Source organism: Afipia carboxidovorans OM5 (assembly GCF_000218565.1).
GTDB lineage: Bacteria > Pseudomonadota > Alphaproteobacteria > Rhizobiales > Xanthobacteraceae > Afipia > Afipia carboxidovorans.
Genome location: NC_015684.1, coordinates 2,722,917 through 2,778,197, shown reverse-complemented (window position 1 = coordinate 2,778,197; position 55,281 = coordinate 2,722,917). Strand labels below are relative to the sequence as shown.

At 63.1% G+C, this 55,281-nt stretch carries 61 protein-coding genes (2 of these 61 running past the window's edge); 40 read left to right on the top strand and 21 right to left on the bottom strand.

Annotated elements, in window-relative coordinates; translation table 11 throughout:
* Positions 1-315, bottom strand: the 5' portion of a protein-coding gene (locus OCA5_RS13225) for an apolipoprotein A-IV repeat region-like domain-containing protein (protein ID WP_012562516.1). It extends 4,212 nt beyond the left edge of the window; only the first 315 of its 4,527 coding nucleotides appear in the window; it begins with the start codon at positions 313-315; its stop codon lies off the left edge, out of view.
* A gap of 383 nt (positions 316-698) precedes the next feature.
* Here OCA5_RS13225 and OCA5_RS13220 point away from each other — a divergent pair, with 383 nt between their 5' ends.
* From OCA5_RS13220 to OCA5_RS13210, 3 genes are all read left to right on the top strand, one after another.
* The gene (locus OCA5_RS13220) at positions 699-1,049 is read left to right on the top strand and encodes an Hpt domain-containing protein (RefSeq protein WP_012562517.1); all 351 of its coding nucleotides are present in this window, start codon (positions 699-701) and stop codon (positions 1,047-1,049) included.
* 87 nt (positions 1,050-1,136) lie between these two features.
* Positions 1,137-1,457: a 2Fe-2S iron-sulfur cluster-binding protein gene (locus OCA5_RS13215; RefSeq protein ID WP_012562518.1), complete on the top strand. Its 321-nt coding sequence runs from the start codon at positions 1,137-1,139 to the stop codon at positions 1,455-1,457.
* Positions 1,458-1,640: 183 nt separating this feature from the next.
* Complete coding sequence (locus OCA5_RS13210) at positions 1,641-2,669, top strand: NAD(P)/FAD-dependent oxidoreductase (RefSeq protein WP_012562519.1); 1,029 nt, start codon at positions 1,641-1,643, stop codon at positions 2,667-2,669.
* A 190-nt stretch (positions 2,670-2,859) separates the two neighbouring features.
* Here OCA5_RS13210 and OCA5_RS13205 read toward each other — a convergent pair whose 3' ends face one another.
* Together OCA5_RS13205 and OCA5_RS13200 are read right to left on the bottom strand one after the other, a co-directional pair.
* Complete coding sequence (locus OCA5_RS13205; RefSeq protein ID WP_012562520.1) at positions 2,860-4,833, bottom strand: SGNH/GDSL hydrolase family protein; 1,974 nt, start codon at positions 4,831-4,833, stop codon at positions 2,860-2,862.
* Positions 4,834-4,883: 50 nt separating this feature from the next.
* Entirely contained in the window at positions 4,884-5,942 is a 1,059-nt protein-coding gene (locus OCA5_RS13200) for a lysylphosphatidylglycerol synthase transmembrane domain-containing protein (protein ID WP_012562521.1), read from the bottom strand.
* Positions 5,943-6,347: 405 nt separating this feature from the next.
* Here OCA5_RS13200 and OCA5_RS13195 point away from each other — a divergent pair, with 405 nt between their 5' ends.
* Entirely contained in the window at positions 6,348-6,854 is a 507-nt protein-coding gene (locus tag OCA5_RS13195; RefSeq protein WP_013913263.1) for a YciE/YciF ferroxidase family protein, read from the top strand.
* 39 nt (positions 6,855-6,893) lie between these two features.
* Here the strand turns inward: OCA5_RS13195 and OCA5_RS13190 are convergent, their stop codons facing one another.
* The 4 genes from OCA5_RS13190 to OCA5_RS13175 all read right to left on the bottom strand — a co-directional run bounded on the left by OCA5_RS13190 (position 6,894) and on the right by OCA5_RS13175 (position 8,690).
* Entirely contained in the window at positions 6,894-7,337 is a 444-nt protein-coding gene (locus tag OCA5_RS13190) for a hypothetical protein (protein ID WP_041559641.1), read from the bottom strand.
* Between the two features lie 141 nt (positions 7,338-7,478).
* Entirely contained in the window at positions 7,479-7,778 is a 300-nt protein-coding gene (locus tag OCA5_RS13185; RefSeq protein WP_012562525.1) for a HigA family addiction module antitoxin, read from the bottom strand.
* Positions 7,779-7,788: 10 nt separating this feature from the next.
* A complete protein-coding gene (locus OCA5_RS13180) occupies positions 7,789-8,070 on the bottom strand; it encodes a type II toxin-antitoxin system RelE/ParE family toxin (RefSeq protein ID WP_012562526.1) in 282 nt (93 codons plus the stop codon).
* A gap of 89 nt (positions 8,071-8,159) precedes the next feature.
* Positions 8,160-8,690 carry a SixA phosphatase family protein gene (locus tag OCA5_RS13175; protein WP_012562527.1) on the bottom strand — a complete coding sequence of 177 codons (531 nt, stop codon included), beginning with the start codon at positions 8,688-8,690 and terminating at the stop codon, positions 8,160-8,162.
* Positions 8,691-8,805: 115 nt separating this feature from the next.
* On the opposite strand from OCA5_RS13175, the gene OCA5_RS13170 reads away from it, so the two are divergent.
* The 5 genes from OCA5_RS13170 to OCA5_RS13150 all read left to right on the top strand — a co-directional run bounded on the left by OCA5_RS13170 (position 8,806) and on the right by OCA5_RS13150 (position 16,241).
* A complete protein-coding gene (locus OCA5_RS13170) occupies positions 8,806-10,209 on the top strand; it encodes an NAD(P)/FAD-dependent oxidoreductase (protein WP_012562528.1) in 1,404 nt (467 codons plus the stop codon).
* Positions 10,210-10,301: 92 nt separating this feature from the next.
* Positions 10,302-10,796 (top strand): peptide-methionine (R)-S-oxide reductase MsrB, encoded by a 495-nt coding sequence (msrB, locus tag OCA5_RS13165; RefSeq protein WP_012562529.1) that lies wholly within the window; start codon positions 10,302-10,304, stop codon positions 10,794-10,796.
* A 179-nt stretch (positions 10,797-10,975) separates the two neighbouring features.
* Positions 10,976-12,784, top strand: coding sequence for a flagellar hook protein FlgE (locus OCA5_RS13160; protein ID WP_012562530.1), 1,809 nt, complete (start codon positions 10,976-10,978; stop codon positions 12,782-12,784).
* Between the two features lie 39 nt (positions 12,785-12,823).
* Positions 12,824-14,698 carry a flagellar hook-associated protein FlgK gene (flgK, locus tag OCA5_RS13155; RefSeq protein ID WP_012562531.1) on the top strand — a complete coding sequence of 625 codons (1,875 nt, stop codon included), beginning with the start codon at positions 12,824-12,826 and terminating at the stop codon, positions 14,696-14,698.
* Positions 14,699-14,705: 7 nt separating this feature from the next.
* Positions 14,706-16,241 (top strand): hypothetical protein, encoded by a 1,536-nt coding sequence (locus OCA5_RS13150; protein WP_012562532.1) that lies wholly within the window; start codon positions 14,706-14,708, stop codon positions 16,239-16,241.
* A gap of 142 nt (positions 16,242-16,383) precedes the next feature.
* Here OCA5_RS13150 and flbT read toward each other — a convergent pair whose 3' ends face one another.
* On the bottom strand, positions 16,384-16,809 hold the full coding sequence (flbT, locus tag OCA5_RS13145) for a flagellar biosynthesis repressor FlbT (protein ID WP_013913261.1): 426 nt from the start codon (positions 16,807-16,809) through the stop codon (positions 16,384-16,386).
* Positions 16,810-17,172: 363 nt separating this feature from the next.
* Between flbT and OCA5_RS13140 the strand changes: the two genes are divergently transcribed.
* From OCA5_RS13140 to OCA5_RS13125, 4 genes are all read left to right on the top strand, one after another.
* Positions 17,173-18,768, top strand: coding sequence for a flagellin N-terminal helical domain-containing protein (locus tag OCA5_RS13140; RefSeq protein ID WP_012562534.1), 1,596 nt, complete (start codon positions 17,173-17,175; stop codon positions 18,766-18,768).
* 129 nt (positions 18,769-18,897) lie between these two features.
* Positions 18,898-20,697 carry a tetratricopeptide repeat protein gene (locus OCA5_RS13135; RefSeq protein ID WP_012562535.1) on the top strand — a complete coding sequence of 600 codons (1,800 nt, stop codon included), beginning with the start codon at positions 18,898-18,900 and terminating at the stop codon, positions 20,695-20,697.
* Positions 20,698-20,811: 114 nt separating this feature from the next.
* Positions 20,812-21,177, top strand: coding sequence for a flagellar biosynthesis regulator FlaF (gene flaF / locus OCA5_RS13130; protein ID WP_012562536.1), 366 nt, complete (start codon positions 20,812-20,814; stop codon positions 21,175-21,177).
* Positions 21,178-21,198: 21 nt separating this feature from the next.
* On the top strand, positions 21,199-21,573 hold the full coding sequence (locus OCA5_RS13125; protein ID WP_012562537.1) for a hypothetical protein: 375 nt from the start codon (positions 21,199-21,201) through the stop codon (positions 21,571-21,573).
* 128 nt (positions 21,574-21,701) lie between these two features.
* Here the strand turns inward: OCA5_RS13125 and OCA5_RS13120 are convergent, their stop codons facing one another.
* The 4 genes from OCA5_RS13120 to OCA5_RS13105 form a co-directional block, all read right to left on the bottom strand.
* A complete protein-coding gene (locus OCA5_RS13120) occupies positions 21,702-22,058 on the bottom strand; it encodes a hypothetical protein (RefSeq protein WP_013913260.1) in 357 nt (118 codons plus the stop codon).
* A 214-nt stretch (positions 22,059-22,272) separates the two neighbouring features.
* On the bottom strand, positions 22,273-22,764 hold the full coding sequence (locus OCA5_RS13115) for a hypothetical protein (protein WP_013913259.1): 492 nt from the start codon (positions 22,762-22,764) through the stop codon (positions 22,273-22,275).
* 19 nt (positions 22,765-22,783) lie between these two features.
* Positions 22,784-23,110, bottom strand: a complete 327-nt coding sequence (gene flgJ / locus OCA5_RS13110) for a flagellar assembly peptidoglycan hydrolase FlgJ (RefSeq protein ID WP_012562540.1) — start codon at positions 23,108-23,110, stop codon at positions 22,784-22,786.
* The gene (locus OCA5_RS13105) at positions 23,110-24,219 is read right to left on the bottom strand and encodes a flagellar basal body P-ring protein FlgI (protein WP_012562541.1); all 1,110 of its coding nucleotides are present in this window, start codon (positions 24,217-24,219) and stop codon (positions 23,110-23,112) included. The genes flgJ and OCA5_RS13105 overlap by 1 nt, the downstream gene beginning before the upstream one ends.
* 313 nt (positions 24,220-24,532) lie before the next feature.
* Between OCA5_RS13105 and OCA5_RS13100 the strand changes: the two genes are divergently transcribed.
* Both OCA5_RS13100 and dksA read left to right on the top strand, forming a co-directional pair.
* Positions 24,533-24,943, top strand: coding sequence for a flagellar assembly protein FliX (locus OCA5_RS13100; protein WP_012562542.1), 411 nt, complete (start codon positions 24,533-24,535; stop codon positions 24,941-24,943).
* A 276-nt stretch (positions 24,944-25,219) separates the two neighbouring features.
* The gene (dksA, locus tag OCA5_RS13095; RefSeq protein ID WP_002715155.1) at positions 25,220-25,585 is read left to right on the top strand and encodes an RNA polymerase-binding protein DksA; all 366 of its coding nucleotides are present in this window, start codon (positions 25,220-25,222) and stop codon (positions 25,583-25,585) included.
* Positions 25,586-25,722: 137 nt separating this feature from the next.
* Here dksA and OCA5_RS13090 read toward each other — a convergent pair whose 3' ends face one another.
* The 5 genes from OCA5_RS13090 to flgF form a co-directional block, all read right to left on the bottom strand.
* The gene (locus OCA5_RS13090; RefSeq protein WP_012562544.1) at positions 25,723-25,947 is read right to left on the bottom strand and encodes a hypothetical protein; all 225 of its coding nucleotides are present in this window, start codon (positions 25,945-25,947) and stop codon (positions 25,723-25,725) included.
* A 275-nt stretch (positions 25,948-26,222) separates the two neighbouring features.
* Positions 26,223-26,972 carry a flagellar basal body L-ring protein FlgH gene (gene flgH / locus OCA5_RS13085; RefSeq protein ID WP_012562545.1) on the bottom strand — a complete coding sequence of 250 codons (750 nt, stop codon included), beginning with the start codon at positions 26,970-26,972 and terminating at the stop codon, positions 26,223-26,225.
* Positions 26,973-28,016 (bottom strand): flagellar basal body P-ring formation chaperone FlgA, encoded by a 1,044-nt coding sequence (gene flgA / locus OCA5_RS13080; RefSeq protein ID WP_013913257.1) that lies wholly within the window; start codon positions 28,014-28,016, stop codon positions 26,973-26,975.
* 15 nt (positions 28,017-28,031) lie between these two features.
* The gene (gene flgG, locus OCA5_RS13075) at positions 28,032-28,820 is read right to left on the bottom strand and encodes a flagellar basal-body rod protein FlgG (RefSeq protein ID WP_012562547.1); all 789 of its coding nucleotides are present in this window, start codon (positions 28,818-28,820) and stop codon (positions 28,032-28,034) included.
* 12 nt (positions 28,821-28,832) lie between these two features.
* A complete protein-coding gene (gene flgF / locus OCA5_RS13070; RefSeq protein ID WP_012562548.1) occupies positions 28,833-29,600 on the bottom strand; it encodes a flagellar basal-body rod protein FlgF in 768 nt (255 codons plus the stop codon).
* A 357-nt stretch (positions 29,601-29,957) separates the two neighbouring features.
* On the opposite strand from flgF, the gene fliL reads away from it, so the two are divergent.
* From fliL to OCA5_RS13045, 5 genes are all read left to right on the top strand, one after another.
* Positions 29,958-30,461: a flagellar basal body-associated protein FliL gene (gene fliL, locus OCA5_RS13065; protein WP_012562549.1), complete on the top strand. Its 504-nt coding sequence runs from the start codon at positions 29,958-29,960 to the stop codon at positions 30,459-30,461.
* Positions 30,458-31,654, top strand: a complete 1,197-nt coding sequence (fliM, locus tag OCA5_RS13060; RefSeq protein ID WP_012562550.1) for a flagellar motor switch protein FliM — start codon at positions 30,458-30,460, stop codon at positions 31,652-31,654. Before fliL ends, fliM begins: the two co-directional genes overlap by 4 nt.
* A complete protein-coding gene (locus tag OCA5_RS13055) occupies positions 31,651-32,076 on the top strand; it encodes a DUF6468 domain-containing protein (RefSeq protein WP_012562551.1) in 426 nt (141 codons plus the stop codon). Before fliM ends, OCA5_RS13055 begins: the two co-directional genes overlap by 4 nt.
* On the top strand, positions 32,073-32,831 hold the full coding sequence (locus OCA5_RS13050) for a MotE family protein (RefSeq protein WP_012562552.1): 759 nt from the start codon (positions 32,073-32,075) through the stop codon (positions 32,829-32,831). Before OCA5_RS13055 ends, OCA5_RS13050 begins: the two co-directional genes overlap by 4 nt.
* Before the next feature lie 145 nt (positions 32,832-32,976).
* Complete coding sequence (locus OCA5_RS13045; protein ID WP_012562553.1) at positions 32,977-36,618, top strand: tetratricopeptide repeat protein; 3,642 nt, start codon at positions 32,977-32,979, stop codon at positions 36,616-36,618.
* A 228-nt stretch (positions 36,619-36,846) separates the two neighbouring features.
* On the opposite strand, the gene fliP is transcribed toward OCA5_RS13045, so the two are convergent.
* Together fliP and OCA5_RS13035 are read right to left on the bottom strand one after the other, a co-directional pair.
* Positions 36,847-37,608, bottom strand: a complete 762-nt coding sequence (gene fliP, locus OCA5_RS13040; protein WP_012562554.1) for a flagellar type III secretion system pore protein FliP — start codon at positions 37,606-37,608, stop codon at positions 36,847-36,849.
* A complete protein-coding gene (locus OCA5_RS13035) occupies positions 37,605-38,534 on the bottom strand; it encodes a flagellar biosynthetic protein FliO (protein WP_012562555.1) in 930 nt (309 codons plus the stop codon). The genes fliP and OCA5_RS13035 overlap by 4 nt, the downstream gene beginning before the upstream one ends.
* A gap of 351 nt (positions 38,535-38,885) precedes the next feature.
* Between OCA5_RS13035 and flgB the strand changes: the two genes are divergently transcribed.
* The 12 genes from flgB to OCA5_RS12975 all read left to right on the top strand — a co-directional run bounded on the left by flgB (position 38,886) and on the right by OCA5_RS12975 (position 48,496).
* Positions 38,886-39,284, top strand: a complete 399-nt coding sequence (gene flgB, locus OCA5_RS13030; RefSeq protein WP_012562556.1) for a flagellar basal body rod protein FlgB — start codon at positions 38,886-38,888, stop codon at positions 39,282-39,284.
* A 42-nt stretch (positions 39,285-39,326) separates the two neighbouring features.
* Positions 39,327-39,740, top strand: coding sequence for a flagellar basal body rod protein FlgC (gene flgC, locus OCA5_RS13025; RefSeq protein WP_041559561.1), 414 nt, complete (start codon positions 39,327-39,329; stop codon positions 39,738-39,740).
* Positions 39,741-39,757: 17 nt separating this feature from the next.
* Positions 39,758-40,084: a flagellar hook-basal body complex protein FliE gene (gene fliE / locus OCA5_RS13020; RefSeq protein ID WP_012562558.1), complete on the top strand. Its 327-nt coding sequence runs from the start codon at positions 39,758-39,760 to the stop codon at positions 40,082-40,084.
* A gap of 39 nt (positions 40,085-40,123) precedes the next feature.
* A complete protein-coding gene (gene fliQ, locus OCA5_RS13015; protein ID WP_012562559.1) occupies positions 40,124-40,387 on the top strand; it encodes a flagellar biosynthesis protein FliQ in 264 nt (87 codons plus the stop codon).
* Positions 40,388-40,406: 19 nt separating this feature from the next.
* Entirely contained in the window at positions 40,407-41,183 is a 777-nt protein-coding gene (gene fliR / locus OCA5_RS13010) for a flagellar biosynthetic protein FliR (RefSeq protein WP_012562560.1), read from the top strand.
* A gap of 3 nt (positions 41,184-41,186) precedes the next feature.
* Positions 41,187-42,254, top strand: a complete 1,068-nt coding sequence (gene flhB, locus OCA5_RS13005) for a flagellar biosynthesis protein FlhB (RefSeq protein ID WP_012562561.1) — start codon at positions 41,187-41,189, stop codon at positions 42,252-42,254.
* 167 nt (positions 42,255-42,421) lie between these two features.
* Complete coding sequence (gene cckA / locus OCA5_RS13000) at positions 42,422-44,962, top strand: cell cycle histidine kinase CckA (RefSeq protein ID WP_012562562.1); 2,541 nt, start codon at positions 42,422-42,424, stop codon at positions 44,960-44,962.
* Positions 44,963-45,089: 127 nt separating this feature from the next.
* On the top strand, positions 45,090-46,052 hold the full coding sequence (locus tag OCA5_RS12995) for a Tim44 domain-containing protein (RefSeq protein ID WP_012562563.1): 963 nt from the start codon (positions 45,090-45,092) through the stop codon (positions 46,050-46,052).
* A 137-nt stretch (positions 46,053-46,189) separates the two neighbouring features.
* Positions 46,190-46,900, top strand: coding sequence for a glutathione S-transferase (locus OCA5_RS12990; protein WP_012562564.1), 711 nt, complete (start codon positions 46,190-46,192; stop codon positions 46,898-46,900).
* Between the two features lie 49 nt (positions 46,901-46,949).
* Positions 46,950-47,354, top strand: a complete 405-nt coding sequence (locus OCA5_RS12985) for a (R)-mandelonitrile lyase (RefSeq protein WP_012562565.1) — start codon at positions 46,950-46,952, stop codon at positions 47,352-47,354.
* Positions 47,355-47,581: 227 nt separating this feature from the next.
* Complete coding sequence (locus OCA5_RS12980) at positions 47,582-47,944, top strand: hypothetical protein (protein ID WP_012562567.1); 363 nt, start codon at positions 47,582-47,584, stop codon at positions 47,942-47,944.
* A gap of 78 nt (positions 47,945-48,022) precedes the next feature.
* Positions 48,023-48,496 carry a VOC family protein gene (locus OCA5_RS12975; RefSeq protein WP_012562568.1) on the top strand — a complete coding sequence of 158 codons (474 nt, stop codon included), beginning with the start codon at positions 48,023-48,025 and terminating at the stop codon, positions 48,494-48,496.
* A gap of 44 nt (positions 48,497-48,540) precedes the next feature.
* Here the strand turns inward: OCA5_RS12975 and OCA5_RS12970 are convergent, their stop codons facing one another.
* Entirely contained in the window at positions 48,541-49,011 is a 471-nt protein-coding gene (locus tag OCA5_RS12970; RefSeq protein ID WP_012562569.1) for a hypothetical protein, read from the bottom strand.
* A gap of 160 nt (positions 49,012-49,171) precedes the next feature.
* Here OCA5_RS12970 and OCA5_RS12965 point away from each other — a divergent pair, with 160 nt between their 5' ends.
* On the top strand, positions 49,172-50,818 hold the full coding sequence (locus tag OCA5_RS12965) for a fumarate hydratase (protein WP_012562570.1): 1,647 nt from the start codon (positions 49,172-49,174) through the stop codon (positions 50,816-50,818).
* On the opposite strand, the gene OCA5_RS12960 is transcribed toward OCA5_RS12965, so the two are convergent.
* Entirely contained in the window at positions 50,796-51,470 is a 675-nt protein-coding gene (locus OCA5_RS12960; protein ID WP_012562571.1) for a glutathione S-transferase family protein, read from the bottom strand. The genes OCA5_RS12965 and OCA5_RS12960 overlap by 23 nt on opposite strands.
* Positions 51,471-51,558: 88 nt before the next feature.
* Between OCA5_RS12960 and OCA5_RS12955 the strand changes: the two genes are divergently transcribed.
* The 7 genes from OCA5_RS12955 to OCA5_RS12930 form a co-directional block, all read left to right on the top strand.
* The gene (locus OCA5_RS12955) at positions 51,559-51,939 is read left to right on the top strand and encodes an ArsR/SmtB family transcription factor (RefSeq protein WP_012562572.1); all 381 of its coding nucleotides are present in this window, start codon (positions 51,559-51,561) and stop codon (positions 51,937-51,939) included.
* Entirely contained in the window at positions 51,926-52,285 is a 360-nt protein-coding gene (locus OCA5_RS12950; protein ID WP_244405959.1) for an SRPBCC family protein, read from the top strand. The genes OCA5_RS12955 and OCA5_RS12950 overlap by 14 nt, the downstream gene beginning before the upstream one ends.
* Complete coding sequence (locus tag OCA5_RS19515) at positions 52,167-52,439, top strand: SRPBCC family protein (protein ID WP_013913255.1); 273 nt, start codon at positions 52,167-52,169, stop codon at positions 52,437-52,439. The genes OCA5_RS12950 and OCA5_RS19515 overlap by 119 nt, the downstream gene beginning before the upstream one ends.
* 48 nt (positions 52,440-52,487) lie before the next feature.
* The gene (locus OCA5_RS12945) at positions 52,488-52,901 is read left to right on the top strand and encodes a VOC family protein (RefSeq protein WP_012562575.1); all 414 of its coding nucleotides are present in this window, start codon (positions 52,488-52,490) and stop codon (positions 52,899-52,901) included.
* 9 nt (positions 52,902-52,910) lie between these two features.
* Positions 52,911-53,411 carry an SRPBCC domain-containing protein gene (locus OCA5_RS12940; protein ID WP_012562576.1) on the top strand — a complete coding sequence of 167 codons (501 nt, stop codon included), beginning with the start codon at positions 52,911-52,913 and terminating at the stop codon, positions 53,409-53,411.
* A 186-nt stretch (positions 53,412-53,597) separates the two neighbouring features.
* Positions 53,598-54,803 (top strand): multidrug effflux MFS transporter, encoded by a 1,206-nt coding sequence (locus tag OCA5_RS12935; protein WP_013913254.1) that lies wholly within the window; start codon positions 53,598-53,600, stop codon positions 54,801-54,803.
* Positions 54,804-54,934: 131 nt separating this feature from the next.
* Positions 54,935-55,281, top strand: the start of a protein-coding gene (locus OCA5_RS12930; RefSeq protein ID WP_012562578.1) for an SET domain-containing protein. The gene runs 424 nt beyond the window's last position; the window shows 347 of its 771 coding nt (coding positions 1-347); it begins with the start codon at positions 54,935-54,937; its stop codon lies off the right edge, out of view.

Genomic DNA, 55,281 nt, shown 5'->3' with positions numbered 1-55,281 from the left:
CAGGAAGGCGAAAATCAGAAACGCGGCGGCGACCACCCAGAGGGCGGAGAAGATTCCGGCGAACAGATACGAGCTGTGGCGCGGGCGGCTGCGCTGAAGCGTCTGCAGCACGCTGCCGATGGCTTCGCGATCGTCGTTCGCGGCAGGGCGGCCGAAACGGGCGTCGTCGAAATCACTGTCGGGCGTGTGGAGAGGCTCGTTCGGCGCGGTGATCTTGTCGTCCGCGACATGCGAAGGGTCGGAGATGTTCAGCGCTTCCTGAATCGCAGAGAGGGCGACTTCAGTTGGGTCTTTGACCTTCGAGTTTTTCGCCATTTACTGGTACGCCCTTGTTTTAGCACGCATTACTAACAGGTGCCGAGGCGCGAGAGTGCCACGGCAGTCCGTCATTGCCACAATCCGCCGGCCATGGCGCTGGCGGATGTTGGCTTGTCCCCCATTTCCGCCAACATCCTATTGGCTGATTGGGTCGAATGAAATGGCTCGCGTTAAGAACATTTTAATCATCGTTAACGCGCGCGGCAGCGCGGACGCGCCAAATCCCCGGATTTCGGGCCTTGGTGAAAATGTGGCAAAATCGTGTTTCCGCGTCGAGGTCCGGTTCGGAAAGGTTCCGTTAACCGGATTCATGTTCGCTGGGCGCTACGGCCGTCCCGCGGGCAGGTGCAATGCAGTTTTCACTCGAACAGGTCCCTTGGATGCCTTCACCGCCGCTGGCCCCGATATCGGCCTCGCTCGATCTCGCCTATCTGCGCAGCATGACGCTCGGCGATGTCCGGCTCGAGCGCGAAGTGCTGGAGCTGTTCAAGGCGCAGACCCGCGACCTCATCGCGAGGCTCGCCGCGCAACCGGCGAATGCCCGCGAGCTGGCTCACACATTGAAAGGCTCCGCGCGCGCGATCGGCGCGTTCGAAGTCGGCGAGGCGGCTTTGGCGCTTGAGGATGCGATGCGTGAGCGCAAGCACGTCAAGGCGTCGTTCAAGGCGCTTGAAACCTGCGTCGCGGAGGCGTTTGCCGCAATCGACGCCGTGCTCGCGAATAGCAATTAATCCCTCGTAATCGGCGGTTGATGCTGGCATGACGCTGTTGGAGCGGCTATAGACTGCTGCAAGTTTTTCCGCCGAATTCACGAGATCATGGTCAAAATCAACTTCATCGATCACGCCGGCACCACCCGCACCGTTGACGTCGAAGCCGGCGCGACGGCGATGGAGGCTGCCATCCGCAACGCCGTTCCCGGCATCGAAGCCGAATGCGGCGGCGCCTGTGCTTGCGCCACCTGCCACGTCTATGTCGACGAAGCCTGGCAGGAGAAAGTGGGCGCGCCCTCGCCGATGGAAGAGGACATGCTCGATTTCGGCTATGACGTGCGCCCGAACTCGCGTCTGTCGTGCCAGATCAAGATGACCGACGATCTCGACGGCGTCGTGCTGCACACACCCGAGCGGCAGGCCTGAGCGGGCCTTCCGCGACCTCCGAGCTGGTTAGAATTCTTCTATTTTCCAATCTGTTAGCGGTATAGCTGGGGTGGGTATTTTAGCCCTTTCCCCGGCCGCGATCCTTGGCTAGACAGACGCCGACTGTGGCCGCCGTCTGCGGCCCTCCGGCGCCCATCCATCTGTTAGCGACGAAAAACCATTATGAGCGAAGCGATCAAGACCGATGTGTTGATCATCGGCGCAGGCCCCTGCGGGCTGTTTGCAGTTTTTGAACTCGGCCTTCTCGATATGAGAGTCCACCTCGTCGATATTCTCGACAAGATCGGCGGCCAGTGCGCCGAGCTCTATCCGGAAAAACCGATCTACGACATTCCCGGCATCCCGATGGTGACGGGGCAGGGCCTCACCGAGGCGCTGATGGAGCAGGTCAAGCCGTTCAACCCGACTTTCCATCTCAACGAGATGGTACAGACCGTCGAGAAGATCGGCGATCCGCTGTTCCGCTGCACCACGGACGCCGGCACGGTGTTCGAGGCCAAGGTTCTGGTGATCGCGGCCGGCGGCGGCTCGTTCCAGCCGAAGCGTCCGCCGGTGCCCGGCATCGAGGCCTATGAAGGCACCTCGGTGTTCTACGCGGTGCGCAAGATGGAGCAGTTCCGCGGCAAGGAATTGCTGATCGTCGGCGGTGGCGACTCCGCGCTCGACTGGACGCTCAATCTTCAGCCGATCGCAAAGCGCGTCACGCTCCTGCATCGCCGCGACGATTTCCGTGCCGCGCCTCACAGCGTCGAGCAGATGCGCAAGCTCGTGGCCGAAGGCAAGATGGATCTCAAGATCGGTCAGGTCACCGGCCTCGACGGCGAGAACGGCGTTCTGAAGGGCGCACAGGTCAAGGGTAACGACGGCGCGATGTCGACGGTCTCCTGCGATACCATCCTGCCGTTCTTCGGCCTCACCATGAAGATCGGCCCGGTTGCCGATTGGGGCGTGAAGCTCGAGAACAATCTCATTCCGGTCGGTACCGAGACGTTCGAGACCAATGTGCCGGGCATTTTTGCTATCGGCGACATCAACACCTATCCCGGCAAGCTGAAGCTCATCCTCTCCGGCTTCCATGAGGGTGCGTTGATGGCGCAGAAGGCCAGCCGCTACGTGTTCCCGGACAAGCGTGTCGTGTTCCAGTACACCACCTCGTCCTCGAGCCTGCAGAAGAAGCTCGGCGTCAACTGAGCCGCGACGCGTCCGCCTTTCTTCACCTCTCCCCGTGGGGGAGAGGTCGGCGCATAGCGCCGGGTGAGGGGGCTCCACAAATCTGATTGAGGCATTTAAAGCCCCTCTCCCCATAAGAGCGTTTACGCTCGTCTTCGACGAGCTATGGGAGAGGGAGTAGAGGCATCGCGCTTGCGACAACCTCGCTCAATCACCGCTTCGGGGCGATCGGATCGATCGGCTCACGCGTGACGCCGGCTTCCACCGGCGGCAGGCCGAGGATCGCCGCGGCCGCGGGCCAGGCGGCATCCGCCATCATGGCGTGGCCTTCCGCGGTCGGATGGATCGCGCCGCCATAGACTGCCGACAGAACGCCCCATGTCGCATCGTGAATGTCGGTCGGCTGGCTCGCAGTGCGTGCCGCGAGCGGGTAGGTCATCGCGGCGAAGTAGCTGTCGTTGGCGTCGCGAATCCAGCGTGCGCGCGGCAGATACGCGCGGAAGCGGCTCGCCGCCTCGCCGCAGGTGAGCGGGTTCGCCGCCGCCTGCACGATGTCGGTGACGAAGCTGTCACCATCGGCGCGGAAGCATTTCTGATCGAATTGCGGATCGCTCTGGCTGCGGGCGCAGAAGCCGTGATCCTCGAACGCACGCTGATGCTGATCGACGAACGTCATCACATCGCTGCGGCCATCACAGATCGTGCCGCCGGTGCACTGCACGATATTCTTGAGCTGCGGCAGGAATTCGCTCTCCACGAAGCGTGAGGTTTTCGCAAGCCGCTCCGGCCGTGCATTGAAGGCCGGATGAATATCGAATCCCGCAAGGCCGCCGGGGCAGGGTGCGCCACCCGCGAGCGTCGGGTTGGCGTAGGACACGAACACCACGCGCGAGAGGTCGCCGCCGACGAGCGGCTTTAGTGCACGCCGCAGCCGCTGGAAGTTCTGCGGCAGGGTTCGCGCCAGCGTGCCGCGTGAATCCTCGACATTGCCGATCAGGCCGCTGCGCTGAAACAGCGTGCGCTCGGTTGCGCTGTCGACGATCACGTCGGCGACGAGGCCGGAGAAGTTGATGTCGTTCGCGCCGACTGACAGGAACACGAGATCGAGACCGCGCTCAGGCTGACGGCGTTGTGCGGCGGCGAGCGCCTCATGCAGTTCGGCAACCTGTCCGCCGACCGTGCCCGCGCAATTCATCGCCGTCTTGGTGACGAGACATTCACGCGCACGCATCGAGCCGAGAAGCCCTTCGGGGATCGTCGCGCCCGAACAGGCGAGCGGCAGATAGGTCACAGCGATGTGCGGATACTGCACGGCGAGCGCCAGCGCGGCGCGGGTCTGGTAGCTGTAGAGCGAACGGTGGCAGGCGGCATTGAACCATTGCGCGCCGAGCTTCTGCCAGTTGAACAGCTCATTGGTCGAACCCGGCGCACTCTCGCAGGCGCGCGCGCCTTTGTAGTTCTTGCGGCTCGGCCGGAAGTATTGCCCGGTCGAGCCTTCGAGATAGGAGCGGAAGCAGAAGCCGTCGTCGGAGAGCGCGACCGGCCGGTCGGGATTGCCTTCGCCCGATGCGATGGAATCGCCAAGCCCGGCGATGAGAATGTCACGCACGGTAATCGGCGTCGCGTCATGCAGCGGCGCCTCGCTGCCGCTCGAGACATCGACGCTTGCCGTGGTGGTGCGGCCATAGCGGACGCGCAGATTGATCGGCTCGGCGCAATCGAGCGTGCTCTGGATCGGCGGCGCGTCGTTGTCGCTGAAAGTCCATGCGCAGACCGCGCCGACCGGCACCGCGCCGGCGAGGTGGACCGTGACCGCGTGATCGGCGGGCGTGAGGTAATCCTCCTTCACGCCGTCGCGGGTACAGGGTGAGTTCACCCGCCCGGTGGGATCGATACAGAGGCGGCCGACGGTGTTGCGGGCCCAGCCGCGTCCGTCGCTTTGCAATTCGAGCGCGCCTTCTGCGGCGAGCACGCTGCGGCCGGAGGCCATCGCCTCGACCTGAAGCGCGAAGTCGCGCTCCTCGCGGAATAGCCGGAAGCGGTTGCGGACTTCCCACACGATCTGGATGCCGCCGCTGTCGGGCGGCGCGAATCCGGCCTCCGGCGCGGTTTGCACTTGCGCGCGGGCGGCGCCCGCGGAGAGCGCGAAGATGAGAGCGAGGAATGTAGCAGTCAGGCGGGTCATGGTGTCGTTTCACAGCACAGGAGCGAGACGGGCTGGAATGACAATTCCGGTCAGTCGTTTCGGTTCGGCGGCGAGGAGCGCTGCGCAACGGCATGCGCGGTCTGCACATGGCAGGCCTTGCGGCGTTGCTGCCAGGGCTGAATGACGCTGAGCCACAATTCGCGCGTGCCCATGATGGTAATGGAGACGGCGAACGGGATGAAGAAATAGAGGATGCGGAAGATCAGAAGCGAGGCGAGCAGCTCCTCGCGGCCGAACATGCCGAGCCCGACCAGCATCGCCGCATCGAACACGCCGAGGCTGCCAGGCGCGTGGCTCGCGAAGCCGAGCAGCGTCGCGAGGATGAACACGACCGCCATCGACAGGAAGTCGATCTCCGGCTGGTTCGGGATCAGGAGATACATCGCAAGCGCGCAGAACCCGAGATCGACGACGCCGATCATGATCTGCACCAGCGTCAGCGGTGCGGAGGGCAGTACCACCTTCCAGCCGTTGCGGCCGAGTTCGCGGCGGTTGCGGCCGACCGCGAGCCAGCCGAGATAGGCGAGGATGGCGGCAATCAGCCCGAGCCCGATCAGTTGATTGACGATCTGCGGCAGCAGCACGATGGATTCGGCGGCGGCGGGGTGCGTGATCAGGCCGATGCCGAGCACGAAGGTATTGCCGAGCCAGAAGGTGAGGCCGGAGATGAAACAGATCTTGGCGACGTCGATCGCGGAGAGCTTCCAGTCCGAATAGATGCGGAAACGGATGGCGCCGCCGGTGAACACCGTGGCGCCGATGTTGTGACCGATGGTGTAGCTCGTGAACGCCGCCAGCGCCGCGACGCGATAGGGGACGTGGAGCTTGCCGAGCGTACGCAGCGCGAACAGGTCGTAGAACGTCAGCGTGCCGAACGCGCAGCACACGCACAGCGCGGCCAGCGCGATATGTCCGAACGACTTGTCCTCGAGGGCGGAAATGATCGCCGAGGTGTCGATACCCTTCAGCGTCTTGACGAGATGCAGAACGGCAATGGTGACGATGGTGAGGCTCGCCAGAATGCCGAGCCGTTTCCACCCGATCCATTTATCGAACACGCTTCGCGACGCGCTAAGCAGACCTTGCATTCATCCTCCGGCGACCGTCATGAGCCGATTGAGGGATACGAACGCAAACGGCCGAGCCGGATACTCATATGGCAAATCATCGCGTCGAAAAACAGGTCAATTTGCGGATGCATGACAAGCCTCATCGGACATCATGACGCAAGGGGCGAAAGGTAAATCCGGGGCGGGGCAGTCAGGGCGGGGCAGTCAGGGCGGGTCCGTCTGGCAGGGGCTTTGGATGTCAGTCTCGTGACAGTCCGTATCGGGGAGAAAAGCGGCTCAATTGCGCCGAAACCGCGCCGGCCCCCGTCTCATACAAAACTTTTGTTCCTCAGAAACCTGCGGCGGCGGCCCCCGTTGAGCGAGCAGTCATTCCCCGCGGGCGGCATGCCCGATGCCCCCGCACAACACCCGAAGGAGCCGACGATGGGACTGTTCAGCAAGGATATCAAGACGCTCAATGACCTGTTCGTGCACCAGCTTCAGGACATTTATTACGCCGAGAAACAACTCGTGAAGGCTCTTCCGAAGATGGCCGAGAAGGCGACCAATCCGCAGCTCAAGCAGGGCTTCCTGTCGCATCTTGAGGAGACCAAGGGCCATGTGACGCGGCTCGAGCAGGTGTTCACCATGCACGGTGCCGAGGTGAAGGCCGTCAACTGCCCGGCGATCGACGGCATCATCGAGGAAGCGGACGAGGTGTCGGGCGAAGTCGCCGACAAGGAAGTGCTCGATGCCGCGCTGATCGCGGCCGGCCAGGCGGCCGAGCATTACGAGATCACCCGCTACGGCACGCTGATCGCATGGGCGAAGCAGCTTGGCCGCAGCGATTGCGCCTCGGTGCTGCAGAAGACGCTCGACGAGGAGCGCGCGACGGACAAGAAGCTCACCGCGCTCGCCGAGTCCAAGATCAACCTCAAGGCTGCGAGCTGAGGTCGAACGGCGCCACGCACACCGCGTGGCGTTGTCGCATTACGATGCTTTGGTGCGGGCGAGGGCGAAGTGCGCGCCCGCATACGCCATTGCCGCACCAAGCATCAATGCGACCATGCCGTTGGAGACGCCGTGCAGGGTCGGCACCGGGCTCGGGCCTGATGCCGCCTGTCCGGCTGCGATCAGAAGAAGAAGCCCACCGGCGATCAAGGCATGCTGCAGCCGGCGCGGTAGATGGCCGGAGACGGCGCTGTGCAGCAGCGTTGCGGTGATGTGTCCGCTGCCGAAGGCGACCGCCGCGATCAGCCACCAGGCGATGGCGGCGCGGATTGGGATCATGCCGCCCGTCGCGTCGCCCCACAGATCGCCGAGGTCAAGCCCGAAACGCTGGCCGAGGATATGAACGCCGAGCGCGAGCAGCATGCCGAACATCGCGGCACCGGTCAGGATCAGGCGGGGGGAAAAATAGGGCGAGCCAGGCATCATCTGCATTCGTGTTGCAAATGAAATAGTAGGACGGCTGCGGGTGGTGAAGCAAGCGGGGGGAGAGGCTGCGCATCTGCTGACTTCTATGCGCGTGAGCGCGTATTGTCTCAAAGCTCATCCTCTCGAAGTCTGGAAAGTCTAGGCGGCCTCTTGAACGGAGGTGACCTTTTCCAGATCCTTCGCGATTGCCACTTTTGCCACCCGCAGATCGTAGTCATTCTGCAGGTTGAGCCAGAACTGGGCGGAAGTACCGAGCGCCTTGCCGAGTCGTAGAGCAGTGTCTGCGGTAATGCCGAAACGCTCGCTGGCGATACGCTCGATGCGCGTACGGGGAATGCCACAGGCCTTGGCAAGTTTGCCGGGCGAGAGATTCAGCGGCTCCAGATATTCTTCCCGAAGAACTTCCCCGGGGTGCAGTGGCGGCAGTGTCTTGGCCATGGGGTGCCTCCTAATGATAATCGACAAGCTCGACTTGTTCAGCTCCATCCTTCGTCCATATGAAGCAGATGCGAAACTGGTCGTTCACCCGAATTGAATGCTGGCCCGCTCGCTCCCTGGTGAGAGCTTCAAGTCGGTTGTTGGGCGGCGAACGCAGATCATCCAGGGATGTAGCCGCATTCACCATCGCCAGTTTGCGGCGGGCAACTTTGAGTAACTGAGCCGGAAAACCTTTGCGTGCCTTCCCGTTGAAGGCTGCTTCAGTCAGATCGTCCTTGAAGCTCTTGATCACCCCCGTACATGTATCATTCCATGATACATAAATCAAGAGCTATGTATCATGGAATGATACGTGAAATGAACAGGGTATGAGGCCCCGCGCTAAGGGACGTCGCTACTCGCCTTGAGTTGCTTCGGTGTCACGAAGGCGCGGAGGCGGCCCTTCTGCAGCGAGACTTTGCTCCATGTCGAAACCGGGTATTCGAGAACGACCGCGCCGCATGTCGGCAGGTTCTCGGCCAATGCCGCGCGCTCGGCTGCGTTGGCCTCGCCCGCGAGATTCCACGCAAGTTCATGCAGGCCCGGATTGTGGCCGAGCACCAGAAGCGAGACGACAGAATCCGGCACGGCGCGGATCGTCTTGAAGATTTTCATCGCGCTCGCGAGATAGAGCGTGTCGAGGAATTCGGCACGGCAGCCGGGCAGATACGGGCCGACGATCTCCCAGGTCTCATGCGTGCGCATGGCATCGGAGATCAGCGCCAACTCCGGCTGGGGATGTTGTGCGGCGAGCCATGCGCCGATCAGCGCGCTATCCTCCCGTCCGCGCGGATCGATGCGGCGGTCGTGGTCCTCGCCGCTGTCGGATTGGCGTTCGGTCTTGGCATGGCGCAACAGGATCAGGTGGCGCATTGCTCCTCCCTGCGGGTGATGGACAAAGGCGGCGCGGCGTTGAGTATGGGTCTTACATGTGACCTCATATCCGCGCCATCGTGACAAGCATGGCGTCCACGGCTAAAGAAATCCAATGACAATTCCCCCCGCCGAGGCGCCTGTCCACGCTCTTTGGGACGATTTGCCTGCGACAGAGCCACGCGCAGCGCTGACGCTCGATCGTGACGTCGAGGTCTGCGTCGTCGGCGCCGGACTTGCGGGGCTGACGGTTGCGCGCGAGGCCGCGCGTGCTGGCATGAGCGTCGCGGTGCTGGAGGGGCGGCGGATCGGATGGGCTGCATCCGGCTGCAATCTCGGTTCGGTGCTGCCGGGCTACGGCGTGCCGGTCAACGATCTCATCGCGCGGGTCGGCGTCGCTCATGCGCGTGAGTTGTGGATGCTTGCGGAGGCGGGCGGCGACTACATCCGCGAGACCATCGCGCAGGATGCGCCGGAAATCGCGATGGTACCGGGTGCGCTTGAAGTCTCGACCACCGATGCGGGTGAGCGTCTGATCCGCTGGCTGCAGATCATCGGCGGCGAATTCGGCACCGAAGTCGAGGGTTGGCAGATCGAACGTGTGCGCGAAGCGCTCAAGACTCGCCGCTACTTCCATGCGCTGCACTTCCCGAGAGCGTTCCAGATCGACAGCGCGCGTTATCTACGCGCGCTCGCCGCGCTCGCGGAAGAGGCAGGCGCGCAGATCTTCGAGGGTACGCCGGTGGTGAGCATCGACGCCGCGGGAATCCGCAAGCGCATCGTCACGCCGTCGGCCAATCTTCGTGCGGCGCACATCGTGCTCGCGGGCAACGTCCATATCGGCACGTCGGCCGAGCGACTTGCGACGACACTGATGCCGGTCTGGCGCTACGGCGCGCTGACCGAGCCACTCGGCGATCTCCTTCATGAGGCGATCACCTATCGAGGTTCGGTACACGATGATGACGGCATCGATCATTTCCGCGTCGTCGGTGACCGGCTGTTGTGGGCGAGCCCGGAGACGACATGGGAAAACAAGCCGGAACGTTTCGCCCGCGCAATCCGCCGCCGTATCGCGACGGTGTTTCCGCAGCTCGCCGGTGTCGCGATTGCGCGGACCTTCGCAAGCCCGTTCGGCCAGACCGTGCATGGCATGCCGCAGATCGGCGAATTGCGGCAAGGTCTGTGGGTCGCGAGCGGGTTCGGCCGGCAAGGCCTGAACACGAGCGCGATGGCGGGCCGCCTGATCGCGGACGGGGTCGTGAATGGCGACGACCGCTGGCGGCTGTTCTCGCCGTTCGAACTGGTCTGGGCGGGCGGCCGGGCCGGGCGCATCGCCGGGCAGTTTGCCGATGGGCTCACGCGAAGCCGTTCGGCCGCGGCGGGTGCGCTTGCCCGCTGGCGGGAACGCGCGGCGGCGCGTGAACTGTTGCGCGAGGAGCGGCGCAGCGCGCGGATTGCGGCGGCACAGGCCCGCACCGCCCGCGCGGCGCAGCACTTCGACGCGGACCGGCGTTAGAATATAGCTCTGGAAATTTTGCCGGGGCGGCGTAACGCAAGGCCCGCGCCTGCCGTAACTTGGACAACCGGCAAATATGCGGAGATTGTGCCATGATCGATCGGCGTGTTCTTCTATCCAGCGCAGCGGGGCTTGCGGCGATGTCGTGGTTTTCTCGTCCGGGCAAGGCCAGCGCGACCAAGCGGTTTGAGGTCGAAAAGACGCCCGAAGAGTGGAAGCGGCAGTTGACCCCAGCGCAGTATCGCATCCTGCGCGAGCAGGGCACTGAGCCTGCCTATTCAAGCCCGCTCAACAACGAGCATCGCAAAGGCACGTTTGCCTGTGCGGGCTGCGATCAGGCGCTGTTCGCCTCTGAGACAAAGTTCGAGAGCGGCACCGGCTGGCCGAGCTTCTACGATCATCTTCCCGGTGCTGTCGGCACCACGACCGACCGCAGCTACTTCATGGTCCGCACCGCGGTGCATTGCAGCCGTTGTGGCGGTCATCTCGGCCACGTCTTCAACGATGGTCCGAAGCCGACCGGCCTGCGCTACTGCACCGACGGGCTTGCGCTGAACTTCAAGCCGGCCGCCCCGACAGCCTCGTAACGCTTGCGGCAATTCTTGCCGGATAGGCAAGAGCGCCCCGGTGATTGCACCGGGGCGTTTTCTTTAAGCCTTTGCAGAAATTGATTTTTCCGTTTGGCACGAGGCTTGCCAATCCATCTTCGAATGCGGCTTTTTTCGGCCCCCGGCAGCCGCCCGGTTTCGAAGCTGGAGACATAGTAATGGGTATTTTCGGCGCTCTCACCACCTCAGTCGCGGGTCTGCGCTCGCAGTCCTACGCGCTGGAAAATATCTCCGGCAACATCGCGAACTCGCAGACGACCGCCTTCAAGCGCATCGACACGAGCTTCCTCGACCTTATTCCCGACACCGGCTCCAACTCGCAGCTCGCCGGCAGCGTGCGGTCGAGCTCGCGCGAAACCAACACGGTGCAAGGCGACGTGCAGGCGGCCGCGGTGTCGACCTACATGGCGATCAACGGCGACGGCTTCTTCGCCGTGCAGAAGCCGGGCAGCTTTACCGACAACAACCCGGTCTTCGACGGCGTCGACCGTTACACCCGCCGTGGCGACTTCACCCTCGACAAGAACGGCTATCTGGTGAACGGCGCGGGTTACTACCTCGAAGGCATTCCGATCGACCCGACGACCGGCAATGTCACCGGCAGCGTGCCGCAGGTGCTGCGCTTCAGCAACGACTTCCTGCCGGCGCAGCCGACCACGGCCGTGACCTATCGCGCCAACCTCGCGAGCTATCCGCTCACCACGAAGCACGACACCTCGATTCCGGGCTCGGAGCTGATCAACGTCGGTGACTTCACCGCAAACCCGTTGATCATCGGCACGCCGCCGCAGCCGTATACCAACGGCGCGAAGAACGGCACCACGCAGAACAGCAAGCTGACGACGCCGACGCCGATCACCACCTCGACCACGCTGTCCGGCCTTGCCAACACGGATTCGCTCGGCGTCGATTTCGTTGCGGGCAACACCATCACGGTGAACGGCACCACCATCACCTTCACCGTGGCGGGCGGCACCAACGACGCGACCAACATTCCGGTGGATGCGACGATCGGCGACTTGCTCGCCAAGATCGATGCCATCTCCGGCAACACCACCAATCCCTCCACGGTGGCTGGCGGCGTCGTCACGTTGAACTCGGGCCTCGCCGGAAACCTCACGGTGAGCAGCAACAACTCGTCGGCCTTCGGCGCACTCGGCTTCACCGGCACGGTGACGGCTGTGCGTGGCGGCGGCGGCACCGCGGGCACCGGCACGGTGATCGGCTCAGACTCCAAGAACTTCATCGACGAGTCGGTATCGGGCGGCGCGACCACCGCCTACGATATTTCGGGCGCACCGGTCAGCCTGCAATTCCGCTGGGCGAAGACCGACAGCGCAAGCCTCGGCGCCGGGCATAACGACGTCTGGAACCTGTTCTACCAGACCGATCCGAACGCCACCGGCACCCAGGTTGCCTGGCAGAACGTCGGCGTCAACTTCACCTTTGGCCCCAACGGCCAGATGAACCCGGCAGTGCCTTCGGTCACGCTGGCGAACGCCACGATCGGCGGCATCGCACTCGGCGACGTCACCGTGAACTTCGGCGCGAGTGGCCTCACGCAGTTCGCCGACGCCAACGGCAACGTGCAGGTCAACCAGATCCAGAACGACGGCTTCCCGGCCGGTCAGTTGCAGACGGTGTCGATCTCCAACAATGGCCGCGTTGTCGGCAACTACTCCAACGGTCGCAACATCGATCTCGCAGCGATCACGCTCGCGACCTTCAACGGCCCGAACTTCCTCAAGCGCGTTGATGGCGGCGCATTCGAGGTGACGGACGAATCCGGTCAGGCGCTGTTCGGCAAGGGCGGCACCATCGTCGGCTCCTCGCTCGAGGGCTCGAACACCGACATCGCTGACGAGTTCACCAAGCTGATCGTGACGCAGCAGGCTTATTCGGCGAACACCAAGGTCATCACCACGTCGAACCAGATGGTTCAGGATCTTCTGAACGTCCTGCGCTAGGCGAGTGGCGCCGTTCGTAGCTGAGATGGGCAGTTTGTTATGGGTCTGACACAAGCTCTTGCTACCGCGATGTCCGGTCTGCGGGCCAACCAGGCCGCGCTGGCGCTCGTCGCCTCGAACGTCTCCAACATCGAGACGCCCGGTTACGTTCGCAAAAGCCTCAACCAGGCGCAGACGACGACGGGCACCGGCAGCTCCGGTGTCATCGTCACCGGCGTCAACCGCGAGCTCAACGTCTACGTTCAGAAGCAGGTTCTGACTGAGACGTCAGGCGCATCGTACGCGACCACGATGTCGAATGCCTTGCAGCGGCTGCAAGGCATCTACGGCGATCCGGGTTCGAACACGACGCTTGAAGCGGCCTTCAACGCGCTGACGGCTGCGCTGCAGGCGTTGTCGGTGACCTCCGATTCACCGGCCGCGCGCTCGACCGCGGTCAACGCCGCGCAGTCGCTGGCGCAGATGCTGAACTCGACCTCGGCAGGCATCCAGTCGCTGCGCGCCGATGCGGAATCCGCGATCAAGAGTTCGGTCGATGCCGCAAACAATGCGATGCGGCAGATCGCGACCATCAACAACCAGTTGCTCGGCACCACCGGTGACGATGCGGCAGCGGCTTCGCTTCTCGATCAGCGCGACCAGTACATCACCCAGCTCTCGCAACTGATGGACATTCGCGTCCTCACCAACGAGCGCAATCAGGTGACGGTGTTCACCAATTCCGGCGTGCAGCTTGTCGGCAGCGAAGCCTCCACGATCTCCTTCGATGCGCAGGGCACAGTAACGCCGAACACTGCGTGGAATTCCGACCCGTCGATCAGCACGCTCGGCACGCTGACGCTGACCTTTCCGCATGGCGGCGATATCGACCTCATCGCGACGCGTTCGATCCGCTCCGGCGCGATCGCGGCGAACCTGGAATTGCGCGACGAGACGCTGGTGCAGGCGCAGGCGCAGATCGACCAGCTTGCCGCCGCGATGGCGAGTGCGCTGTCGGACAAGGTGACGCCCGGCACCAAGGATGACGGTCCGCCGGCGAATTTCACGCTCGATCTCACCGGGTTGCAGAACGGCAACAAGGTGCAGTTCAGCTACACCGACACCACGACCAACACCACCCGCACCATCACGCTGGTGCGGGTGGATGATCCGTCGGTCGGCGCGTTGAGCAACACCGCGACCAACGACCCGAACGACGAAGTGTTCGGCATCGATTTTTCCGGCGGCATGGCCTCGGTCGTGAGCCAGCTCACCGGTCTCCTCGGCAGCCGTGGATTGTCGTTCGCAAATCCGGCAGGGCCGGGCGATCTGTTGAATATCAGCGGCGATGCGGGCGGCGCCACGGTGGTCGGCTCGGCGTCCTCGACGATCACCATCCGCGATCTGGCAGGTGGCGATCCACAGCTTCCGTTGTTCGTCGATAACGGCGTGCCTTATACCGGTGCGATCACCGCAACCGGCTCGCAACAGACGGGATTGGCGGCACGGATCAGCGTCAACAATTTGCTGCTCGCAGATCCGTCGCGGATGGTCATCTACAACACCACGCCGACGACGCAGGCGGGCGACACCACGCGCGTCGATTTCATTCTCTCGCAGTTGACGCAAGGCTCGTACTACGTCTCGCCGCAGACCGGCATCGGCTCGAGCGCAACGCCGTTCAAGGGCACGATGCTCGGCTTCCTGCAGCAGTTCACCACCATGCAAGGGCAGGCGGCGGCATCCGCGAAGCAGCTCGCGGACGGCCAGAACGTCGTGCTCTCGACGCTGCAGAACAAACTCAACGCCACCTCCGGCGTCAACATCGACGAGGAGATGGCGCATTTGCTGGCGTTGCAAAATGCCTATTCGGCAAACGCCCGGGTGATGTCCACTGTGAAGGACATGTTCGATTCGCTCCTGCGGTCGATGTGAGGTCGCCATGACGATTGAAGGCGTAAGCGGACGGACATCCTATCTCGGCACCTCGCTGATCAACATCAGGACCCAGCTTGACACGCTGACGCAGCAGCTTGCGAGCGGGCGGAAGTCGGATACCTATTCCGGCCTCGGCATGAATAGCGCGTTCGCGACCAACCTGCGCTCACAACTGTCCTTGCTGTCTGGCTACCAGAACACACAGTCGAACGTGACGACGCGCATCAACGTCGCGAACCTGTCGTTGCAGGGCCTCATCAAGATGCGCACCGAGGTGCAGTCGGCAGCGACCGGCTCCTCGCAGGTGCTCAATGCCAACGGCCAGACCGCGGGCCAGCAGATCGGCTATGCCTCGTTCACGCAGGCGATCTCGATGCTCAACACGCAGTCGGCCGACCGCTATCTGTTCTCCGGGCGTTCGATCGATACGCCCGCGACGGCGAAGGCCGACGACATTCTCAACGGCGCGGATGGCAAGGATGGTCTGAAGGCCGTGATCGACGATCGACTGATTGCGGATCAAGGCACCGGCAATATGGGTCGGCTTGAGACCGACGCCACCGGCAGCGTGGTGACGGTCGGCGAGGACTTTGTCGACTCGCCGTTCGGTCTCAAGATCAGCCGCATCGCGACATCCATCGCAGGCGCGGTGGTGACGCAGCCGTCGGTGCCTGCGCCCGGAACGCCGTCCTCCGAGACGATTGATCTTGCGGCGGCAACGCCGAAGGAGGGCGACACCGTCACCTTCACCTTCACGCTGCCGGACCAGACCACGGAAACGATCCAGCTCACCGCGACGAGCGAAACGCCGCCGCCGGCCGGCAGCTTCAATTTCGACGCGTCCGATCCGACGGTAACGGCCGCGAACATGAAAGCCGCGCTCGATTCCTCGATCCAGACTCTGGTGAAGGGGCCGATGGTTGCGGCGTCCGCGATGGCTGCAGGTGAGAATTTCTTCGACGATCCGCCGCTGCGTGTCGCCGGCGGCTCGCCGGTGTCACCGACCGCGACCGCGCTTGTTGATGGCTCGGCCAACACCGTGCAGTGGTACACTGGCGAGAAGCTTGCGAACCCCGATACGGATGCGCGCGGCACGGCGGTGGCGCAGGTCGATGGCGCGGTGCAGGTCCGCTACGGCGCGACGGCGAATGAGAGTGCCTTCCGCAATCTGCTGCAGAACATGGCGGTCTATGCCGCGGTGACGACGACGGTCGATCCGAACGATCCGGCCGGGCAGAACCTCGCCAACGCGCAGATCAGCGCGCTGAACGAGCGCGTCAACGCGAACCTCGCGGTGAAGGCCGGCGCGACTTCGGTCGAGGATATCGAGGCGCAGTTTGCCGGCTCCCAGGCGGCGACGAAGGCGGCCAGCACGCGGCAGGCGCAGACGACATCGATGGCGCAGACCATGCTCGATCAGATCGAGGGCATCGACGACAACGAGGTCGCCGCCAAGATTCTCGCGCTGCAGACGAGCCTGCAGGCCTCCTATCAGACGACGGCTTCGCTCTATCAGTTGAACCTGCTGAAATTCCTCTGACGCGGTTTGATCGTCATGCGTCTGTCCTCCGATATGATCGGGGATGATCCGCGCATCCATCTTTGAAAGAGCAATACGATCCCGCAAACGAAAAGGGCTTCCTTCTGGAAGCCCTTTTTCATTGTCCTGCGGTGTGCGGGTGTCAGGCAGCGCCTTGAAATTTGGCGGCTCCGGCGCTTTCGCGCGCCGTGGCGAGAATCTTTGCCTCGTGCGCGATCAGCTTCCGCGATTCCTTGAGCGCTCTGTAATAGTCGCCGCTTAAAATGTGGTTATTGATTTCCTGGATGAGCAGCGACGAACTCGGCATCGCGCTCAGGAGATCGCGCATCAGATCGAAATAGACCGGATGATGGTCCTGCGGATCGCGCGCCACATACATGAGCTGCACCGCGAGATAGAGAAGCTTGGCCGGCGTATCGGCGGTCGCAGGCGTGAGGATGTCCTTCTCCCGCAGGATCGGCACCCGTTCGCCTTCGATCAGGAGCTTGGCGCGCTGATCAGTGTTGGTGATGACGCAGGAGCCGATGATGATCTTCTCGTGCGGCTTCAGTTCGACCTTGAGAGCCATGTTCTCCTCCGGCTGATACCTGCTGTCCGAAGTCGCGATCCGCCGCAGGCGATGCAGGGACTTCAATTCGGCTGCGCGAGGATGAATGCCGCAACGGCCGCGTGCGTGCCGATCCTTCACCGATCATGGTTAACGAGACGTAAATATCGTGCCTTGCGCAAACGCAAAGCGATTGCTCCAGCACGCATGAAAACGGCAATTATGCCGATGTTTAACGGGTTTTTACCAAGTTCTTTTCGTGTAATTGGCGGCGTCACATTCACGTTTTTTTAGACTGTTGGTTTCAGTCTGTCGCCTACCGTCGGCTCGTATGGCCGGCGTCACGCTCACACACGACGTGCTCTTACCAGAAAGGTGATTATTATGTCGAATATCGTTCTCTCGGCGTCGGTGCGCCAGAACCTGCTGTCGCTCCAGTCGACCGCGGACCTGCTTGCGACCACGCAGAACCGCCTTGCCACCGGCAAGAAGGTCAACACCGCTCTCGATAACCCCACCAACTATTTCACCGCGGCGTCCCTCGACAACCGCGCGAGCGACATCAGCAACCTCCTCGATGGTATCGGCAACGGCGTGCAGGTTCTTCAGGCCGCCAACACCGGCATCACCTCGCTGCAGAAGCTCGTCGACTCCGCGAAGTCGGTTGCCAACCAGGCGCTGCAGGCGGCCGTCGGCTATTCCAGCAAGTCGGCCATTTCGGCGACGATCACCGGCGCGACCGCTGAAGACCTGCGCGGTACGCCCACCTATAGCGACGTTGCGGCGACTGCCGGCAGCGCGATCTATAGTGCGTCCGGCGCAGCGGCGACCACCGCGACTGTTCTCTCGGCGCTGACGGACGCGACCGGCGGCACGACGGGCACGGGCCTTGCCAACAACGACACCCTCGTCGTCAACGGCAAGACCATCACGTTCCAGACCGGCACCGGTGCGCTGACCGGTTCGGGCGACACCTGGACGATGGGCATTGGCACCACCGTTGCTGACTTGATGACCGCCATCGATACGCTGCAGGGCGGCAGTGCGACCACGAGCTTCGCCACCGGTCAGCTCACCCTGCACACCGGTACCGATGCCGACCTGAGCGTCTCCGGTAGCGCGCTTGCCAAGCTCGGCCTGAGTGCCGCTGCTGCCAACACGGCAACGCGTACGTCCACCACGCCTCTCGGCGGCACGACGCTGCACTTCGACGCGATTGGCGACGGCCAGGCGGTTGACATCACCTTCGGCGATGGCACCGGCGGCACCGTGAAGTCGCTCAACGACCTCAACGCCAAGCTCTCCGCCAACAACCTGCTCGCCACCATCGACGGCCAGGGCAAGCTGACGATCACCACCACCAACGATGCGGCTTCGGAAGCGATCGGTGCGGTGACCGGCACGGCGACAGGCTCCGGCCTGCCGTTTGAAGGCAAGGTTGGCGGCGCTCCGGTTCAGGACGCTGCGGCTCTCGCGAACCGTGCGAACCTCGTGGCGCAGTACAACAACATCCTAGATCAGATCACTGCGACTGCTCAGGATGCCTCGTTCAACGGCGTCAACCTGCTCAATGGCGATCAGCTCAAGCTGACCTTCAACGAGACGGGCAAGTCGACCCTGAAGATCCAGGGCGTGACGTTCAACGCCGCCGGCCTCGGCCTCTCGGCGCTGACCTCGGGCACGGACTTCCTCGACAACGCCTCGGCGAACAGCGTGATCGCGAACCTCGACAAGGCAAGCTCGACGCTGCGTTCGCAGGCTTCCGCTCTCGGTTCGAACCTCTCGATCGTGCAGATCCGTCAGGACTTCTCGAAGAACCTGATCAACGTGCTGCAGACCGGTTCGTCGAACCTGACGCTGGCCGACACCAACGAGGAAGCGGCGAACAGCCAGGCGCTCTCGACCCGCCAGTCGATCGCGGTCTCCGCGCTCGCCCTCGCCAACCAGTCGCAGCAGAGCGTTCTGCAGCTCCTGCGCTAAGTCGGGCCAACAGCCAAACGAAATCGAAGGCGGGGGAAACCCCGCCTTCTTTTTTTAACCCGCCATTAACCATGATGGCGGCACTTTGATCGGGCCCCAGTTTAAGGATCGCGAGCGGGACCCGCGCCGATGAACCGCCAGCAGCGCCGAGCCGCCGCCAAAGCAAACCCGCCCGCGCGGGTCGCGCCCCCGGCTGCCTTGCAGCTTGGCATCGCAAGTCACCAGATCGGCCGTCTTGCCGAGGCCGAGGCCTATTATCGCGAGGCGCTTGCCGCGCCGCGCCAGCAGCCGGATGCTTTACATCTGCTCGGCGTCGTTTTCATGCAGACCGGCCGGCTGGCGCCGGGGATCGAACTGATCCGCCGCGCCATCGGGCTGAACGGCACCAACGGAGAGTATTTCTCGAACCTCGGCGCTGGTTTGAATCGTCTGGGCGATCTCGCTGGCGCCGCCGATGCCTTTCGCCGTGCGCTTGAGCTCAAACCGGACTTCGCGACGGCTTTCCACGACTACGGCAACGTCTTGTTGAAACAGGGCAAGCTCGACGAGGCGCTTGTCTCTTTCACGCGCGCGATCGGGATCGATCCGTTTTATACGAACGCGCATCATCAGCGTGCGAAGGTCCTGCAGAGATTCGGGCGTCACGCGGAGGCGCTGGCGGCCTTCAATGAGGCGCTCGCGATCAAACCGGACAATGCGGAGGCGCTGTGCCGCCGTGCGCTCGTGCTGCTCGCGATGAAGCGGTTTGACGAGGCGCTGGCCAGCGCGGAGGAGGCGAAGCGGATCGATCCATCTTATGCTGAGGCCTTCAATGTCTGCGGCAGCACGCTGCATCGTATCGACCGCTTCGAGGAAGCGCTGGTAAATTTCGACCAGGCGCTGTCGCTCGCACCGCAGCGTTCCGAAGTGCTGCTCAACCGCGCGGCGACGCTTGACGAGATGCATCGTTTCCCGGAGGGCGCGCGTGATATCGCAGCCGCCTTGCGGAACAATCCATCCTACGCGGATGCCCACTGGAACGATGGTTTGCGTCGCTTGTTGCTCGGTGACTTTGCGCAAGGTTGGCCCAAAACCGAGTGGCGCTGGAAGAGCCCGAGCATGATGATGCGGAATCCCCACGCCGCATCGCCGCAATGGATGGGTGAGCCGATCGAAGGCAAAACGATCCTGCTCTACAGCGATCAGGGAATGGGCGATGCGATCTTTTTCGCGCGCTATGTGCCGCTTGTCGCCGCGCGTGGGGCGCGGGTGATCCTGCAGGTCGAGCCGCTGCTGGTCGATCTTCTCAAGGATGTCGACGGCGTCGCCATGTGCGTCGAGAAGGGCACTGCGCCGCCACCGTTCGATCTGCATTGTTCGCTCATGAGTCTGCCGCTCGCGTTCGGCACCGCGGCCGACAGCATTCCCGCAGAAGTGCCTTATCTTCGCCCTGCGCTTGATCACGAGCGCTGGCGGGAGCGGTTCGCCGGTCTGCGCGCGCCGCGCGTGGGACTGGTATGGTCGGGCAATCCGAACCACATCAACGATCATCGCCGCTCGATGGCGTTCGCGCAGCTTGCGCCGCTGTTCGATCTGCCGATGACGTTCGTGAGTTTGCAGAAGGGCGGCCGCCCGGCGGATCGTCAGGCGCTTGCGCAACATCCGCGGGTGCTCGACCTCGATTGCGAGATCGAAAACTTTACGGACACCGCATCGGTGCTGTCGTGTCTCGACGTGGTGGTGAGCGTCGACACCAGCGTCGTGCATCTCGCCGGTGCGATGGGGCGTCCTGTATGGGTGATGCTGCCCTATACGCCGGACTGGCGCTGGCTGCTCGAGCGAACGGATTCTCCATGGTATCCGACCATGCGTCTCTTCCGGCAGGATGCGTCGCGGGATTGGTCGCGTGTGATAAGTGAGGTTAAGGCCGCGCTGCAGGGGCTTCTTTAGTGCACAAACGCAATGTTTCCAGCAGTTTCCGACGACTATCAGAACACCAGTAATCTTATTTTAAACCATGATGTTTACAGATTTTAACAGAGATAACCAAGGCTGGGACCTTTGATGACGAACGCCGCCAATGCTTACGCCCGTGTTGCTCAGACTACTTCATCGCCGCGCGAGATCGAGGCCCAGGCATTGCTGAAGGCGGCACGCCAGCTTCAGGATGTGATGAGCAACTGGGGCAAGGCCGATGTCGATGTCTCCGGCGCGCTTCTGTTCAACCGCAAGCTCTGGTCGATCCTGCTCAGCGCCGTGACGAGTGACGAGAGCCCGCAGAGCATCGAGATCCGTCAGAACATTGCCAATATAGGCACGTTCGTCATGACGCAGACGGCCGAGATGCAGATCGCGCCGAAGCCGGAATTGCTGAAGCCGTTGATCGAGATCAATTGCAACCTCGCCGCAGGCCTCTCCGGCCGCGCCTGATCCTTCCCTCGGGAGACGCGTGTGGCAGATATCTACGGTATCCTCTCATCGAACTACGTCACCGTCGGCGGCAACATTGCGGGCCTTGCGGTGTCGCGCACGCCCTACGTTGCGGTCGATGCGACGCTGTATGAGGGAAACTGGTCCGGCGCCTATGCGAACGGCACCAAGTTCACCGTCCAGATCTCGAGCGTCAACGGCTTTCGCGCCAAGGTGCGCTATCAGAGCGGCAGCACGCTCAAATATCAGGACGTGCTGATCCGGGATAATTCGTTCAAGTTCGGCGATTCCAAATTCACGCTGACGCAGACCGGCAAGGCGCAGGTGAAGACGGTGATGACCAATGCCGTCACCGGCGGGCAGACGCTCGAGACTGCCTACGCCAGCAAGGCGTGAGGCGGGCACCAGGCGCGCCTCATTTTCTTCATTCATCGCACAAAGAATTTGCGTCGCGCAGGCGGCGCGCAAATACGCATGCGCGCCGCGCAGAGGCGCAGCGATCGAAATAATCTCCGTCGTGCCGGTCAGGCCTGTCGGTCAGCCTGCTGTGCGACCTTTTCCTGCCTCGCCTCGTCGAGCGAGCGCAGATAGGCCCGTGCGCGAAGTCGCGTCTCGTCGGGATATTGATTGACGACGATGTTGGTGCGGTTGTCGACGACCTGATAGACGACTTCGGCGGCGGCGCGATCGATGGTGATCTGGTGACCCAGATTGGCGCGCGGGTCCGTGCTCGGTGTCTGCACGCTCGCGGCCGCAACCACGGCCTTGTCGGAATCAAGTTGTGTCGGCACAGCCGATTTCGCGGCTTCCGGCACTTGCTGAACGATAGTGGGCGTCGCGATGGACGCCCCCACCGGTCTGATGCTGAAGTCCGTACTCATGGTAGCCTCCTGGCCTCCTTCTGAGTCAAAGTGCTCCCTTTGCGGAACACTTTGGAACAGCAAGTCTGAAGGTGAGGCTAGGACGCGTATCGCAATTTAAATCGAATTGTATCGTGTGGGTGAGCTCAAAGACGCGGATGCCCGGCATGAAGTCGGGCATGACGTGGCCGGTTCTGTTTGAACCAACTACTCCTGTGTAAGAGGCAGGTAGTCGCTAAAGCGAGCGGCTCACCGCGAGTGGCGTCGCATAGCGATGGTTCGGCGCGGCACGCTGGCCGGCGGCGGTATAGCCCTGCGGCATGCGGCGCTGCTGAATCTCGCCGTTGACGCCGCGGATGATTCCTTCCGAAACGGCATGCGCGGTCGCAAGCACGGTGAGGTTCACCTGCAGCATGGCGCGGAACGTATCGTGGTGACGATGCAGCGTTGCAAGCAGGTCCGGCGTCGATGCCTTGAGATAGGCGGCGCTGTGTTTGATCTCGGTCACGGCGCGCATGTACTCGCGCGAGGCTTCGCTCTTTCGCGTCTCGAGCGCGATCGCCTCGCGCACCTTGCCGGCGCGTACGAGCTCGGTTTCTTCTTCGACGAGATCGAGCAGGCTCGTCATGATGCCCATCAAGCCTTCTGCAAGGCGTCGTGCCTCGGCAGGTGTCGAGGCCGGGACGGCCGGTGCAGGGGTGGGCGTGGGGTGAGGTTGGGCGTTCATCGGATGCTCCCGGCCTTGCTTAGGCTGCACGGTTCGCCTGCTGCATGATCAGCGTGCGATAGACTTCATCGCCGATGCCGATGCCGCCGGCCTGCGCGAACGAGCGCGCATACTGGTCCGTCATCATCGAACGCCAGACGCCGGTGCTGGGCGTATCGCCAAACGGGCCTTCGCTCTTCAGCCCCGCCGTCATCTGCGCGAACATCGCGTTGAGAAACACTGCCTCGAAATCCTGTGCCTTGGCTTTGGTCTTGGCCTGATTTTCCGGCGAAACCTTTTCGAGCGCCTGGGCGAAAACCGGATCGGGGCGGCTATTGATCAGCGACATGGAGGATGAGGTATTCATCACATCACCTCGATGTCGGCCTGGATCGCGCCTGCGGCCTTGATCGCCTGCAGGATGCCGATCATGTCGCGCGGGCCGATGCCGAGGCCGTTGAGGCCGTCGACGAGCTGCTGCAGCGAGACGCCGTCTTTGACCAGCGCGAGCTTCTTGCCATCTTCCTGCACGCCGACACGTGTGTTCGGCGTGACGACAGTCTGCCCGTTGCCGAACGGCGCCGGCTGGCTCACCTGCGGACTTTCGGAAATCGTCACGGTGAGGTTGCCTTGCGCGACCGCAACCGTGTTGACGCGCACATCGCGGCCCATGACGATGATGCCGGAGCGCTCGTCGATCACGATCTTGGCGCCGGCATCCGGCTCGACCTGCAACTGTTCGATCTCCGTGAGCAGCGCGACGGCGTTACCCTTGAACTCTGGCGGAATGCTGAGCTGCACGGTGGAGGGGTCGACCGGCTCGGCCACCTTGGTGCCGAGATAGTCGTTGACGGCGGCGGCGATGCGCTTTGCCGTGGTGAAATCGCTGTTGCGCAGCGCGAGCCGCACATTCGGCAGCCGGTTGAGTGCGAATTCGATCTCGCGCTCGACCAGCGCGCCGTTGGCGATGCGCCCGTTGGTCGGCACGCCGCGGGTGATTTTGGCGGCGTCGCCCTCGGCCTGGAAACCGCCGATCGCGAGCGAGCCTTGCGCGACCGCATAGACGTTGCCGTCGGCGCCGAGCAGCGGCGTAACAAGAAGGGTGCCGCCCTGCAGGCTCTTGGCGTCGCCCATCGCCGAGACGGTGACGTCCATCCGCGTGCCCTGGGTAGCGAAGGCGGGCAGATTGCCGGTCACCATCACGGCGGCGACGTTGCCGGTGCGGATGGTGGCGCCGCGGATGTTGACGCCCATGCGCTCCAGCATCGCCTGCAGCGACTGCTTGGTGAAGGGAATGTTGTTCAAGGTGTCGCCGGTGCCGTTGAGGCCGACGACGAGGCCGTAGCCGATCAACTGGTTCTGGCGCACGCCTTCGATGTTGGCGAGGTCCTTGATGCGCGATGTCGCATGGGCCGGCGCGCCCGCGATCCAGATCGCGACCGCCGCTCCGCACAGCGCCTGAAATAGCCGAACCATCCTCGCTCCCCGCTGAGGTTCCCGTATCCTTGGTCCGTCCGCTCCCACAGAAGGGCCGGATCAGGCCTTGCGAGAGCCGTGCCAGTTTGAGCGAGAAAAGATGTGTTGAAATTGCTTGCCTTTTCCGGGCGAGGGCAAGGCGCAGGCGCTGTATCGCCGCTCCGAAACTGCCGGACCGGCAAATTCTGCCGGGTCGTTTAGGAATTTTTAACCATGACGGGGTCAGGGTCGGCCAAGGTTTGAACAGGGCTCGTGTGTCCCTGTCGGGCTTGGCGTTGCAAGGCAACAGGCCGAACGGCCGGGCGAGGCGACCATGCGAATTAACGGACCCCACGGCACGACGTTTACCTCATCGACTTCGAGCGCCCGGCGCAGCAGCGGCGGCGGCTTCACGCTCGATGAGATGGCGACGACGACCGAGACGCGTGCTGCGAGCGCACCGCGCGCAGCCGCTGGCATCGACGCGCTGCTGGCATTGCAGGGCATCGAGGAAGACCCGACCGAGCGCCGTCGCCGCTCGGTTGCGCGAGGCAAGAATGCACTCGATCTGCTCGATGATCTCAAGATCGGCATGCTTGCCGGAACGCTCGATCCTGTGATGGTGAACCGGCTGCGCGGCGCCGCCAGCGATCTCAAAACGAGTTCTGGCGACCCGGGCCTCGATCAGGTGCTCTCCGAAATCGAGCTGCGGGTTGAGGTCGAAATTGCGAAAGCGGCGCGCTGAGCGTCGATTCGTTTGTTGACCGCGCCTGCGGCAAAGGTGCCCCGCACGGTATGTGAAAAAGTCATATTATTGCGGTGCGACAAGGGTTTTTAGCGATTCTATTCCCAGTTCCCTAGCGAATCCGGGGTGGTCCCAAGGGGGTATTTCCCCGCGTATTGTCTGTCATGGACGAGCGCTATATAAGCACCGCCCGGCGACCCGGATCGCCCTGGCTGGGGATGAGAATCGGTGTTGGAAAAAGTGAAGCCTTATAAACCGTCCGAGAAAGAGCCGTTCATGAACGAGCGGCAGCGCGAATACTTCCGCGCCAAACTTCTGGCTTGGAAGGAAGAGATCCTGCGCGAGGCAAAGACCACGCTTCAGCAGTTGCAGGAAGAGAACGTCAATCATCCTGATCTTGCCGACCGCGCGTCGTCGGAAACCGACCGCGCGATCGAGTTGCGCGCGCGAGACCGTCAGCGCAAGCTGATCTCGAAGATCGACGCTGCGATCCAGCGCATCGAGGACAACACCTACGGTTACTGCGAGGAAACCGGCGAGCCGATTTCGCTGAAGCGGCTCGAGGCACGGCCGATCGCAACGCTTTCTGTCGAGGCGCAGGAGCGCCACGAAAAGCGCGAGAAGGTCTATCGCGACGAATAGGGGTGAGTTCCATTCTGATAAAAGGGCGCGATGCGGCGAAAGCCGCTCGCGCCTTTTTTGTATGCTCTTCGCGTATGGCACCACGCATTTATCACGACTGCGGTCGTCGGGCTGATGACGCAGACGAATGGGTAATGCTAACCGCTTTCGCCGCCCGGAAGCTGGTGAATGAGACCCTTCTCCTCATTCAGAACGTTATCCTTCCGCAATTGCTCTTGCGTCTTGCCATCCAGATGATCTTGGTCCGGCCATTTGTCCTGCTGGCCCGGCTTTGGCGGAGAGTTCTGCCCGCTGCCTAGCGGATGGGATTCGTGGCCCTTCGGGTTCTGGTTCCCTTGGTTGTCCTGATTGTAGGCCGACATCATGCGCCTCCACTGCTTCATACAAACCAAGCAGGAGACCGCCTTTCAGTTCCGTGGGATGTCACGCCGTCGACGGGGTTGCGTCCACGCTCTCTCAACAAAAAGCCTGCCCTCCATACTCGGAGCGGCGGGTTTTCGCTGCTGTCCAAGCAGCCACAAAACAACCGCGGCTCCCGTCAGGGGAGCTGACGAGAGCCGCGTTGGATACGCCTTTCCATGCCTAGGTTCACGGATCGGCGTGGGAGCTCGGATAATCGCGAGGGGAGAATTCGCGATCAGAACGGAAGCAGGATATCCATCACCTGTTGGCCGTAGCGCGGTTGCTGGACGTCGGTGATCTGGCCGCGGCCGCCGTAGGCGATGCGGGCCTGCGCGATCTTGCTGGAATCGATCGTATTGTCGCTCTGAATGTCCTCGGGCCGCACGATGCCGGCGACGACGAGTTCACGCATCTCGAAATTGACGCGAATTTCCTGCTTGCCTTCGACAACGAGGTTGCCGTTCGGCAGAAGCTGCGTGACGACAGCGGCGACGTTGGTCTGCAACGCTTCCTGACGCACGACCGAGCCCTTGCCGTCGCTCGAGGCAACCGAGCCCGTGGTCAGCATGTTGCCCGCGCCGTTGGTGCCGGGCACCTTCTTGATGCCGAAGAAATTGGTGATGCTGGAATCCTCGGTGTTGGCGCGGCTGCGCTGAGTCTCGTTGGCGATGTTCGCCTTGTCGGTGATGTTGACGATGACGGTGAGAATGTCGCCGACCTGATGGGCGCGCTGGTCCTTGAAGAAGGCGCGCGAGCCGTTACGCCACAGCGAATTCGGATTGTAGGAAGCAGGCTGCGGCGTTGGCATCGGCATCGACACCGGCTTGTAGCCTGCCTTCGTCGTCGGGTTGTCGATGGCCGTCAGCTTCGGCTGCTCGCCGATCTGGGAGAGACGCTCGATCGAGGAGCAGCCGCTCGCGAGGCAGCCGACGGCGACAAGCGCCGCGGCAGTGCGAAGGGCATGAGACGTGCGGAGACGGGACATTTACTCGGTCTTTCCGGCAGCGGCCGTGTTGGCGGTAAGAGTGTTGGCGGCGAGCGTTGCGGTGTGCAGGATGCGCGGCGTCGTGGCGATGATCGCGACCTGGCCCGGGCCGACCACGATACCCTGCACGGTGCGCTTCGATTGCAGGTTCAGCACGCTCACGGTGTCGCCCTTGGTGCCGGCTTCGAGTGCCTTGCCGCGGCTCGTGAGATAGAGGCCCGGCGTCTCGTAAACCAGCGAGATGGTCTGATCGCGCGTCACGAGGTCGGCCTTGGCGAGATCGGAGCTGCGCAGCGCATCGCCGATCCGCATCGCGCGTCGCGTCTGCATGCCGATCGCCTGTTCGAGCGGGATGGCGTCGCCGCCGACCTCCGCTTTCGGGCGGCGCTCGACATTGAGGTCGGAGGCCTTGATGATTTCGTTGCGACCGATCGGGCGCATCAGCACCGCGGCCTGAACTGTCTCGACGGCGAAACCGGTGAAGCGCAGTTTCGCGGGCGTCGAGGAGGTGTCGCTTGCGATATCGAACAGCACGTCGAAGCGACGGCTGCGGGAGTCGTAGCGCACCGCGACCGGCATCAGTTCGCCGGTGAGCGCGGGATCGAGCTGGAGGTCGCGCAGTTCGCGGTCAAAGGTGATGGCGATATCCGCGGCGTCGCCGAGACCGGAGCGGCGCTCCAGCGCTTTCGCGACCTGCTGCTCGACGTCCTTCGCCGAAAGTGCGCGCGAGGCGCGGGTGATGGTGATTTCCTTGATGTTGTGGGTGGCGACGCCGATCACCTGATTGGCCCGCAGTGTCTCGATCAGTTGCGCGGTGCGCAGTACGCCGGTGGTGCCGAGATCGGGGGCGCGGTAGATTGCGATCTGCGAGGCGGTGCCTGCGTTGTCGACGAGATCGCCGATCCGCACCACGTCGCTCATGATGATCGCGCTTTCGCGCAGCGACGGACCGACGCTCTCCGGTGCAGGCTCGGCATGCAGCGGCGCTGCGGCGAGCAGCAGAGCTGCAAGTGCGAGACCGGTTGTCTTAATCGTGGCTTTCATGATCGCCCCCATCGTCTAGCGCAGCATGCCGGTGGTCGATTGCATCATCTGATCGGCGGCGCTTACCACCTTTGCGTTCATCTCGTAGGCGCGCTGGGCCGCGATCAGGTCGGAGATTTCCGACACCACCTCGACGTTCGCCTGTTCGAGATTGCCTTGCTGGATGTCGCCGAAGCCGTCGGTGTTGGCGATGCCGTCCTGCGGCGGGCCGGAGGCGGGCGTGTCGGTGAAGAGGTTATCGCCGATCGACTGCAGACCCGCCTTGTTGATGAAGCGGGTGAGGCCGATCTGCCCGATTACTGATGGCGTGGTCGAGCCTGGCAGCATCACCGAGACCTGGCCTTGCGCGTTGATGGTGAGCTGCGAGGCGTTCTGTGGTACCGCGATGGTCGGCTGCAGAAAATTGCCCTGCGCATTGACGATGCGGCCCTGACCATCGGTCGTGAACGAGCCGTCGCGGGTGTAGGCATAGGTCGAGTCGGGTAACTGGATCTTGAAGTAGCCTTCGCCGCGCACCGCGATGTTGAGATCGCCGCCGACCGGCAGCAGCGTGCCTTGCGTCATCAGGCGCGGCGTGCCGACGGTCTTGACGCCGCCGCCGATGTCGATGCCGACCGGCAGCACCGTACCCTGATCGGACGCCTGTGCGCCGACGCGCTGGACATGCTCGTAGAGCAGGTCCTGAAAGCTCGCCATCTGCTTCTTGTAGCCGGTGGTACGCAGGTTCGCGATGTTGTTGGAGATGACCTGCACGCTCAGTTCCTGAGCGGCCATTCCCGTCGCAGCGGTGTAGAGAGCGCGCATCGTTCAATCTCCTCAGAGCGGCACGTCGGCCAGAGTCTGAATCGCGTTCTTGCGCAGGTCGGCCTGCTGCTGCATCAGATTCGAGATGTTCTGGTAGGTGCGGGTAATTTCGAGCATCCGGCTCATCTCGGCGATCGCGTTGACGTTCGATCGCTCGATGAAGCCCTGCTTGACGGTCGAGACAGTGTCGTCCTGCCCGGTGACGTTCGCCGGCGCGGTGAACAGGTTCGAGCCTTCCTTCTGCAACTGCTGCGGGCTCGCGAACGAGGTGAGGCGCAGCCGGCCGCGGATGGAGTCGGTCTGGGTGATGGTGCCTTCGAGCACCGTGATGGTGCCGTTGTCGGAAATCTTCACATCGTGGTCGGTCGGCTGGAAGGTGATGACGCCGTTGGTGCCGAGCACGGGGTAACCGCTCGAATTGACGAGCTGGCCCTGCGCGTTGATCTGGAGGCGGCCGTCGCGGCTGTAGCGCTCGCCGTTCGGCGTCTGCACCGTGAAGAAGCCCTTGCCGCTGATCGCGACATCGAGTGGGGCTTTGGTGTTCTCGAGCGGGCCCTGGCCGAAATCGCGGAGCGTCGCGCGGTCGTGCACGAAGCTCACGCGGCGGTCGAAGCCGACGAAATTGTCCTCATGGGCGCCGGAACGCAGATATTCCTCGAACAGCGAGGAATCGGCCTTGTAGCCGTTGGTCCCGATGTTCGCCACGTTGTTGGCGACAACGCTGAGCTGGCGCTCAAGCGTCATCTGGCGCGATAGCGCGACGAGACTCGTGTTCTCCATCGCAGATCTCCCCTTGCAAAACCGCGACCGGCCTCTCCCAAAGCCGATGGTGGTCCGTTAAACCGTTCGCTCTCCCAAGCGGACGGTTCGCACCCAGCAATGCGAGAGCCGTGCCAGTTTTGAAAATCTCATGATTTCAATTGGATGGGCTTAGGAAGCGGGCCGGGCGAGGGCGGCAATAAGGGTTCGTTGACCATGTTTGCCCGGCAAAATTTTCCCAGTTCGGGATCAAAAGAAAGAAACCGTTAACCATTGCGACCTTAGCGTTGCCGCAACAGGGCGCTCATGCGCCGGCGGCCTTCGTTTCGCGTATTCAGCCAGTTCGGCACAGCGGGGCTCATCCGAACGGGACGGGCGATGGCAGACGAGGATCAGGTCGAGGAATCCGCCGCTGAGGTTGCGGTGGAGGCTGCGCCGAGCAGCCGGCGCAAGATTTTCATGATTGCAGGTGCCGTGGTGCTCGCCTTGATGGTCGGAGCGCTCGGCTGGTTCGTGTTCCTGCGCAGCCATGACGAGACGCAACACGCCGATGCCGCAGCCGCCAAGGTGGTGCCGCCGGTGTTTCTCGACGTGCCCGACATTCTTGTGAACCTCGCGAGCAATCCGGGCGAGCGGATTCAATATCTCAAGGTTAAGGCCGTACTCGAGCTGAAGGAGGCTCCGCTGGTCGACAAGGTGAAGCCGTCGATGCCGCGCGTCACCGACCTGTTCCAGACCTATCTGCGCGAGCTGCGCGCCAACGATCTCAATGGCTCCGTCGGCCTGTTCCGGATGAAGGAAGAACTCACCAAGCGCGTCAACGTCGCGATCGCGCCGGAGCGCGTCAATGCGGTGCTGTTCAAGGAAGTGGTGATCCAATGACGGGTGACGTCGACCAGGACGCCCTTGCCGCCCAATGGGAGGGCGCACTCGATTCGGAGGATCCGGAAGAGGCGGCTGCCGAAGCCGCCGCCAATGAACTTACCGAGTCAATGGCCGAGCAGTGGGCCGCCATGGTCGACGGCGGCAGCCGCGGTCTCAGCAGCGGCAAGTCGAGCGGCGAGCGCGTCCTGTCGCAGGAGGAGATCGACAATCTTCTCGGCTTCAATGACAGCGAAGTTCATCTCGAAGATCATTCCGGCATTCGCGCCATCATCGACTCGGCGATGGTGTCCTACGAACGTCTGCCGATGCTCGAAATCGTGTTCGACCGCCTGGTGCGGTTGATGACGACGAGCCTGCGCAACTTCACCTCCGACAACGTCGAAGTCTCGCTCGACCGCATCACCTCGGTGCGCTTCGCCGACTATCTCAATTCGATCCCGCTGCCGTGCGTGCTCACCGTCTTCAAGGCCGAGGAGTGGGAAAACTTCGGGCTGTTCACCGTCGATTCCAGCCTGATCTATTCGATGATCGACGTGCTGCTCGGCGGCCGCCGTGGCCAGACCTCGCTGCGCATCGAAGGCCGGCCCTACACCACGATCGAAACCAATCTCGTCAAGCGCCTCGTCGAGGTGGTGCTGGCGGATGCCGAGCAGGCGTTCCGGCCGCTGTCGCCGGTGACGTTCACGATCGATCGTCTCGAGACCAACCCGCGCTTCGCCGCGATCAGCCGTCCCGCCAACGCCGCCATTCTGGTGCGGCTGCGCGTCGATATGGAAGATCGCGGCGGCAACGTCGAATTGCTGCTGCCTTATGCAACCATCGAACCGATCCGCAACGTGCTGTTGCAGATGTTCATGGGCGAAAAGTTCGGCCGTGATCCGATATGGGAAGGCCATCTCGCGACCGAGATCGCGCAGGCGGAGCTTTATGTCGATGCGGTGCTCTACGAAGCCGAAATTCCGTTGAAGCAACTGATGTCGCTGCAGGTTGGCGACACGCTGCCGCTCGATATCCGCCCCGATGCGCTGGTGTCGGTGCGCTGTGGCGATGTGAAACTCAGCGAGGGGCGGATGGGGCGGGTCGGCGACCGCGTCGCCATCCGGGTGTCGAAGCCGCTGCACAAGCCGCGCACCACCTACGCGATGTTTGAAAAACAGGACGAACAAACAAAATTAATGGAGGCACAATGAGCCATCTGATGGGACTGGCGATCGAGAGCCTCGTTGCTCTCCTTCTGGTGTGGACGATCGTCTATTGCCGCATGCTCAACAAGCGGCTGAAGATTTTGAAGGCCGATGAGCAGTCGCTGAAGGCGACCATCTCCGAGCTCATCACCGCGACCGAGATCGCCGAGCGGGCGATCGGCGGGCTCAAGGTGACGGTGCGCGAGTGCGATGAAAATCTCGGCGCGCAGCTCTCCGAAGCATCCGACCTGTCGGGTTCGCTCGGCAAACAGATCGCGGTCGGCAGCGAGATCCTCAAGCGGCTGTGCGATATCGCGGTCGCGGCGCGGGCCACCAGCGAGACGGCGGCGCCGGCGCGTGCCGATGCGAAGTCGGTCGTCGCCGCGGCACAGGCCTTTGCCGAGCGCCGGCGTGGGCTTGCCGCATGAAGCTCCTCCGCGAATTCCGGATCGTTCCGACGCTCTTGATCGCGGCGAGTTGTCTCGCCGTGCTCAAGGTCTCGGGCCTGCTTCTGGATGGCGGATATATTTTCCGGGACGACACGCCGCGCCCGAAATCGTGGGCGGAGAGCTATCTGAATTTCCCGACCGGCCGCACCAATACGATCGACACTGCGGACATTACGGGGTCGGTGCAGGCTCCATCCGACACCAAGCCCGCGGAGGCGAGCAATGTTTCGACCACGCGGCCCGAGGACGTCGCGGCCTCGCCCGATCCGGCAACGGCGGTGTCGCCTGCGGAGCGCGCCGTGCTGGAGCGGCTGCAGAACCGCCGTCAGGAGATCGAGGCGCGCGCGCGCGAGATCGATATCCGCGAGAGCCTTGTGAAAGCGGCCGAGAAGAAGCTCGAAGGCAAGCTGCAGGAGTTGAAGGCGACGGAAGCACGCATCACCGCCGTCGAGGAGCAGAAGACCAAGGCGGAAGCCGCGAAGCTGAAAGACCTCGTGACGATGTACGAGAACATGAAGCCGAAGGACGCCGCCAAGGTGTTCGACCGCCTCGATATTGCCGTGCTCTATCAGATCGCCTCGCAGATCGTTCCGCGCAAGCTCTCTGATATCGTCGGCCAGATGCAGCCGGAGAACGCCGAGCGGCTGACGGTCGAGATCGCGCGCCGCGCGGGCGGGGAGAAATCGGCTTCGCTGTCGGACCTGCCGAAGATCGAAGGACGGCCGATCAATTGAGGCCGGGGAGGTCATGATTAACAGAGCCTTAAACGGCAGATTCTAGGGTGGTTTGATTATTTCGGCCCGGTGTTCGGGAAGCCGACAGACGCCCAAGAGATATGTCCAAAAGATATGTCGAGTGACATGCCGGAGAGACGGACACATGGCCGGTGAGGCTGCGGTGGGATCCATGACGGAGCGGGGGGCGTCCTTCGGGCGGCTTGCGTCTGCGTGTGGCATCATGCGCGCGGCATTCGCGGGCGCGTTGCTCCTGGCCGTACTCGCCGTTGCGCCTCGCGCCGCGCAGGCAGAGACGATCCGGGGCGAGGCGATGCTCACGCAGGAGGCCGGCTATGCACGTCTCCTGATGCGCTTTGCCGAGGAGGTGCCGACCGAGGTGTCGGTCGCGGGCGCGGTGCTGATCGTTCGTTTCGCCAAGCCCATCGAGATGTCGATCGACCAGCTCAACGATGCGGTGCCTTCTTATATTGGCGCGGCACGGCGCGATCCGGATGGCGCGGCGATCCGCCTTGCGCTCAATCAGAAGGTCCGCGTCAACCTGATGACTGCGGGCGAGCGGGTCTACGTCGACCTGTTGCCGGAGAAATGGGTCGGGTTGCCGCCGCCGTTGCCGGCCGAGGTGGTGAAGGAGCTATCCGAGCGTGCGCTCGCTGCCGAGCGCATTTTGCGTATGCAGCGCCAGGCCGAAGCGGCGAAGAAGCGTCCGCCCGTGCGCGTGCGCACCGCGGTGCAGCCGACCTTTGTGCGGTTCGTGTTTGAACTGCCGGACGGCGTCGGCGTCTCGTCTTCGCTCAACGCCAACAAGTATACGCTGTCGTTCTCGAGCGCGCTGACGTTCGACCTGGCCGATGCCAAGGTCGTCGCGCCCTCGAACATCAAGAGCATGAACCAGGCGATCTCGGGCGACAGTTCGTCGGTCGAGATTGCGCTTGTCGGCGACGTCGATGTGCATGGCTTCCGCGAGGAACGCAATTATATCGTGGACATCGGTTTCGACACCGGGAAGGCGGGCTTGGCGCTCGGCCCGGTTGGCTCGCGGCCCGCGATCACGCTGCCTGCGCCTGCGCAGAGCGCCCCTGCGCGCGAAGCTGCGCCTCATGCTGCGGTTCAGCCCGCGCCTGCCGCACCAGCGGTTGAAGCCCCGGCCGCGCTAACGCCGGCCGAAGCCAAGACACCCGATCATCATGCGGCTGCACCGCAGGCTGCCAAGGTTGCCGAGCAAGCAGTAGAGAAGGCGGCTGAAGCAGCGCAGCCGCAGCCGTCACAGGCGCAAGCTGCGGAGGTTGCGCCTACACCAGATACAGAGCCTGCGCCCGCGAAAACGCCGGTTGTGAAAGCAGCAACAGAATCCGCCCGCGCGATTCTGGCGAAGCGAACCAGCCACGATTTCTCCATCACGCTTCCGTTCGGTGGCAATGTTCCGACGGCGCTGTTCCGCCGCGCGGATTCGATCTGGATCGTGGCGGCGGATACGCGCCCGCTCGATGCCAGCCCGATCAAGGCGGAAGGCGGTGCGCTGGTTGCGGCCGTCAACACGCTCGCTGTGCCGGGTGGGCAGGCGATCCAGATCAAGCTTGACCGGCCGCAACTCTTCTCGCTCGGTGGCGACGATCAGGCGCTGGTGTTGACGCTGGCCGACCGCGATGTCGTGCCTTCGCTGCCGCTGACCGCAACGCGCAACGTCGCCGACCCAAGCCATGCCAATGTCAGCATTGCACTGCCGCAGCCGGGCCGTCTCCTGCGCTTCGGCGATCCGGAAGTCGGCGATACGTTGTCGGTCGTCGCGTTGTCGCTGCCCGCGCGCGGCGTGCTGCGCCGGCAGAATTTCGTCGAGTTCTCGCTGCTCGAAGCGATGCAGGGCATTGCGGTTGCGACCAATGCCGATGACCTCGCGGTCGAAGTGCGGCCCGACAAGGTGATCATCAGCCGCCCCGGCGGGCTCACGCTGTCGTCGGCGAGCGTTGCATCCGAGCATCTCGGCGGGCCGGGCGGCGCCGTGTTCGATCCCGACGAATGGAAGAAAAACCAGAAGGCGGAATTCCTGCCGCGGCTCGACCGCTTGATCAACGAAGCTGCGGTTGCGCCGAAGGAGGGCCGGCTCGCAGCCAATCTCGCGCTCGGCAAGTTCTATCTGGCGCGCGGCTTCTATCAGGAGGCGAAGGGCGCACTCGACCTTGCGCTCGCTCCGCCACGCGTGGCGCAGGAAGGCGAGCAGGCCGCGCTGATGGCGCGCGCGGTTGCCTCCATTCTCGTTGGCCGGATCGAGCCTGCGTTGAAGGATCTGAACGATCCGGAGATTGCAGGCTCCTTCGACTCGCAGCTCTGGAAAGGGCTTGCGAGCGCGCGTTTGGGCAAATGGGCGGATGCGCGCGAGAAGTTCAAGAATGTCGAATCCGCGGTGATCTCGCTGCCGCTCGATCTGCAGCGCATCATCCTGATCGAGGCGATGCAGGCTTCGCTCGAAGTGCGCGACTATGACGGCGCGGCGGCGCGCAGCAACGATCTCCAGACCATCGGCGCGCTGCCCGAACAGGCGATGCGGCTGACGCTGCTGCGCGGGCGCCTTGCCGAAGCGCTTGGCCGCGAGCGCGAGGCGCTGGCCGATTATCAGGCGGTGCGCGCTTCGCGGGATCGTGCCTCCGCAGCAGAGGCGACGCTTGCGGAAATCTCGCTTCTGCAGCGGCAGAACAAGATCGAGCCGGACGCCGCGCTCGACGATCTCGAAACGCTGTCGGTGTTGTGGCGGGGCGACGGCACCGAAGTGCGGACGTTGCAGACCTTGTCGCGCATCTATGCCGACAAGGCGCGTTATGCGGATTCGCTCGCGGCCGCGATGACGGCGACGCGGATCGCGCCGAATTCGGAAGCGGCCCGCGCGACGCAGGATGAGGCGGCGGCGCTGTTCTCCGAGCTATTCCTCACCGACAAGGGCGACAGCCTGCCGCCGGTGAAGGCGTTGGGTCTGTTCTATCAGTATCGCGATCTCACGCCGATCGGCCGGCGTGGCGACGAGATGATCCGGCATCTGGCCGATCGGCTCGTCGCGGTCGATCTGCTCGATCAGGCGAGCGAGCTTCTGCAATACCAAGTCGACCACCGGCTTGAAGGGGCGGCGCGGGCACAGGTCGCAGCGCGCCTTGCGATGATCTATCTGATGAACCGCAAGCCCGCGCGCGCTATCGCCGCGCTGCGTTCGACCCGGATTGCCGACCTCGCCGGCGAGGTGCGCCAGCAGCGGCTTCTCTTGGAGAGCCGCGCGCAGAGCGATGTCGGCCGCCACGATCTTGCGCTCGATCTCATCGCCAACATTCAGGGCCGCGAAGTCACGCGCCTGCGCTCCGACATCTACTGGGCGTCGCGGCAGTGGCGGGAATCGGCCGAGCAGATCGAGATGCTGTACGGCCAGCGCTGGCGTGATTTCCGCCCGCTGACCGACATGGAAAAGAGTGATGTCATCCGCGCGGCGATCGGCTACGCACTCGCCAATGACGCGCTGGGGCTTTCGCGCTTCCGCGAGAAGTACGGCCCGAAGATGGAAACGGAATCGGACCGTGCCGCTTTCGATATCGCCTCGCGGCCGGGGTCGTCCGACACCGCGGCACTGGAGAGCGTCGCGAAGCGGGCGGCGACCATCGACACGCTCGATGGCTTTCTGCGCGAGATGAAGAAGCGCTTCCCCGATACGGTCGCGCGCATGAAGGCTCCGAGCGCGGCTCACGACGCCGAGGCAACCGGCGCGCTGCCGACGATTCCGAAGATGGATCACGTCAGTACGGCGCGCTGACTATAGGCAGTGTGCGTTATTGCGAGGAGCGTAAGCGACGAAGAGTCTTTACCTCTCCCCAATGGGGAGAGGTCGCTTTGCGTTAGCAAAGCGGGTGAGGGGGCTCCCCGAACCACTTGGGGCAAGTCCTCAGATTCTCTTGAATACCGTACGCCCTCACCCGGATGCGTCGCTGTCGCTCCGCCTCCGACCTCTCCCCACGGGAGAGGTGAAGAAGCAGCCGCGGCCTTATCCGCCGCCGCCGTAGCTTTGCACGAGGCTGCCGGCGACGAGCGCCCAGCCGTCCACCAGCACGAAAAAGATCAGCTTGAATGGCAGCGACACCACGACCGGTGGAAGCATCATCATGCCCATCGACATCAGCACCGACGACACCACGAGGTCGATGATGAGGAAGGGCAGGAACAACAGAAAGCCGATCTCGAATGCGCGTTTGAGTTCGGAGATCATGAAGGCGGGGATGAGGATGCGCAGCGACATTTCCTCGGGCGTTGCCGGTGGCGGTTCGCCCGAGAGATCCATGAACAGCTTGAGGTCCTTTTCGCGGACGTTCTTCTGCATGAAGCCGCGCAGCGGCCCCACGGCACGCTCGAAACCCTGCTCGACGGAAAGCTCGTTGGCGATCACCGGCTTCACGCCTTCGTCGTAGGATTTCTGCAGCACAGGCCCCATCACGAAGCCGGTGAGGAATAGCGCCAGCGCAATCATCACCGAGTTCGGTGGTGCGGTCGCGGTCCCGAGTGCGGTGCGCAGCAGCGACAGCACGACGACGATCCGCGTGAACGAGGTCATCATCACGAGGATGGAAGGCGCAATCGACAGCACCGTCAGCAGTGCGATGAGCTGGATCGCGCGTTCGGTGACGCCGCCATTGCCCTGACCGCCGAAATTGATGCTGATGTCCTGCGCAGCCGCGGCCGTGGCCAGCGTTGCGGCGGCGATCAGGACGGAAAGAAACAGAACTCTACGCGGAGGTTTTGCCGGCCTCACGTTGGGTTCTTCGGGCGGCCGAGCAGGCTTGCCATTTCATCTTCGAGATTCTCGAAGGCAGGCCGTGCGGGGTCGGGCTCGACGGTAGGCTCGGGTGCTGCGCGCGGCGCGGGAGCTTCCGGCGCCACCGGCGGCGCGCCGACACGCTCGGACGAACTCACTGTGACCGTGCGGGTCTCGGTCGCCTCGACGCGGGTGCTCGGGCGGCGAAGTGCTGCTTCCAGCCGCTGCGCCATCTCGGCGAGATTCTGGTCGGCGGATGAAGGAATTTCAGGTGCGGCACTGCGCGGCGCAGCGCGTGTGGGCAGGGGCGCTTCCGGGCGCGGTGCGCGCGGCAGCGACGGCTCGATCCGCTCGCTTCGCGGCAGAACGCGCGAGGGGCGGTCGGTACGGAGCGAGGAGTCGGGGCGGATCACCGGCTCCGGCGCAGGCGGCGTGCTGTCGCGTCCACGCTCGGGCGCAAGCGACGGCGCACGACGAAGCTCGTCGCTCAGCGGCATGCGCGAAGGACGCGGCGGCGGAGGCGGTGCGGGCGGCTCCGGCAATTCAAACGGCTCGGCGGCAACTTCAGGCTCCGGCCAGTTGGTGTCGGGGAGCGGAATCCGCGGCGGCAACTCGGTGCCCGCGGGGTGACGTGGAGCAGCGGCATCGCGCGAGGAACCGCTGCGCACGATATTCGGCTCGACGACGATGTCGCTTGGCCCGCCGATCATCAGGAGATGTTCGACATTGTCGCGGCGGACGAGGACGAGGCGGCGGCGGCCGTCGACGGCGGCCGCGTCGATGACGGCGAGACGCGGCATTCGTCCGCGGCTGTTGCTCGATCCCAGTCCGCGCCCGGCGAAGCGGCGCAGCAGATAGGCGAGCGCGCCGATCAGGGCCAATACGATCAGGATGGCGAAGAAAATCCACAATATCTGCGACATCCGCGTGCGTCCTTATAGAAATCCGATGGCGTCGTTCGTGAGCCCGCGCGAAACAACAACCCGGCCGGGGAGGAGGTTTCGCGCCTTCGTTAACTCGCCCGGCGAAATGCGCCGGGCCCAGCCCTTTTCATAGACCAGGAATCGGTTGAACCCAACCCCCTCAAGGCCGCGATATCAGGCACTTAGCGGGGGCTTTCCGGCCATCCCATTGAAAACCATCGCACCCCGGCCAAACGCCGTCTGTCGAACTGGTTAACGCGGAGGCAATTTTTAACGCTCCGTTAACCATACACGCGGCAAATTCTGCCTAGCTGCGGCGAGAGGCCGAAGCGCACCCCGGCGGAGGCCGTCATGGCGATCACCGATCTTCCGATGCTGTCGATGCTGCGGACCAAGATGCAATGGCATCAGGAGCGCCAGCGCATCCTCGCCGAAAACGTCTCGAACTCCGATACGCCGAACTTCCGCCCGCGCGAACTCGTTGAGCCGACCTTCGACAAGACCGGCATCAGCGGCATGCGCGAACTCTCGATGGTGCGCACCAGCGCAAACCACATTCAGGCGGCCGGGGTGAGCGAAGCGTTCGGCTCGCACACCAATGGCGGCTACGAGACGCGGCCCGCAGGCAACGCCGTCAATATCGAGGACGAGATGCTCAAGGTGGCCTCGAACCAGATGGACTATGCCGCAGCCGCCTCGCTCTACAGCAAGAGCCTCGATCTTATCAAAACGGCGATTGGCAAGCGCTGAGGCGCGGCCTTCAGGGCAGGGAGAGACATCGTGTCGGCCAGCATGGACTTCCTCAAATCGATGAGCATCGCAACCTCCGGCTTGCGCGCGCAGGCGGGGCGGATGCGGGTGATCTCGGAAAATATCGCCAACGCCGATTCGACGGCGGGCACGGCCGGGGGCGACCCTTACCGGCGCAAGGTGCCGACATTCGTCTCCGCGCTCGACCGCTCGCTCGACGCGCAGGTAGTCTCGCTCGGCCGGATCAAGACCGACACCGCCTCGAGCTTCCGCATCAAGCACGAGCCGGGCAACCCGGCGGCGGATGCGAACGGCAACGTCAAATATCCGAACGTCAACTCGCTCGTGGAAATGACCGACATGCGCGAGGCGCAGCGATCCTACGAGGCGAACCTCAACATCATCAGCGCGACGCGCCGGATGATCCAGCGCACCCTCGACATTCTCAAGGCCTGATCGGGAGAGATTGACCCATGGCAACGCCTTCAGTCGCCGCCAACGCTTACGCAAGCCTCTCGCGCATCATGGAATCCGCCGCGGGGGCGGGCGGGGCAGGCAAGACCGCCGCCGCCGGCAGCACCGGCCCATCGTTCAACGCGCTCCTCAAGGAGGCGATGAACGGCGTGCTCGAGACCGGCCACAAGTCCGACGCGCAGGCCGTTGCGATGGCCTCCGGCAAGGCGAACGTGATGGACGTGGTGACGGCGGTGGCCGAAACCGACGTCGCCGTCTCGACCCTCGTCTCGGTGCGCGACAAGGTCATCCAGGCCTACGAAGACATCATGAGGATGCCGATCTGACGATCGGCACGTCGGCTTGCCCGCAAAAGGAATACGGTCATGAACGGTCTGGAAGTCCTCGAAGTCGCCCGCGATGCGATCTGGACCATGGTGCTGGTCGCGGCGCCGGTGCTGCTCGTCGGCCTCATCGTCGGTGTCGCGATTTCGCTCGTGCAGGCACTCACGCAAATTCAGGAGCAGACGCTGGTCTTCGTGCCAAAAATCCTCGCGGTGTTCCTCACGCTTTTGATCGCGCTGCCGTTCATGGCCGATGCGATGCACGGCCAGATGATGCGGATTTCGTCGCGAATCATCGGCGGATAAGACAGACTATGCAGCGGTCATGCGCATCGACATCTCATTCCTGCCGGTACTGGCCGCAACCTTCATGCTGGTCTTCGCCCGTGTCGGGGCGATGATGATGCTGTTGCCGGGCTTCGGCGAGGCCAATGTCCCGGTCCGTCTGCGTCTCGGCATTGCGCTTCTACTTGCGATGATACTGCTGCCGCTGCACCGCGCGGCCTATCACGTCGATCTCACCTCGATAAATGCCGTGATGATCCTGATGGTCCACGAGATCATCATCGGCGTCGTGCTCGGCGCGACTGCACGTTTCACGCTCGCGGCGCTGTCGGTCGCGGGCTCGATCATCGCCCAGCAGATCGGGCTCGGCTTCGTCACCGCGGTTGATCCGACTCAGGATCAGCAATCGGTGATTCTCGCGAACTTCCTCACCATCCTCGGTCTGACGCTGATCTTTGCGACCGATACGCACTATCTCGTTATCGCCGCGCTGAACGACAGTTACACGCTGTTTCAGCCGGGTGAACTGATGCCGAGCGGCGATGTCGCGGCGCTTGCGACCAAGGCGTTCACGATGGCCTTCACCATCGGTGTGCAGCTTGCCGCGCCGTTCATCATATTCGGCCTCATCTTCAACTTAGGCCTTGGCCTGCTCGCGCGAATGATGCCGCAGATGCAGGTCTATTTCGTCGGCGTGCCGCTTTCGATCCTCGCTGGCTTCCTGCTGCTCGGCATCGTTCTCGTCGCGCTGATGGGCACCTTCCTCGATTACTTCGGCGGCGTGCTGCATCAGCTCGCGCCGGTGAGCGGAGGGTAGTCCGTGGCCGAGGACAGCGACGATAAAACACAAGACCCGACCGCCAAACGCCTCGAAGAAGCGCACAAACGCGGCGACGTCGCCAAAAGTATCGAGGTCAACACCTGGTTCATGGTCGCGGGCGCGACCTTCGTGATGTCGTCGTTCTCGGACTCCGTCGCGTCGAGCATCACCGTGCCGCTGAAGAACCTTCTGCAGCATGCGGGTGAGATGCGGGTCGATGGCGCGAGCCTTCTGCAGCTTGCCGCTCGGCTAGAAATTATGCTGCTCGTCGCGCTCGGCCTGCCGTTTCTCCTGTTGGTGATCGCAGCGATTGCGAGCCATCTCGTCCAGCATCGTCCGGTGTGGTCGACCGATCCGATCACGCCGAAGTGGAGCAAACTCTCGCCGCTGGCGGGCGCGAAGCGGCTGTTCGGCAAGCAGGCAGCTGCGAATTTCGCCAAGGGCCTGTTCAAGGTCATCACTATCGGCGTGGTGATGGCGGTGGTGATGTGGCCCGAGCATGAGCGCGCCGACGCCATGGTGCGACTCGATCCGAGCCTGATGCTCGACCTCACGCGCTCGATGGCGCTGAAGCTGATGGGCACGGTGGTCGCGATGCTCGCGCTGGTCGCGGCGCTCGATTACCTGTTCCAGTATCGGAGCTGGTTCGAGCGGCAGAAAATGTCGCTTCAGGAAGTGAAGGACGAATACAAGCAGTCCGAAGGCGACCCGCAGATCAAGGGCCGGATTCGCGCACTACGCATGGCGCGGGTGCGCAAGCGGATGATGGCCGCGGTGCCGACAGCCTCCGTCGTCATCACCAACCCGACCCACTACGCGGTGGCGCTGCGATACGAGCGCGGCATGCCGGCACCGATCTGCGTCGCCAAGGGCGTCGATCTCATCGCCTTCAAGATCCGCGAAGTGGCGACGGCCCACGATGTGCCGATCGTGGAGAACGTGCCGCTCGCGCGTGCGCTGCATGCTTCGGTGGAGATCGACGACGAAATTCCGGTGGAACACTACCACGCGGTCGCCGAGGTCATCGGCTACGTCATGCGGCTGAAGCGAAACCTGCGGCGGAACTGAGGATCGGCGGACGTGGCGCTTGCATTAGAGACCCCGATTCAGGCACTGAGGGCTCGTCCTTCGCCGGTTTTCCTCGCCTTGCGCCATGGACGTGGCGTCGGACCGGATCGCTTTGGAACAAGGCATTTCGTGTCGCAACCCGTTTCAACCCGCTTTGGCGGCACCCCATGAAGGCAGACCCGAGCACAGCACGGCAGGACGTTGCCGCCCCGGCGACCGAACCGGTGAAGCGGAGCGGCAGCATTATCCTCGTGCTCCTGATCGCGGTCGCGGTGGTCGGCGCGGCGGTTGGCTTCATGCTGATGGGCCGCAGTCAGGCGCAGCCCTTCATTCTCGGGCTGCTGGCGCTGCTCGCGATGGTCGGGTTGTTCACGCTGTTTGCGTTTGCGGCCGGGATCGTGCGGTTCGCCGATCGCGTGGCCGAGAACCCGTTGATGCGACCGATGGCGGACCATGCCTTCGATGGCTTGGCCGTCACCGATGCGCGCGGGCAGATCGTCTATTTCAACAATGCCTATCTCGCGCTGACCGGTGCGAACGGCGCGCAGGACGTGCGTCCGGTCGAGCGGGTCTTCATCGGCAATCCCGACGTGTCGGAAGCCGTGTTCCGCCTGCTCAAGGCCGCGAAGGAAGGCAAGCGCCAGCAGGAGGAAGTCCGCATCACCGATGCCGAGCGCGGTGCGCGGTGGCTGCGGATGCGGGTGCAGCCGCTTGGCCAAAGCCGCCGGGAATCCCGTTACGTCGTGTGGTCGGTTGCCGACATCACCCGCGACCGCGAGCGGCAGGAGGATGTGTTCCAGGAACTGCAGCACGCCATCGAATATCTCGACCATGCGCCGTGCGGCTTCTTCTCGGTGACGCCCACGGGCGATCTCGCTTATGTCAACGCCACGCTCGCCAACTGGCTGGATTACGATCTGGCGGAGATCGGCTCAGGCGGCCTGAAGCTCACCGACATTCTCTCGGGCGACGGCGCATCGCTCCTCACCTCGATCACGCCTGAGCCGGGCGAAGTCAAAACCGAAGTATTCGACGTCGATCTGCGGATGCGCAACGGCAAGACCATGCCGGCGCGGCTCTATCACAAGCTTGCCTTCGGTGCGGATGGTGCCGCAGGTGCGTCGCGCACGCTGGTCATCAATCGCGCGCGCGACGAGCATGCCGATCCGCAGCGCGCTGCCGAGGTGCGCTTCATGCGCTTCTTCGACCATACGCCGATGGCGATCGCGACGGTGGACAGCAGCGGCCAGATCGTGCGCGCCAATGCCCGCTTCGCCAAGCTGACGCAGAGCCTGTCGGCGCAGGCGGCGGCCAACAAGTCGATCTTCGCGGTGGTACACGATCGCGACCGCGGCGAGGTGACGGCGATCATCGGCCGCGCCGCCGAAGGGCAGGGCGATATCCCGCCGGTCGAAGCGATGCTCGATGGCGAGAAAGACCGCTGGGCGCAGTTCTTCGTCACCTCCGTCGAGCATGACGAGCGCGATGCAGAAGTGGCGATCGTCTATCTTCTGGAGACCACTGAGAAGCGCCAGCTCGAGAACCAGTTCAACCAGTCGCAGAAGATGCAGGCGGTGGGCCAGCTCGCCGGCGGCATCGCCCACGACTTCAACAACGTGCTCTCCGCCATCATGATGGCAAACGATTTCCTGCTGAACGCGCACAAGCCGACCGACCCGTCGTTCCAGGACATCATGCAGATCAAGCAGAACGCCACGCGGGCCGCGACGCTGGTGCGGCAACTGCTCGCGTTCTCGCGCCGCCAGACGCTGCGCCCGCAGGTGCTCGATCTCGGCGATGCGCTGTCCGATCTCACGATGCTCTTGAAGCGCCTGATCGGCGAGAAGGTGAAGCTCGATGTCATTCACGGTCGCGACCTGTGGCCGGTGAGGGTCGACGTCTCACAGTTCGAGCAGGTGATCGTAAACCTCGCGGTGAACGCGCGCGATGCGATGCCCGAAGGCGGCAAGCTCGTCGTCAAGACGAGCAACGTCGCGGCGCAGGAGATCGGGCGGCTGGGCATCAAGGAGATGCCTGCCGCCGATTATGTCCGCATCGATGTCGGCGATAGCGGCACCGGCATGCCGCCGGAAGTCATGGACAAGATCTTCGAGCCGTTCTTCTCCACCAAGGAAGTCGGCAAGGGCACTGGTCTTGGCCTCTCCACGGTCTACGGCATCGTCAAGCAGACTGGCGGCTTCATCTATGTCGACTCAACGCAGGGCGAAGGCACGACGTTCTCGATCTATCTGCCGCGCCACATCGTCGAGAAGGAAGCGGAAGCGCCCGCGCCAGTGGCTGAGGGGAACGGTGACAAGCCCAAGACGGCCGATCTCACCGGGCAGGGAACCATCCTGCTGGTCGAGGACGAGGACGGCCTGCGTTCCCTCAACGCCCGCGGCCTGCGTTCGCGCGGCTATACGGTGATCGAGGCCGGGAACGGCGCCGAAGCGCTGGAGGAACTCGAGGCCGAGGGCGGGGCTGTCGATCTCGTCGTTTCCGACGTGGTGATGCCGGAAATGGACGGGCCGACCATGCTCGCGGCGATGCGCAAGCAGAACCCGGAACTGAAGATCATTTTCGTCTCCGGCTATGCCGAGGATGCCTTCGAGAAAAGCCTGCCAGAGGGCGAGCAGTTTGCCTTCCTGCCCAAGCCTTTCACGCTGAGCCAGCTCGTCTCGGCGGTAAAGGAAACCATGAACGCCTGAGCAGTCTGCTCATCTGGGTCAACCGCGACGCACCGACGCAGGCATGATTGGCGCTCCGATCTTTCCTTTTTTCGCAAATTCCCCATTTTGTGGGGGCGCTCCCATGGCGGGGGCGGAAGGAGTGTTCATGAACGTGTCGTCGCGCGCCCGCGCCTTTCTCAAGACCCTTGCTATTGTTCTGACCGTGGCGGTGCCGCTCGCGGCGACGATCTCGAGCGCCGACGCCCGTGGCGGCCGCGGCTTCAGTTCCGGCTCGCGTGGCATGCGCACGAATGTGGCGCCGCCGGCAACGCCGACCGCGCCGAACGCAGCCGCGCCGATGCAGCGGACCATGACCCCCCGCACCGCGACTCCCGCCGCCAATCCGGCAGCGAACGCCGCGAAGCCTGGCCTTCTGAATCGTCCGGGTCTGCTCGGCGGTCTCGCCGCGGGCTTCCTCGGCGCCGGCCTTCTCGGCATGCTGTTCGGCAACGGCCTGTTCGGCGGCCTTGGCGGCCTCGCCTCGGTGCTCGGCCTGATCGTTCAACTCGCGCTGGTGTTCTTCCTGGTGCGGCTTGCGATGTCGTGGTGGGCTCGCCGCAACGCGCCCGCTTATGCCGACAACGCGCCTCCGCAGGCGAATCCGGGGCAGGCACAGAACTATGCGCGCACTGGCTTCGGTTTCGGCGCGGGCCGCAATGCTCCGCCGCTGGAGATCACTCCGGCCGACTATGAGGCCTTCGAGCGCCGTCTCAGCGAAGTGCAGGCGGCCTGGTCGAACGAGGATACGGCTGCACTGCAGACGATCGCAACTCCGGAAATGGCGTCGTATCTCTCGCAGGATCTCGCGGATAACGCTGCGCGCGGCGTCGTCAACAAGGTCTCGGACGTCAAGCTTCTGCAGGGCGACCTGGCTGAAGCTTGGCGCGAGGGCCCGACCGATTACGCAACCGTCGCCATGCGGTTCTCGCTGGTCGACAAGACGATCGACCGCGCCAGCGGCCGCGTCGTCGAGGGCAGCGATACGCCGGAGGAGGTCACCGAAATCTGGACCTTCGCACGGCGCCCCGACACCGATTGGGAGCTGTCAGCGATCCAGCAGACAAGCTGAGCTTTTCAGTATTGCAGAAATGAAAGACGCCGCGTTCGCGCGGCGTCTTTTTTGTTGGGCGGTAGCTTCGTTGCGGCCGCACGTTGCGAAACATTCCCGCGCTGTCTCCGTTGTTGGTTGGAACCGGAGCGGAGCCGATGCGCTATGAACTGTTTTACTGGCCGACCATTCAGGGGCGCGGCGAATACGTGCGTCTCGCGCTGGAAGATGCGGGGGCGGATTACGTCGATGTCGCGCGGCGCAAGGGCGGTGAGCGGCGGATGATGGCGATGATGGCGAACCGGCGGCTCGGTCCGCCGCCGTTCGCGCCACCGTTTCTCAAAGCGAACAAGCTTGTCATCGCGCAGGTCGCGAACATCCTGTTCTATCTCGGGCCGCGGCTTGGCCTTGCACCGAAATCGGAGGCGGGGCGGCTACGGCTCCACCAGTTGCAACTCACCATCGCGGATTTTGTGGTCGAGATTCACGACACCCATCACCCGCTCGGGCCGACGTTCTATTACGAGGACCAGCGCCCGCAGGCGAAACGGCGCACGGAGGAGTTCTGGAAAGCGCGCGTGCCGAAATTCCTGGGCTATTTTGAAACGCTCGCTGCACGAGGCAACGGGCCTTATCTCGATGGCCGACGCGCGAACTATGTCGATCTCTCGCTGTTTCAGATCGTCGAAGGCTTGCGCTATGCGTTCCCGAAGCGGATGGCGCGGTTCGAGCGGAAAATCCCCCGCATCGTTGCGCTGCACGCGCGTGTTGCATCGCGGCCCAACATCGCTGCTTATGCACAAAGCGGCCGGCGGATTCCCTTCAACACCGACGGCGTTTTCCGCCACTATGCGGCGCTCGACGAATAGCCTGCACGGCGTGCGAGGCTGTCAAATGCCCTCACAGGAGTTGGTTCGCATGAAGATCACGCATCCCGGAGATTTGACGTCGCGGCGCCCGCCGGAGGACTATTTCACCGGCACAGTCTGGCTCGATCCAGTGATCGAGGCACCAGCGCCCGCGCGGCTGCAGGTGGCGCGGGTGAGCTTCGAGCCCGGCGCGCGCACGGCATGGCATACTCATCCGCTTGGGCAGACGCTCTATATCCTGTCGGGCTGCGGACTGATCCAGTGTGAAGGTGATCGTGTCCGCACCATGAAGCCCGGCGATGTGGTCTGGATTCCGCCAGGCGAAAAGCATTGGCACGGCGCATCGCCGACCACCGGCATGGTTCATCTCGCGATGCAGGAGATGCAGAACGGCGTCGCCGCCGAGTGGCTCGAGAAAGTCACCGACGCGCAATATGCGGGCCGTGACGGCTGAACTGGCTTTTGATGGAAAAGCAAAGCTCCAGCTTGTGTTCGATGTGTTTTCTCCACGCGAACCGGTTTTCACTTCGCTCGAAAACGCTCTGACTGAAACGTGAGCAGGGAGAAGGCTGTGGAACTCTTGCCATAGCCGCATTCCTGACTCATTGTGAATGTCAGATGAATGTATTCTGACAACCCAGTGCGTGCTCTGCTCACGCGGCCCTTTTGAACGGAGGTCCCATGCGCATCATCACCCCTGTGGTCTATGCAGGGCTGCTCGCCGTTTCGATTTATGCCGCGCTCGCCCAGACCTCCCCGATTCAATACACGGCCTCGGTACCCGATCAGGCGCCGACCAAACTTGCTTACGCCGCGCCGAACGACGGCACGACCAGGGCGACCAAGCCTGCCGTCCGCGTCGGCAAGCGCGAAGCGTGCCGTCAGAAGATTGCCTCGAACAAGCAACTCCGGCCGCGCGAGGCGCGTGACCGGATGCAGCTTTGCGTCGCTGAAGCACGGGTCGACTGTCTGCGGCAGGCGATCGATCGCCATGTGCTGCCGAGCCAGCGCCGCCTTTATGTAAAAAGCTGCGTGGCGTCCTGAAACAGGAACGGATTTAGATCGTTTGCGAAAAGGCCGGGCGGTGAACCCGGCCTTTTGTGTAGGGATGAGGAACTCTCAATGGCGAAGAACACCATCTGTCTCTGGTACGACAAGGACGCCGAAACGGCCGCGCGTTTTTATGCCGAGGTCTTTCCCGACAGCGCCGTGACGGCGGTGCATCACGCGCCCAGTGATTATCCGTCCGGCAAGAAGGGCGACGTGCTGACCGTCGAATTCAAGGTGGCCGGCATCCCTTGCCTCGGCCTCAACGGCGGCCCGGCTTTCAAGCATAACGAGGCCTTCTCATTCCAGATCGCCACCGAGGATCAGGCCGAGACCGACCGCTACTGGAACGCGATCGTCGGCAATGGTGGTCAGGAGAGTGCGTGCGGCTGGTGCAAGGACAAATGGGGCGTGTCGTGGCAGATCACACCGCGCGTGCTGAGCGAGGCATTGGCGGTTGGCGGCGATGAAGCAAAGCGCGCGTTCGACGTGATGATGACCATGACGAAGATCGACGTCGCAGCCATTGAGAAGGCGCGACGGGGCTAGCGACGCTGTCACTGCCGGTGACGGTCCATCGCCAGCGCCCTTGATCATTCCTTCTCGCGCGACACGGTGATGTTCGTCACCGTCTTGGTGCGCGCGCAATGGATGTCGAGCTTGCGATAGCGCGTCTTGATGTTCTTGCCGCGAATGAGGCCGATGCGATCGAGGCAGCGCTTGGCGCCGCGCAGTGCGTCTTTTTTGGGTATCGTAAAAATCTGCGCGACGGCGCTCGCGACCAGCGCAGTGAATTCCGTCGACGGCTTCTTCTGCGGTGTCGCCGCATAGAAATCGGACTGCCGGTTGCGGCTGGGGCAGCCGAGCGAGACGACCGAGGCGGCCGGGTGTGCGAGGTAGATGATACCGCCGCGTGCTTGACCCACCTTGAGGCCGTCGATCTGCTCGGCAAGCTGACGCGCGAGTTCGTCACACGGATCGGCCATGGCCGGTGTGGCGACACCAAGCGCAGCAAGAAGCGCCGCCGCGGCCGTGACGCGCGATGTCCATCGAACGGGTTTCATACCCGCATTGAAGCGTGGGGGAGGGGTTTGGGCAAGAGACCGCCCTCAATGCGCGAGCTTCCCGTGCCGGGAGACTTTCGGATGCCTTTGCCGGGGCGATGAAAACTGATTAGAACTCTTCGAAATTTGTCGCGCGCTTGCGTTTTTCAGTGAGGCTCAGATGAACGCCCCTCTCGCTGCCCCGGTCACCGTGCCGCCCTACAAGCATACCCCGCTGTTTCCATTGGGGAAGGACGAGACGCCGTACAAGAAGATTTCGTCCGACGGTGTGCGGGTCGAGACGGTTATGGGCAAAGAGATGCTGGTGGTGTCGCGGGAGGCGCTGAAGACCCTCGCGGAAGCCGCGTTCGTCGATATCAACCATTATCTGCGGCCGGGCCATCTGGCGCAGTTGCGCAAGATTCTCGACGACCCGGAGGCGAGCGACAACGACAAGTTCGTAGCTTTTGATTTTCTCAAGAACGCCAACATCGCCGCCGGTGGCGTGCTGCCGATGTGTCAGGATACCGGCACCGCGATCATTATGGGCAAGAAGGGCTCGCGCGTTTTCACTGAGGGCGACGACGAGGCTGCGCTCTCGGAAGGCGCGCGCGACGCCTACCTCAAGCGCAATCTGCGCTATTCGCAGCTCGCGCCGATCTCGATGTTCGAGGAGAAGAACACCCGCAACAACATGCCTGCGCAGTGCGAGATTTATGCGGAGGGTGAGGACGCCTACAAGTTCATGTTTATGGCGAAGGGCGGCGGCTCGGCGAACAAGAGCTTCCTGTTTCAGGGCACGCCGGCGCTGCTGACGCATGACCGCATGCTGGCGTTCCTGAAAGAAAAGATTCTCACCCTCGGCACCGCGGCGTGCCCGCCGTATCACCTCGCGATCGTCATCGGCGGTACCTCGGCCGAACTCACCATGAAAACGGTGAAGCTTGCCTCCGCGCGTTACCTCGATGTGTTGCCGACCAGCGGCAGCGAAGATGCGCATGCCTTCCGCGATCTCGCGATGGAGCAGGAGATCTGGAAGCTGACACAGTCGATGGGCGTCGGTGCGCAGTTCGGCGGAAAATATTTCTGCCACGACGTGCGGGTGATCCGCCTGCCGCGCCACGGCGCGTCGTTGCCGATCGGGCTCGGCGTCTCGTGTTCGGCCGACCGCCAGGTACTCGGCAAGATCACCAGGGACGGCGTCTATCTCGAGGAGCTCGAGCACAACCCGGCAAAATATCTGCCGGAGGTCGAGGGCCAGCTCGGCGGCGACCCGGTCAAGATCGATCTCAACCGCCCGATGAAAGACATCCTCGCAACGCTGACGCAGTATCCGGTGAAGACGCGGCTGGCGCTCACCGGCACCATCATCGTCGCGCGCGACCTTGCCCACGCCAAGCTGCGCGAGCGGCTGGAGAAAGGCGAGCCGCTGCCGGATTATTTCAAGAACCATCCGATCTATTACGCTGGGCCCGCGAAGACGCCGGAGGGCTATGCATCGGGGTCGTTCGGACCGACTACGGCAGGGCGCATGGATTCGTTCGTCGATCAGTTTCAGGCGGCGGGCGGTTCGCTGGTGATGCTTGCCAAGGGCAACCGCGCCAACGTGGTGCGCGATGCCTGCCAGAAGTATGGCGGCTTCTATCTCGGCTCGGTCGGCGGCTCGGCGGCGAATCTCGCCGAACATTGCATCAAGAAGGTCGAGGTTGTGGAGTATCCCGAACTCGGGATGGAAGCGATCTGGCGCATCGAGGTTGTCGATTTCCCGGCCTTCATCATCATCGATGACAAGGGCAACGATTTCTTCAAGGAGTTGAATCTGGGCTGACGGATTGCTGGCTTGCCATGTAAAGCGCGAGCTGAGCGTCGAACGCGCGCTTGTAGGCGGGCCGCGCTTCTCCGCGCGCGACATAGGCCGCCAGGTTCGGGTATTCGTTCAGAAGGCCCGACGATTTCAGCCTGAGCAGCACCGACACCATCATCAGGTCGCCGGCGCTGAATGCGCCATCGAGCCAGTTCGATTCACCAAGATAAACTGATAGCTGCTTCAGCCGGTCGCGAACGCGATTCCTGAGTAACGGCATGCGCTCCTTATTCCAGGGCTTATCGCTCTCCAGCAGCTTGGCGTTCACAAGTTCAAGAATTGGCGGTTCTATCGTGTTGAGCGCGGCAAACATCCACGTGATCGCGCGCGCCTGCGCATTGGCATCGCGGGGCAGGAGGCCCGCATGTTGCTCGGCGATGTGAAAGACGATCGCCCCTGTCTCGAACAGCGTGAGATTGCCTTCCTCATAGGTTGGAATCTGGCCGAACGGATGCAGCGCCAGATGCGCCAGCTCCTTCATTGCGCGGAATGAGACGGGACGAACCTCGTAAGGCTGTCCCACTTCCTCAAGCGCCCAGCGAACGCGCGTGTCGCGCGCCAGTCCCGCGCCTCGATCCGGTGACTTCTCAAAGGTGGTGATGATGATGACGGTCATGGTGACGCTGCTCCCGACAAAACATCGGCTTGACGCAACGGTCCTTATATCATAATTAACCTATAAGTTAAATATGAGATCTACCCAAATGGACCGTCTTTCCAGCACCTTTTCCGCACTGGCCGACCCGACGCGGCGGGCCATTCTGGCGCGCCTCGCGCTTGGCGAGACATCGGTGAACGATCTCGCCGCGCCGTTCGATATGAGCCTTCCCGCTGTCTCCAAGCATCTCAAGGTGCTGGAAGGGGCAGGGTTGATTACGCGCGGGCGCAACGCGCAGTGGCGGCCGTGCAAGCTCGAAGCCGCGCCTTTGAAAGAGGCGGCAAGCTGGATCGATTTCTATCGCAAGTTCTGGGAGGCGAGCTTCGACCGGCTCGATGCCTATCTGGAACGCCTGCAGTCAGCGGATGCAACGCCGGACAAACCCAAACCGACAAAACGCAAGAGGCGCAAAAATGACCGCAAATGAATCCGTGAGCGTGACGCCGTTCACCGTGACCCGCATCTTCAACGCGCCGCGCGATGTGGTGTGGAAGGCCTGGACGGAGCGAGAGGCGCTGGAAGAATGGTGGGGGCCGAAAGGCTGCGCCATCGAAGTCGAGACGCTTGATGCGTCGTCCGGCGGCACCTTTCATTATTCGATGCGGATGCCGGATGGCCAAATCTGGTGGGGTATTTTCCACTACGAGGAACTGGGTGAAGCCCGAACGTATCGTGTTCGTGAATTTGTTCTCGAACGATGCGGGCGAGGTGACCCGCGCACCGTTCAGCGAAAGCTGGCCCAGGCAGATCCGCAACGTTGTCACGTTCCATGACGAGGGCGGCAAGACGAGGCTCGAATTGCGCAGCCAGCCGGTCCGCGCGACGGCGGAGGAGTGCGCCTTCTTCGAGGGTATGTTCGATTCGCTGCAGCAGGGCTTCGGAGGCACCTTCGATCAGCTCGACGACTATCTCGCGACACAAAAGTGACGCAGCGTACTTGCACAGTGCAATCAATCACAGTCGGAGGACGCGCCCATGAAGATCAATCCCTATCTGTTTTTCAACGGTCAATGTGAAGAAGCGATCAAATTCTATGCGAGGGTGCTGGGCGGAAAGATCGAGATGATGGTGCCCTATAAGGACATGCCGGGCGATGAGAAGTTCCCGGCGGAATTTGCTCATCACATCATGCACGCCCGTCTATCGATCGGCGATCAGGTTATCATGGCCTCCGATGCCGGACCCGGCCGCTATAACAAGCCGCAGGGTTTCGATGTTAGTTTGAATGTTGATACGGTTGAAGAGGCCGAGCAGGTTTACAAAGGATTGTCAGAAGGCGCTCAGTCCGTCGGCATGCCGCTCGGCGAGACATTCTGGGCGCAGCGGTTTGGCTCATTCGTGGACAAATTCGGCACCAACTGGATGATCAATTGCCAGAAGCCGGTGTAGGCGGCATCCATGCCATTATCTGCCAACCCATTGCCCGTCGCTGAGCGTGAACTTGTCATCACGCGTACATTCGATGCGCCGCGCGAGCTTGTCTTCAAGCTCTGGACCGATCCGAAGCATGCGATGCACTGGTGGGGGCCGACCCATCACCCGGCCGTTGAAATGCACATGGACGTGCGGATCGGCGGCAAATGGCGCAATTGCCTGAAGTCGGTGGAGGACGGCATCGAGATCTGGCAGTACGGCGTGTTCAAGGAAATCGTGCCGCCATCGACGTTGGTGTTCACCTTCATGTGGGAGCAGAACCGCTTTCTCGAACACCCGACGATCGAGACGCTGGTCAGCATCACCTTCGAGGATCGCGGCGACAAGACATTGATGACGATGCGCCAGTCGCCCTTCCACGCGATCGGCGATCGCGATGGGCATGGTGAAGGCTGGAATTCGACTTTCGATCGGCTGGCCGATTATGTCGTACAGATGGTTGCGAGGGATGTGCAGGGGAGTTGAGCCTTGCTAGATACCGCCGGCCTGCAAAGCCATGGCGGTCAACAATTCGTCATCGCTGTTGGGAATATTGCGAAGTTGAGTTAGATGCCTGTCACGCCCCGCACATGCGGGGCCGGTCAGCGTTCATCAAGATCAATGCAAACTGGTCTGTTCCCGCCATTGCGGGCGGGTCAGAAGGATTTCTCCGTGTCGTCTGCGACCTATACCCGAAACGCGATTGTGCTCGGCCTGCTCTCCGCGGTGGGGCCGTTCGCGATCGACATGTATCTGCCGGCGTTGCCTTCGATCTCGGGCGACCTCAAGGCCTCAACCGCCGCGACGCAGATGACGCTGACGGTGTTCTTCTTCTCGTTCGGCCTGTGCCAGATTGTGTACGGGCCGCTCTCGGATGTGGTCGGCCGCAAACCGCCGCTTTATTTCGGGCTGGCGCTGTTCATCATCGGCTCGATCGGTTGCGCACTGGCTCCGGGCGTCGAGTGGCTGATCGCGGCACGCGTGGTGCAGGGCATCGGCGCGGCGGCAGGCATGGTGATCCCGCGCGCGGTGATCCGCGACCTGCATACCGGTCATGAAGCGACGCAATTGATGTCGCTCGTGATGTTGGTGTTTAGCGTGTCGCCGATCCTCGCGCCGATCACCGGCAGTGCGTTGATCGTGCCGTTCGGCTGGCGCGCGGTGTTCGTCGCTGTGGCGATTGCCGCGGTGCTCGCCTTTGCCCTGATTCTCGTGTGTCTGCCGGAGACGCGGCTTCATCATCAGCGTCTGGAAGCGAGCGTGGGCAGCGTGCTGCGGGGTTTCGGGGAGTTGCTGACCAATTCGCGCTTTATGGGCCTGGCCTTCATCGGCGGGTTCGGCATCGCGAGCTTCTTCGCGTTCCTCGCAAGCTCGTCGTTTATCTATATCGACCATTACGGCCTGACACCGACGCAATATAGCCTCGGCTTTTCCGTGAATGCCTTCGGCTTCATCGGCGCGTCGCAGCTTGCGGCAACGCTTGGGCGACGCTTTGGCCTGTCGCGTGTGGTGATCACCGCGGCGGCCTGCTGCACCGCGTTCATGCTGCTGCTGCTCGGGGTGACGCTCGCCGGCGTCGATAGCCTCGCGGTGTTGGTGGTGCTGTTGTTCATGGGATTTGCGTTCCTCGGCCTCGTCATTCCCACCACCATGGTGCTGGCGCTTGACGACCATGGGCCGATCGCGGGCATCGCGTCGTCGCTCGCGGGCACGCTGCAGATGGTGACGGGCGGGGCGGTGATCGCGCTCGCGAGCCTGTTCTTCGATGGCAAGCCGCTGCCGATGGTGGCGATCATCGCCACCTGTGCCGTTTGTGCGTTGCTTCTGAGCCTCGGCACGTTGCGACGTGACGCACCTGCGCCGCAGCTCGCGGAATGACGCGGAACCGTCACAAACCGTGCGAATAGATGGGGACTGCCGCGGCAATGCCCTCCGGAGGGCCGCGAAAGGCATGACATGATGCCGGAATCGCTCTACTAAGCCACTTTCTCCTTCCTGCCGGTTTGCACATGCCTGTCATCTCGTCGAATAAGCCCTACCGGATCGGGCGCTCCAAGACCGGGCTCGGTCTGTTCGCCACTCAGCCGATCAAGAAGGGTACCAAGATCATCCGCTATTTTGGCCCCATGCTGGATTGCCGGAAGAAGAAGGATGATGCGATCGAGAACAAGTACCTGTTCGCGATCAACGGCCGCTGGACTATCGACGGGTCGGTCCGCAAGAACATCGCGCGCTACATCAACCATTCCTGCCGTCCGAACGCGGAATCCGATGTCAACACGCGCAAGCGCACCGTCTTCATCCGCGCGATCAAAAACATCGCGCCGGGCGATGAGATCAACTACGATTACGGTAC

Coding starts and splice junctions, on each gene's coding strand:
- OCA5_RS13220 (WP_012562517.1), top strand. CDS start 699: ATGCCTTCACCGCCGCTGGCCCCGATATCGGCCTCGCTCGATCTCGCC.
- OCA5_RS13215 (WP_012562518.1), top strand. CDS start 1,137: ATGGTCAAAATCAACTTCATCGATCACGCCGGCACCACCCGCACCGTT.
- OCA5_RS13210 (WP_012562519.1), top strand. CDS start 1,641: ATGAGCGAAGCGATCAAGACCGATGTGTTGATCATCGGCGCAGGCCCC.
- OCA5_RS13205 (WP_012562520.1), bottom strand. CDS start 4,833: ATGACCCGCCTGACTGCTACATTCCTCGCTCTCATCTTCGCGCTCTCC.
- OCA5_RS13200 (WP_012562521.1), bottom strand. CDS start 5,942: ATGCAAGGTCTGCTTAGCGCGTCGCGAAGCGTGTTCGATAAATGGATC.
- OCA5_RS13195 (WP_013913263.1), top strand. CDS start 6,348: ATGGGACTGTTCAGCAAGGATATCAAGACGCTCAATGACCTGTTCGTG.
- OCA5_RS13190 (WP_041559641.1), bottom strand. CDS start 7,337: ATGCCTGGCTCGCCCTATTTTTCCCCCCGCCTGATCCTGACCGGTGCC.
- OCA5_RS13185 (WP_012562525.1), bottom strand. CDS start 7,778: ATGGCCAAGACACTGCCGCCACTGCACCCCGGGGAAGTTCTTCGGGAA.
- OCA5_RS13175 (WP_012562527.1), bottom strand. CDS start 8,690: ATGCGCCACCTGATCCTGTTGCGCCATGCCAAGACCGAACGCCAATCC.
- OCA5_RS13170 (WP_012562528.1), top strand. CDS start 8,806: ATGACAATTCCCCCCGCCGAGGCGCCTGTCCACGCTCTTTGGGACGAT.
- msrB (WP_012562529.1), top strand. CDS start 10,302: ATGATCGATCGGCGTGTTCTTCTATCCAGCGCAGCGGGGCTTGCGGCG.
- OCA5_RS13160 (WP_012562530.1), top strand. CDS start 10,976: ATGGGTATTTTCGGCGCTCTCACCACCTCAGTCGCGGGTCTGCGCTCG.
- flgK (WP_012562531.1), top strand. CDS start 12,824: ATGGGTCTGACACAAGCTCTTGCTACCGCGATGTCCGGTCTGCGGGCC.
- OCA5_RS13150 (WP_012562532.1), top strand. CDS start 14,706: ATGACGATTGAAGGCGTAAGCGGACGGACATCCTATCTCGGCACCTCG.
- flbT (WP_013913261.1), bottom strand. CDS start 16,809: ATGGCTCTCAAGGTCGAACTGAAGCCGCACGAGAAGATCATCATCGGC.
- OCA5_RS13140 (WP_012562534.1), top strand. CDS start 17,173: ATGTCGAATATCGTTCTCTCGGCGTCGGTGCGCCAGAACCTGCTGTCG.
- OCA5_RS13135 (WP_012562535.1), top strand. CDS start 18,898: ATGAACCGCCAGCAGCGCCGAGCCGCCGCCAAAGCAAACCCGCCCGCG.
- flaF (WP_012562536.1), top strand. CDS start 20,812: ATGACGAACGCCGCCAATGCTTACGCCCGTGTTGCTCAGACTACTTCA.
- OCA5_RS13120 (WP_013913260.1), bottom strand. CDS start 22,058: ATGAGTACGGACTTCAGCATCAGACCGGTGGGGGCGTCCATCGCGACG.
- OCA5_RS13115 (WP_013913259.1), bottom strand. CDS start 22,764: ATGAACGCCCAACCTCACCCCACGCCCACCCCTGCACCGGCCGTCCCG.
- flgJ (WP_012562540.1), bottom strand. CDS start 23,110: ATGAATACCTCATCCTCCATGTCGCTGATCAATAGCCGCCCCGATCCG.
- OCA5_RS13105 (WP_012562541.1), bottom strand. CDS start 24,219: ATGGTTCGGCTATTTCAGGCGCTGTGCGGAGCGGCGGTCGCGATCTGG.
- OCA5_RS13100 (WP_012562542.1), top strand. CDS start 24,533: ATGCGAATTAACGGACCCCACGGCACGACGTTTACCTCATCGACTTCG.
- dksA (WP_002715155.1), top strand. CDS start 25,220: ATGAACGAGCGGCAGCGCGAATACTTCCGCGCCAAACTTCTGGCTTGG.
- OCA5_RS13090 (WP_012562544.1), bottom strand. CDS start 25,947: ATGTCGGCCTACAATCAGGACAACCAAGGGAACCAGAACCCGAAGGGC.
- flgH (WP_012562545.1), bottom strand. CDS start 26,972: ATGTCCCGTCTCCGCACGTCTCATGCCCTTCGCACTGCCGCGGCGCTT.
- flgA (WP_013913257.1), bottom strand. CDS start 28,016: ATGAAAGCCACGATTAAGACAACCGGTCTCGCACTTGCAGCTCTGCTG.
- flgG (WP_012562547.1), bottom strand. CDS start 28,820: ATGCGCGCTCTCTACACCGCTGCGACGGGAATGGCCGCTCAGGAACTG.
- flgF (WP_012562548.1), bottom strand. CDS start 29,600: ATGGAGAACACGAGTCTCGTCGCGCTATCGCGCCAGATGACGCTTGAG.
- fliL (WP_012562549.1), top strand. CDS start 29,958: ATGGCAGACGAGGATCAGGTCGAGGAATCCGCCGCTGAGGTTGCGGTG.
- fliM (WP_012562550.1), top strand. CDS start 30,458: ATGACGGGTGACGTCGACCAGGACGCCCTTGCCGCCCAATGGGAGGGC.
- OCA5_RS13055 (WP_012562551.1), top strand. CDS start 31,651: ATGAGCCATCTGATGGGACTGGCGATCGAGAGCCTCGTTGCTCTCCTT.
- OCA5_RS13050 (WP_012562552.1), top strand. CDS start 32,073: ATGAAGCTCCTCCGCGAATTCCGGATCGTTCCGACGCTCTTGATCGCG.
- OCA5_RS13045 (WP_012562553.1), top strand. CDS start 32,977: ATGGCCGGTGAGGCTGCGGTGGGATCCATGACGGAGCGGGGGGCGTCC.
- OCA5_RS13035 (WP_012562555.1), bottom strand. CDS start 38,534: ATGTCGCAGATATTGTGGATTTTCTTCGCCATCCTGATCGTATTGGCC.
- flgB (WP_012562556.1), top strand. CDS start 38,886: ATGGCGATCACCGATCTTCCGATGCTGTCGATGCTGCGGACCAAGATG.
- flgC (WP_041559561.1), top strand. CDS start 39,327: ATGGACTTCCTCAAATCGATGAGCATCGCAACCTCCGGCTTGCGCGCG.
- fliE (WP_012562558.1), top strand. CDS start 39,758: ATGGCAACGCCTTCAGTCGCCGCCAACGCTTACGCAAGCCTCTCGCGC.
- fliQ (WP_012562559.1), top strand. CDS start 40,124: ATGAACGGTCTGGAAGTCCTCGAAGTCGCCCGCGATGCGATCTGGACC.
- fliR (WP_012562560.1), top strand. CDS start 40,407: ATGCGCATCGACATCTCATTCCTGCCGGTACTGGCCGCAACCTTCATG.
- cckA (WP_012562562.1), top strand. CDS start 42,422: ATGAAGGCAGACCCGAGCACAGCACGGCAGGACGTTGCCGCCCCGGCG.
- OCA5_RS12995 (WP_012562563.1), top strand. CDS start 45,090: ATGAACGTGTCGTCGCGCGCCCGCGCCTTTCTCAAGACCCTTGCTATT.
- OCA5_RS12990 (WP_012562564.1), top strand. CDS start 46,190: ATGCGCTATGAACTGTTTTACTGGCCGACCATTCAGGGGCGCGGCGAA.
- OCA5_RS12985 (WP_012562565.1), top strand. CDS start 46,950: ATGAAGATCACGCATCCCGGAGATTTGACGTCGCGGCGCCCGCCGGAG.
- OCA5_RS12980 (WP_012562567.1), top strand. CDS start 47,582: ATGCGCATCATCACCCCTGTGGTCTATGCAGGGCTGCTCGCCGTTTCG.
- OCA5_RS12975 (WP_012562568.1), top strand. CDS start 48,023: ATGGCGAAGAACACCATCTGTCTCTGGTACGACAAGGACGCCGAAACG.
- OCA5_RS12970 (WP_012562569.1), bottom strand. CDS start 49,011: ATGAAACCCGTTCGATGGACATCGCGCGTCACGGCCGCGGCGGCGCTT.
- OCA5_RS12965 (WP_012562570.1), top strand. CDS start 49,172: ATGAACGCCCCTCTCGCTGCCCCGGTCACCGTGCCGCCCTACAAGCAT.
- OCA5_RS12960 (WP_012562571.1), bottom strand. CDS start 51,470: ATGACCGTCATCATCATCACCACCTTTGAGAAGTCACCGGATCGAGGC.
- OCA5_RS12955 (WP_012562572.1), top strand. CDS start 51,559: ATGGACCGTCTTTCCAGCACCTTTTCCGCACTGGCCGACCCGACGCGG.
- OCA5_RS12950 (WP_244405959.1), top strand. CDS start 51,926: ATGACCGCAAATGAATCCGTGAGCGTGACGCCGTTCACCGTGACCCGC.
- OCA5_RS12945 (WP_012562575.1), top strand. CDS start 52,488: ATGAAGATCAATCCCTATCTGTTTTTCAACGGTCAATGTGAAGAAGCG.
- OCA5_RS12940 (WP_012562576.1), top strand. CDS start 52,911: ATGCCATTATCTGCCAACCCATTGCCCGTCGCTGAGCGTGAACTTGTC.